Here is a 57671-nt window from a genome sequence, read left to right as displayed (position 1 = left end):
GGCGCCATCGGCCGTCGTCTGCCCGATCAGGTTGCCATTGCCATCGGTGACGGTGACCGTCGCACCCGCCTCCGCGGTCCCGACGATCGCCGTACCGTTGCTCGGCTGCAGCACCGGCGCCGCCGGCGCCAGCGCATCGACCGTGGTGGACGCCGACGGGCTGGCATTGCCGGCCGCGTCGGTGGCCACAGCATTCACCACCGTGCCATCCGGCAACGCGGCGCCCGGGGTCACGCTCCAGTTACCCGCGCCATCGGCCGTCGTCTGCCCGATCAAGTTGCCATTGCCATCTGTGACGGTGACCGTCGCACCCGCCTCGGCAGTACCGACGATCGCCGTGCCATTGCTCGGCTGCAGCACCGGCGCCGCCGGCGCCAGCGCATCCACCGTGGTCGTCGCCGGCGGACTGACATTGCCGGTCGCATCGGTGGCCACGGCGTTGACTACGGTGCCATCGGGCAACGCGGCGCCCGGGGTCACGCTCCAGTTGCCCGCGCCATCGGCAGTGGTCTGTCCGATCAGCGTGCCGTTGCCGTCGGTCACCGTCACCGTCGCCCCCGCCTCGGCGGTACCGACGATCACCGTGCCGTTGCTCGGCTGAAGCACCGGCGCCGCCGGTGCCAACGCATCCACGGTGAGCGATGCGGGCGGGCTGACGTTGCCGGCCGCGTCCGTGGCGACGACGTTGACCACGGTGCCGTCCGGCAGGGCCGTGCCCGGTGTGACGCTCCAGTTGCCGGCGCCATCGGCGGTGGTCTGGCCGATCATCGTGCCGTTGCCGTCGGTGACGGTGACCGTCGCGCCGGCCTCCGCCGTGCCGACGATCGCGCTGCCATCGCTCGGCTGCAGCACTGGCGCGGCCGGCGCCAGCGCATCGACGGTGGTCGTCGCCGGCGGGCTGGCGTTGCCTGCGGCATCGGTGGCGACAGCGGTGATGACCGTGCCGTCGGGCAGCGGACTGGCGGGGACGAGGCTCCAGTTGCCGGACGCATCGACCGCGGCCTGCCCGATCACCGCACCGTTGCCGTCGGTCACCGTCACTGTCGCACCGGCCTCCGCCGTGCCGTTGATCTCCATGCCGTTGCTCGGCTGCAGCACCGGTGCCGCGGGTGCCACCGCGTCCACCGTGGTGGTCGCCGGCGGACTGACCGTGCCGGCGGCATTGCTGGCGACCGCCGTGATCACCGTGCCGTCCGCCAGCGGTGTGGCCGGGGTGAAGCTCCAGTTGCCGGACGCATCGACGATGGCCTGGCCGATCGATGCGCCGTTGCCGTCGGTCAGGGTGATGGTCGCACCCGCTTCCGAGGTGCCGGCGATGACGCTGCCGTTGCTGGCGTCGATGACCGGTGCCGCCAGCAGATCCGGCGCCTGCACGCTGGCCGGCGGACTGATGTTGCCGCCCGGATCGGTCACCACCACGGTCAGCGTCTCGCCATCGGTCAGCGGCGGCTGCAAGGGCACGGTGAAGGTGCCATCGCTGCCGACCACGGCCGTGACGTCCGGCACGCCGTCGCCATTGGTATCCACGCCCACTGTGGCGCCCGCCTCCGCGGTGCCGGTGAGGCTGCCGCCATCGGCCGAGACCTGCAGATTGCCGGCCGCCGCTGGCGGCGTGGTGTCGGGCGCGTTGACGCTGGCGCCGGGGCCGGTGTTGCCGGCCGTGTCGGTCACCACCACCGTCAGCGGTTCGCCATTGGTGAGTGGCGGCTGCAGCGGTACGGTGAAGGTGCCGTCGCTGCCGACCACGGCGGTCACGTCCGGCACGCCATCGCCATTGGTATCCACGCCCACCGTCGCGCCTGCCTCCGCGGTGCCGGTGAGGCTGCTGCCATCGGGCGCCACTTGCAGGTTGCCGGCCGCACCGGGCGGGGTGACGTCCGGCGCCTGCACCATCGCTGGCGGGCTGGAGGCCCCACCAGGGCTGGTGACCACCACGCTTACCATCTGGCCATCGACCACCGGCGCCGGCAGCGTCACGGTGAAGCTGCCGTCGGTGCCGACCAAGACCACCGTGTCCACCTGTCCGTCACCATCGATATCGATGCCGACCCAGTGGCCGGGCGGCGCATTGCCGGTGATCTGGGTGCCGTCCGGAGAGATCTGCAGATTGCTCGCCACGGCCGGTGCCGACGGCTGCGGCTGCGGCTGCGGTTGCACGATCTCATTGCGATCGTCCTCGCTGCCCATGCTGGCCAGCGCGCCCGCGCCGAGTGCGACGCCACCCGCCATCAGCCAGGGCGCCGCCAGCCCACCGGCCATGCCGCCCGCGCCAGCCGCGGTCAAGGATTCGAATCCGGCCTCGCCCGTCACCGGCGCATAGCTGGCCAGCAACGCACCTTCCTCGCTGCTGGTCGCGAACTGCACTGCCACCGGACGCTCATCCCGGGTCAGGAACAACTGGCTCGGTTCGGCCGAGGCGTCGAAGAAATGGGCGATGCGGACCATCTCGCCGTTCTTCAGCCTGACGACCAGGTCGCCGCCCTCACGCGTATAGGCGGCGACGCTGTCCGGCGCCACATCCAGCACCACCTGGCTGGCCCGGCTGAGGTTCACCACGCCATCGGCGGGCAGCGGCACGGCCTGGGCGCGCGCGGGGTCCGCATCGTGCGGGACAACCTTGACCTGGATACTCATGACGAACACTCCTTTCGCGAGGATGGGCGGAAGCGGGCGAGCGTGAGCCGATGGCCTGGGGCGGTCGACGCGACTGAGCGCCGTGCCGGCCGATACGCAGGCAACACCTCACCTACGCGGCCCTATCGGTCCACGACAAGCATTGGAACAGTGATCAAGCAACGCAGCGCACGCACTGCCGCGCGCCACGTCGGGGTGGACGCAGCTAGCGTCGGGGTCGTTGCAAGGGGGAAACCCGGGGATGAGGCCGGCGGCGGCGATGCGCCAGGTGACGGGGCGAACGAGACAAACGGGCGGTGTCCAATGACATCACGGGCACTCCTTGTGAAAGCAAAACAGTTCGAACGGCAGGACGGCAACACCATGTGCAGTGACTCTGCGCCGACATGCCTCGCCTGCATTGCGAGGTGCCCACCTTCAGGTCCGGATCGATCGTGCCGCATATCCGCCAAAGAACTGGCGTTACGCGCCCCCCCCTTCCGTTTGCACGCACCGATCTTTGCCAACGACGACACACATAGGCAATAAACCGGCACAAATACGTGACACAACTGTGTTTAGCACCACACTCCAGCGACGCTTTTTTCACAAAGCCCGCTGCGGGTTTTTCAAGGTTATTGCGCAAAGCAATAAAAAAATGACGCCACCGGCATGGCCCGGTTCTGCGCGGTTGCGTGCGCCCCTCCATCGGCTGCGTTCGCCGAACCGCGCCGGTAAACGATTGCATCGACAGGCGCAGGCGACACCGTGCGGCCGGCGCGCCTGAGCAGCGCCGGGCCCTGTCATGGCGATCGGCCCACCGAACCTGGACGGTCGGCAGCGCGACGCATGGCGTCGCGCGCCGCCGGTGCGGCACTCTCCGGCTCAGTACACCGGCAAACTGATGAAACTGGCCTGCTGCGGCGTGTGCCAGATCCGCTGCGTCGCCTTCTGGTAATCGCCGGGCTTGGCGAAGTAGATGTTGGGCACGTAGGTCTGCGGGTTGCGGTCGTACAGTGGGAACAGGCTCGACTGCACCTGCACCATCACCCGGTGACCGCGCTCGAAGGTGTGATTGGCGGTGGGCAGGCCGAAGCGGTAGGCCAGCGGCTGGTTCGGAGTGAGGGGCGCCGGATGCTCGAAGCTTTCGCGGTAGCGGCCGCGGAAGATCGCCAGCGACACCGGCAATTCGTAGCCACCCAGTTTCGGATCGGACGCCATCTGATCCGGGTACACGTCGATCAGCTTCACCACCCAGTCGCTGTCGCTGCCGCTGGTGGAGGCCTGCAGGTTCACCTGCGGCGCGCCGGCGATGCGCAGCGGCGCCTGCAGCGGTTCGCTGACGAAGGTCAGCACGTCCGGGCGGCCGTCGACGAAGCGCTGGTCGTGCACCAGCCAGGTGGTCCACATGTCGCGGTCGCCGAACACCACCGGGCGCGGCACGAACGGCACCGGCTTGGCCGGGTCGGACACATATTCGGTGTACTCGCCCTGCCCGGCCTTGGGCGCCTCGAACGAGACGCGGCCGCCGGCCTCCAGGTACAGCGGCTTGCTCTGCGCCGGGCAGCCCTGCGCGCAGCTCAGCGGCCAGCGCTGCAGGCGATCCCAGTGGTTGGCGCCGGTGTCGTAGATCAGCACCGGCGGCGTGTCGGCCTTGGGCGCGCCGTCGACCAGGTACTGATCGAAGAACGGCTTGAGCACGTCGCGGCGGAACTGCAGCGCGGTATCGCCGTCGAACTGCAGTGCGCCCAGCGAGGCGCCCTCGTAGTTGACCTGGCTGTGCCGCCACGGCCCCATCACCAGGTAGTTCTTGTCGTTGCCGGTATCGCGCGGCTCCATCGCCTCGTAGCTGTGGATCGCGCCCCACATGTCTTCCTGGTCCCACAGCCCCTGCAGCCACATCGTCGGCACCTTCAGCGGGGTGCGCGCCATCACCTTGTCCAGCGCCTGCTCCTGCCAGAACGCATCGTAGGCCGGGTGCTCGGTGAGCTTGCGCCACCACGGCAACTGCTCCAGCCCGGCGGCCTTGGCGTAGTCGCCGGCCGAACCGGCGCGCAGGAAATTGCTGTAGTCGTCGTAGCCTTGGCGCGGAATGCCCTCGCCCTTGCCGCGCCGGGTCATCTGGCCGGTGAAGTAGTCCAGGTTGACCTGGCGGAAGGCGCCGTAGTTGAGCCAGTCGTCGCCCATCCAGCCGTCGATCATCGGGCTCTCCGGCGCGGCCACCTTCAGCGCCGGATGCGGATCGGCCAGCGCCATCACCACGGTGAAGCCCTCGTAGGACGAGCCGATCATGCCGACCTTGCCGTTGGATTCGGGCACGTGCTTGACCAGCCAGTCGATGGTGTCCCAGGCGTCGGTGGCGTGGTCGACCTTGGTCGGGTTGAGCGGCCCGCGCAGCGGCCGGGTCACCACGTAGTCGCCCTCCGAGCCGTATTTGCCACGGATATCCTGGAACACGCGGATGTAGCCGCCATCGACGAACACCTCGTCGCCCTGCGGCAGCAGATCGCGCATGTGCGGCGAGGCCAGCCGGCTGGCACGGCCGCTGGCGTCGTAGGGCGTGCGGGTCAGCAGCATCGGCGCGCCGTGCGCGCCCTTGGGCAGCACGATCACCGTGTGCAGCTTGACCCCGTCGCGCATCGGGATCATCACCTCGCGCTTGATGTAGTCGTTGGCCGCGGTCGGCGCGACGAAGGGCTTGCCGGTGATGTCCGGGGTCATCGGCGCGGTCTGGGCGAACGCGGTGCCGGCGGTGGCGAGAGCGACAGCAGCGGCGAGCAGGCAGGGAGCGAGGCGGCGCATGGGCATTGGATCCCGAAAGGAGGCGAATCCGCGACGCTAGGCGACGGCGCCTCACTCGGCAAGTGACAAAGGCTGGGTCGCCGACCCTCGCCGTTGGCGCCGCGGGCACGCGAGCGCGCAGGCACGCCATGCCAATCAGCCCAGGTGGCTGCCCTGCCCCAGCTCCACCGACACGACGCAGATCACTCCCTTGCCAGGCAGCTCAGGCGCCGACCGACCAGGATCGCACCGCCTCAGTGCCGCACCTGGCCTTCGCCGCGCACCACGAAGCGCTCCACGGTCAGCGCTTCCAGGCCCATCGGGCCGTAGGCGTGCAGGCGCGTGGTGGAGATGCCGATCTCCGCGCCCAGGCCCAGTTCGCCGCCGTCGGAGAAGCGCGAGGAGGCGTTGACCATCACCACTGCCGCGCGCAGCGCCTGCACGAAGGCCTCGGCGTTGGCCGCATCGGCGGTGGCGATGACTTCGGTGTGGTCCGAGCCGTAGCGGCGGATGTGTGCGATCGCCGCGTCCAGGTCGGGCACCACCGCCACCGCCAGGATCAGGTCCAGATATTCGGCGGCGTAGTCGTCGTCGCTGGCGGGGTCGATGTCCGGCAGCAGCGCGCGGGTGGCGGCATCGCCGCGCAGGGCGACGCCGCGTTCGCGCAGCGCCTGCGCGGCCAGCGGCAGGAAGCGCGCGGCCACGTCGGCGTGCACCAGCAGCGTCTCCAGGGAGTTGCAGGCGGCCGGCCGCGTGGTCTTGCCGTCGATGAGCAGCTTCGCCGCCAGCGCCAGGTCCGCCGAGGCGTCCACGAACAGATGGCACACGCCCTTGTAGTGCTTGATCACCGGCACCCGCGCATGTTCGGCGACGAAGCGGATCAGGCCTTCGCCGCCGCGCGGGATCGCCAGGTCGACGATGTCGTGGAGCTGCAGCAGTTCCAGCATGGTCTCGCGGCGCAGATCCTCCACCAGGGTCAGCGCGGCCTCGCCGATGCCGGCGTCGCGCAGCGCCCGGCGCAGCGCCGCGGCGATGGCGGTGTTGGAGTGGATCGCCTCGGAGCCGCCGCGCAGGATCACCCCGTTGCCGGCCTTGATGCACAGCGCCGCAGCGTCGGCGGTGACGTTGGGGCGCGCTTCGTAGATCATCGCCACCACGCCCAGCGGCACGCGGATCTTCTGCACGCGGATGCCGTTGGGGCGCACGTCGTCGCGGGTGACCTGCCCCACCGGGTCGGGCAGGCCCGCCACCTCGCGCAGCGCCGCGGCGATGCCGTCCAGGCGTTTGCGGTCCAGCGCCAGCCGATCGAGCATCGCGCTGCCGACCTCCTTGGCCCGCGCCGCCTCCAGATCGCGCGCATTGGCGGCGAGGATCGCTTCGGCATCCGCCTCCAGCGCCGCCGCCATCGCCTCCAGCAGCGCCTGTTTGGCCGGCGACGACAACTGCGCCAGCGCTTGCGCGGCATCGCGGCAGTGCAGGGCCTGGGTGCGGATGGAGGTCATTGGGCGGCTCCGGTGGATTCGGGATTCGGGATTAGGGATTCGGGATTCGGGATTCGGACAGGCTACGCGCGGCGCGAGGGCATCAGAAGCGGCGAGGGCGAGGCGCGATGCAGATGACTGAACTGCGCCGCATTCGTGGCCGGCGCGGGGCGGGCGCGTTTACGCCGATTCCCCATTCCCGACTCCCGATTCCCACACCACCACCAGGTCGTCGCGATGGATCACGTTCTCGCCGTAGTTGTAGCCCAGGATCGCCTCGATGTCGCGCGAGTGGCGGCCGGCGATACGGCGGATGTCCACCGCCGCGTACTGGCTGACGCCGCGCGCCAGGCAGCGCTCGCCCGCCGCGTCGCGCAGACGCACCTCCACCATGTCGCCGCGGCGGAACTCGCCCACTGCGCCGGCCACGCCGCCCGGCAGCAGCGAGGCGCCCTTGTCGAGCAGCGCGGCGGCGGCGCCGGCATCGACCAGGATCGCCCCCGGTTCCACCGGCACGTGGCGCAGCCAGTACTTGCGCGCGGCGATGCGGGTGCGCGCGGCATGGATGCGGGTGCCGCGCAGGCTGTCCTGGGCCAGTCCGCGCACCACCTCGGCGCTGCGGCCGTTGAACAGATAGGTCTCGATGCCGGCGGCGCCGGCCTTGGCCGCGGCCTCCAGCTTGGTGCGCATGCCGCCGGTGCCCACGCCGCTGCCGCTGCCGCCGGCCATGGCCAGCACCGCCGCGCTCAGTTCCTGCACCTCGTGCAGCGGTTGTGCCTGCGGGTCGCGGCGCGGGTCGGCGGTGTACAGGCCGTCGATGTCGGTGGCGATGAACAGCGCATCGGCGTCGACCAGGGCGGCGACGATCGCGGCGAGATTGTCGTTGTCGCCGAGCTTGAGCTCGTCCACCGACACGGTGTCGTTCTCGTTGACCACCGGCAGCGCGCCCAGCCGCAACAGTTCGCCCAGCGTGGCGCGCGCGTTGAGGTAGCGGCGACGGTTGCGCAGGTCGTCGTGGGTCAGCAGCACCTGCGCCACCGGCCGTTCGAAGAAGCGCTGCCACAGCGCGATCAGCTGCGCCTGGCCGAGCGCGGCCAGCGCCTGCCGTGCCGCCAGCGCCGCACCGGCCTCGGCGGCCTTGGGCACGATGGCACGGCCCGCGGCGACCGCGCCGGAGGACACGATCACCAGTTCGCGCCCGGCCGCCAGGTTGGCCGAGACGAACTGCGCCAGGCCCAGCGCGAAGCGTGGCGTCAGCCCGCCGCCGTCGGCGGCCAGCAGGCTGCTGCCGACCTTGAGCACTGCGCGCCGCCACGGCGGCAGGCGTTGTTCGACGAAGGGCGATGGCGTCTGCGAGGTCATGGGATCAGCGCGTGTTCCATTCGTACACGGTGAGGTCGGAGCTGCCGTGGATCGCCAGCGGATCGGCGGCGACGATCGCCTGCGCCTGCGCCAGGTCGTCCACGCCCTGCAGCAGGTAGGCGCCGCCGCTGCGGTCGCTGAAGCCGCCGGTCAGCGCCAGCAGGCCGCGCGCGCGCAGGTCGTCGAGGAAGGCCAGATGCGGCGCGACCACGCGCTCGTCGAAGCTCGGTTTGCGCATCGCCAGGACCAGGTAGTGCTTCATCGTACGGTGTTCCTTCTGCAATCGGTTTGCATGTTCGGCGTCGCAGCGAATGCTTTTTGTGGGAGGGGCTTCAGCCCCGACGCGTTAGCACCAAGGCGTCGCGGCTGAAGTCCTCCCACAGGCAATCAAGCCTCCAGCGCGTGCCAGCGCGCCTGCAGCTCGTCCAGGCGCAGATCGGCGGCAGCACCCGGCGACACGCGTGCAGCCAGGCTGCCTTCCGGCGTACGTCCCTGCCCTGCGCTGTCGGCGGACGCGGCGGCGGCCTGGTAGGCCTCGCGGAACGGCACGCCGGCCACTGCGGCTTCCACCGCCACGTCGGTGGCGTACATGCCCGAATCGATCGCCGCGCGCAGCCTGTCCTCGCGCCACTCCAGGTTGGCCAGCAGCGCCGGCAGCAGCTCCAGCGCGGCCAGGCCGCGGCCGAAGCCGTGGAAGATCGCGCCCTTGCTGCTCTGCAGGTCGCGGTGATAACCGGACGGCAGCGACAACAACTGTTCGATCTCGGTGCGCGCCGCGGCCACGCTGGCGTGGGTGGCGCGCATCAGCTCGATCACGTCCGGGTTGCGCTTGTTCGGCATGATCGAGCTGCCGGTGGTGTACTGCGCCGGCAGCGCGACGAACCCGAATTCGCCGCTGGTGAACAGCGACAGGTCCCAGGCCAGGCGGCGCAGGTCCAGGGTGGCGCTGCCCAGCGCTTCCAGCGCGGCCATCTCGAACTTGCCGCGCGAGAGCTGCGCATAGATCGGGCTGACCTGCAGGCGCGCGAAGCCCAGCGCGGCGGTGGTGTGCGCACGGTCCAGCGGCAGGTTGACGCCGTAGCCGGCGGCGGTGCCGAGCGGATTGCAGTCGACCAGGCGCAGGGTATCGCGGGCGCGGACGGCATCGTCGAGGAAGGCCTCGGCCCAGCCCGCCCACCACATGCCCGCCGAGGACACCACGGCACGCTGGATGTGGGTGTAGCCGGGCACTGGCAGATCGCGCTCGGCCTGCGCGCGGTCCAGCGCCACCTTGGCGATCTCCGCGCTCAATTGCGCCAGCCGCGCCAACTTGTCCTTCAGCCACAGCCGGGTGGCGACCAGGATCTGGTCGTTGCGGCTGCGCCCGGTGTGGATCTTGCGCCCGGCATCGCCCAGGCGCTCGGTCAGCCGCGCCTCGATCGCCGAGTGGCCGTCCTCGAAGCGCGCATCCAGCACGAACGCGCCGCTGCGGAAATCCTCGGCCAGCACCGCCAGCTCGCGCTGCAACCCGGCCAGTTCGTCGGCGGACAGGATGCCGATGCGCTGCAGGCCCTCGGCGTGCGCGCCGCTGGCGGCGATGTCGTGCAGGAAGAACTCGCGGTCCAGGAGCACGTCGTCGCCGGCCAGGAAGGCCTGGATCTGCGTGTCGACGGCGACGCCGGGTTTCTGCCAGAGAAGATTAGTCATTGGGGGTCCTTTTTTGCGGGACCCGGGACCCGGGGCCCGGGACCCGGAAAAGCAAAAGCATCGGCTCTTGCTTCTCCGGGTCCCGAGTCCCGGGCCCCGGGTCCCGACGATTTCAAACGGGAATCGACGTCAACTCGTCCACGCCCAGCGCCAGGTTGAGGTTCTGCATCGCCTGCGTCGCGGCGCCCTTGAGCAGGTTGTCCAGCGTCGCCACCAGCACCAGCCGCTTGTTGCCCGGGGCCAGGGTGAAGCCCCCGAGCTGCACGCCGTGGCGGCCGGCGATGCGGCTGACCCACGGCGCTTCGTCGACTACCTCGATCAGCGGCTCATCGGCATAGCGGGCGCGATACAGCTGCTGCACCGCCTCCAACTTCAGCGGCTGCTGCAGCCACAGGTTCACGGTCATGGTGATGCCGCGGAAATGCGGCGCCACGTGCGGCATGAATTCCACCGGCACGCCGAGTTGCGCGGACACCTCGCGCTCGTGCATGTGGTCGGTCAGCGCGTACGGCATCAGGTTGTCGTGCAACAGCGCCGGGTTGTTCTTGTCCGACGGCGTGGTGCCGGCACCGGAATAGCCGGACACGCCGAAGCACTGCGGCGGCCCGGCAAGCTGCTCGCGCAGCGGCGCGATCGCCAGCTGCATCGCGGTGGCGTAGCAGCCCGGGTTGCTGATGCGGCGCTGCCCGGCATAGCCGACGCGGGTCAGTTCCGGCAGGCCGTAGTACCAGGCCGGGTCGAAGCGGTAATCCGCGGACAGATCGACCACGACCGGGTCGGGCGCACCGGCGGCGACCGCCGCATCCAGCGCCGCCACGTAGGGCGCGGCCTTGCCGTTGGGCAGCGCCAGCACCACCACGTCGGCACGCTTGGCCGCCACTGCTTCCGGGTCGAGATTCTCGTAGCGCAGTTCGCCCTGGTAAGCGTCGTGGTGGGCGTCGACGCGCTGCCCGTCCAGCTCGCGCGACGACAGGAAGGCCAGCCGCAACTGCGGATGCGCGGCGATCAGGCGGATCAGTTCGGCGCCGGTGTGGCCGCGGGCGCCGACGATGCCGATGGAATGAATGGGAGTGTTCATGCGTGCGAATCCAGGCGGAACTGCAGGTGGCGTTTCACCCCTTCCCATTCCGTGTCGATGATGGAGAAGATGACGGTGTCGCGCGGGGTGCCGTCGGCGTGGCGCTTGTGGTTGCGCAGCACGCCGTCCTGCTTGGCGCCCAGCCGCGCGATCGCGGTGCGCGAGGCGTGGTTGAACCAACTGGTCTCGAACACCACGCTGAGGCAGCCGAGCGTATCGAAGGCATGCCCGAGCAGCAGCAGCTTGGCCTCGGTGTTCAGGCCGCTGCGCTGCACCCGCGGCGCATACCAGGTGTAGCCGATCGACAGCGTCGGCACCTGCGGATCCAGGCCGTAGAAGCGCGTGCTGCCGACGATCTCGCCCTGCGCATCGCGCACCACGAACGGCAGCACCCGGCCCAGCGCCTGCACCTCCAGCGCGGCGGCGACGTAGGCGTCCACGCGTTCCGGCGCTGGCACGTTGGTGTACCACAGCGCGTCCAGGCCGCTGCCGTGCAGCGCGGCGCGCAGGCCGTCAGCATGCGCCGCCTGCAGCGGCTCCAGGCTAACGTGGCGGCCGCGCAGCGTCGGCACCTGGCGCCAGGATTCGGGAAGCTCGGGATCGATGCTGGACATGGCCTGGGTTCTCTGGACGATTCCGCTCAACCCTGCAGGGTCGGCGTGCGCGTGGCGCAGTGCGCCACGCAGTGCTGGATCTGCTCGAAGGTGTCCAGGCCGTACCAGAACACCTTCCACTTCTCCTGCTTGAAGCAGCCGTCGGATTCGGCGTAGTAGAAGATGTTGACCTGGTTGTTGTGGCGCGAGCGCCAGAACAGCTGCGGCGTCTCCTCGCGCATCACGTTCCACACCGCCCGGCCCAGGCCCTCGCCCTGCGCGTCGTCGAGCACGGCGAACTTGTCCAGGTAGGTGTAGCCGCCCTCGTCGGTCAGGATCACCGCGGTGCGGTAGTTCTCGCTGACATAGGCGCGCAGCAGCCGGGTGGTGTCGAAGTAGTCCGGCACCAGGGTGCGGCCGAAGCTGGATTCGATCAGGGTCTTCAGCCGCGGCAGGTCCAGCTCGCCCCATGTCGTGGCGCGCAGCACCTTCTCGCCGCGCCGCACCAGGGTGCCCGAGCCCTTGTGGGTGAACAGCTCCTTGGCCAGGTCGGCCGGGCGCGTGATCGACACCGACGACTCCAGCGGCAGGCGATCCAGCAGGTCCTTGATCTGCTCGATCTTCACCTTCATGCCGCCATGGATCCACGGCTGCGCGATCAGGTGGTCGTACTCGGTGGACAGGTTGATCGAATCGATCACCCGGCCCTGTTCGTCGAGCAGGCCGCCGGTGCCGGTGAGGAAGATGATCTTGTACGGCTGCAGTTCCTGCACCAGTTCGTTGGCGGCGAAGTCGGCGTTGATATTGAGGATCTGCCCGCTGGGGGTCTCGCCCAGGCTGGTGATGACCGGGATCGAGCCGGCCTGCAGGCTGGCCTCGATCGGCGCCAGGTTCACCGCGGTGACCTCGCCGACCAACCCATAGGTGTCGCGGTCCAGGTACTGCGCCTCGAACACGCCGCCGGTGATCGAGGTGGCGCGCGCGCCGTTCTGCTGCAGCGCCTCGACCAGCTTGAGATTGGAGGCCTGGAACACCCGGCGCACGATCGCCAGCGCTTCCGGCGAGGTCACCCGCAGGCCGTTGACGGTCTGCTTGTCGATGCCGGCGGCGGACAGCTCCGTGTCCAGCTGCGGGCCGGCACCGTGCAGCACGATCGGGGTGAGGCCGACTTCCTGCAGGAACGACAGCGAGGAAGTCAGCGCCTCCAGGTCGTCGCGCAGCACCGCGCCGCCGACCTTGACCACGGCGAAGCGCTTGGCGTCCAGCTGCGAGAAGCGCTTGAGGTACTGGCTGATCTCCTTCGCGCTGGCCATGCTCGAGAGCAGGCGCACGATGGTCTGGCGGGTTTGGCGGTTGGCGTGCATGGCGTGGGGAGATGTCCGAAGGAATCCAGGGTGGAGCCGATCGCAGGATCGGTCCGGGCGACGTGGAAAGACGCGCGGCTCAGCGCGCGCCGTTGATGATGCGGTGCACCGAGTCGGCGTAGCGCTGCAGTTGCTCCAGCGTCACGAACTCGTCGGCGGTGTGCGCCTGGGCGATGTCGCCCGGGCCGTAGACCAGCGCGGTGTAGCCGCCGGCAGAGAACAGCGAGGCCTCGGTCCAGAAGTCCACCGCGTTGCCGATCGGCAGTTCCAGCGCATCGGCGACGTCGCGCGCGGCCAGGCGCTTGTCCTCGGCGCGCGCAATGTCGCCGGAGGGCAGGCTCGGCCCGCGAAAGGTCTCCTCGAAGTGCGCTGCGGCCGGCTCGGCGAAGCCGGCGAAGGTCGCCAGCAACGCGTCCACGTCCATCGACGGCAGCGGCCGGAAACCGAAGCGCAGCTCCGCGGCCGGCGCGATCATGTTGGCCTTGATCCCGCCCTCGACGCGGCCGATGTTGAAGCGCAACCCGGTCAGCCCGCCGAAGCGCGCGTGCGCCAGCGACTCCACGTGGTCCAGCGCACGGCCGCCCCAGCGCATCGCCTGGTGCAGCGCGCTGGCCGCGGCGTCCTGCTTGCCCGAGGCGTGGCCGGCGCGGCCGGCGAAGCGCATCAGCACCGAACTGATGCCGCGATGCGCCAGCACCGCCTCGCTCATGGTCGGCTCGGCCACCAGCACCGCTTCATAGGGAATACCGCGGGCCAGGAACGCGGCGATGCAGCGCGGGTCGTTGGCTTCCTCGTCGCTGGAGAACAGGAACGCGGCATCGCCGTCGCCGGCATTGGCCGCGGCCAGCAGCGCCGCCGCCGCGCCCTTGATGTCGCACACGCCCAGGCCGACCACGCGATCGTCCAGGCGCCGCATGACATGCGGATCGGCGCTCCAGTGCGGCGAATCCGGCACCGTGTCCAGGTGCACGTTGAACAGGTACTTCGGCGCGCCGCGCACCGCATACAGGCTGACCGCGCCGGCGCCGTGGTCGATCACCTCCACCGCGAAGCCGGGCAGCTGCGCGCGGAGGTAGTCGAAGATGCCATCGGTGCCGATCGCCCGCGGCGGATTGCGGGTGTCGAAGGACACCAGCGCCTGCAGGTGATCGAGCGTGGAGGTGAGCAGATCGGTCATGGGTCAGGCCGCAGTGGTGCTGGTCGGATGAACCCTTCTCCCACCGGGAGAAGGTGCCCCCGGAGGGGGCGGATGAGGGGCGCCTCGCGACACGTCGAGAAGCGCCCAGACCGAACGCGTCGCCACGCGCCCGGATGGCGAACGATGGGAGCAAATGCTGCAGCAGTTCCCATGGCTGGCGCGTGGCGACGCGTTCGTCATGTCGGTCCCGAAGGCTTCCTGCGGCGCCCCCAACCCCTCTCCCGCAGGGAGAGGGGCTCTAAGCGTCAGCGATTGACCTGCGCGTACAGCGTCGAGCTCATGCCGAACAGCTTGATGAAGCCCTCGGCTTCGGCCACGCCCCAGTCCGCCGACTGCGCGTAGGTCGCGCCCTTGGCGTTGAGCAGGTGCGGCGACTTCACCGCCACCGCGTCGACGCGGCCGCCGCGGGTCTCCAGCGTCACTTCGCCATTGACCATCGCCTGCGACGACTTCAGGAAGGCTTCCAGGTCGGTCTTCAGCGGATCGTGATAGAAGCCTTCGTACACCAGCTCCACCCACTTGCGCGCCACGTCCGGCTTGAAACGGTTCTGCTGCTTGGTCAGCACCGCGTCCTCCAGCGCGCGGTGCGCGGCCAGCAGCGACACCAGGCCCGGCGCCTCGAACACGATGCGGCCCTTCAGGCCGATCACGGTGTCGCCGGTGTACACGCCGCGGCCCACGCCGTAGGGCGCGAACAGCTTGTTGAGCTTGGCCAGGATCTGTTCGCCCGGCAGCGCCTTGCCGTCGAGCTCGACCGCCTCGCCCTGCACGAACTTCAGCTTCACCGTCAGCGGCTCGGTCGGCCACGCGCTGCGCGGCGCGCACCAGCCGCGGGCGCCCTCGCCCGGCGCTTCCCAGCGGTCGATCTCGCCGCCGGACATGGTCAGGCCGAGCAGGTTCTCGTTGATGGTGTAGGCCTGCTGCTTGGCACGCACGCCGAAGCCGCGCTCTTCCAGGTACTTCTGCTCGTAGGCGCGGGTCTGGGTATGTTCCTTCTGGATCTCGCGGATCGGCGCGACGATCTCGTAGTCGCCCAGCGCCTTGACCGCCAGGTCGAAGCGCACCTGGTCGTTGCCCATGCCGGTGCAACCGTGGGCGATGGTCTTGGTGCCCAGTTCCTCGGCGCGCTTGAGCGCGGCATCGACGATCAGATAGCGGTCCGACACCAGCAGCGGATACTGGCCCTGGTAGCCCTCGCCCGCCCACACGAACGGCTTGACGAAGCCGGCCCAGATCGCCGGGCCGCCGTCGACGGTGACGTGGCTGGCCGCGCCCAGTTCCGCGGCGCGCTTCTCGATGAACTCGCGCTCCTCGGCATCCACGCCGCCGGTGTCGGCGAACACGGTGTGCACCGCATAACCCTTGGCCTGCAGGTAGGGGATGCAGAAGCTGGTGTCGAGGCCGCCGGAGAAGGCGAGGACGATGTCCTTGGTGCCGGGATTGGGGATTGGGGAGTCGGGATTGGTGGAAGCGGTGCTCATGGTTGTTTCCTTATCACGCGTAAAAGTGGGGGCTAACGCTGTTGCTGTACCGATTCTCTATTCCCGATTCCCGATTCCCGCTTGCGACGCAAGCGCCGCCATGATCGCCTTCTGCACATGCAGGCGGTTCTCTGCCTCGTCGATGGCGATGCAGTTGGGCGAGTCCATCACCGCGTCGGTGGCCTTGACGTTGCGGCGCAGCGGCAGGCAATGCGAGAACACGCCGTTGTTGGTCAGCGCCATCTTGCGTTCGTCGACGATGAAGTGCTGGTACTGGTCGCGGATCGGCTTCTCCGGGCCCCAGTTGCCGAAGAACGGCAGCGCGCCCCAGCTCTTGGCGTAGACCACGTCGGCGCCGGCGTAGGCGCTGTCGATGTCGTGGCTGACGCTCAGCGAACCGCCGCTCTCGGCCACGTTCTGCGCGGCCCAACCCATGTAGCGCTCGTCGAGCACGTAGTCGGGAGTCGGGCACAGCAGGGTCACGTCCATGCCCAGGCGAGTGGCGATGGTCAGTGCGGAATTGGCCACCGCGGTGTTCAGCGGCTTGGGATGGTAGGTCCAGGTCAGCACGTACTTCTTGCCGCGCAGGTCGCTGGTGCCGAAGTGCTCCTGCAGCGCCAGCGCATGCGCCAACTCCTGGCACGGATGGGTGATGGTCTCCATGTTGATCACCGGCACCGGCGAATATTTGGCGAAGCTCTTCAGCACCAGGTCCTCGCGGTCCTTGGCCCAGTCGACGAACTTCGGGAACGCACGCACGCCGATCAGGTCCACATAGCGGCCCAGCACCCGCGCCACCTCGGCGATGTGCTCTTCGGTGTCGCCGTCCATCACTGTGCCCAGGTCGAACTCGATCGGCCACGCGTCCTTGCCCGGCTGCAGCACCACCGCGTGGCCGCCCAACTGGAACGCGCCCAGCTCGAAGCTGGTGCGGGTACGCATGGACGGGTTGAAGAACACCAGCGCGATCGACTTGCCCTTCAGCTCGCTGCCGAGGCGGTTGCGCTTGAACAGCGCCGCCTGGGTCAGCACCGCGTCCAGTTCGGCGCGGCTCCAGTCCTGGGTGTTCAAGAAGTGCTTCAGAGACATCGATCGATCCTTTGCAGCGGTGGGGACGCGGGGACGCGCGAGGCGTTCTACAGGGAGGTTCTTTACGGGTGAAACTTTTCCGGCCGATGAAAACGAAAAAACCCAGCCTCGGGCTGGGTTTTCAGAACGAACGGCACGACGCTCCGGTTACCCAGCGAGAATGTGGGATTCCGGTCGACGCGCGCGCGACGTCATGCCCGAGGCCATGCGTGCGGCGCTGAGATCGTGCTGGGGCAGGTTCGCTTTCATCGGCGCGCATCCTCGCACGCGCACGCCACAGGCGCAAGCGCGTGCGGCGCTCAGCGCGGGGGCACCACCACCGCGTCGGGCACGTACGGCGCCACCGAGACGCGGATGCGCAGCCGGTTGCCCGGATCTTCCGGCAGCCGCGAGCGGTACTTGGTGCCCTTGTAGACATAGTCCACGTCGTAGGCGATGGGCCGGCGGAACTCGCGGCCGACCTCGACCATCCGGCAGTTGCGTCCGCCCTGCGGCGCCGTGGCCGGCGCAGCGGCCGGGGCCGGCTCCTCGTGGCGGCGGCTGAAGATGTCCTTCACCGAATCCATCAACCGGTTCAAGCGGCTGTCGTCCTCGGCCGGCTTGGGCGCCGGCGCCGCCGGGGCCGGCGCGGGAGCCGGGTCGCATTGCTGCTCGGTGCGGGTGGCGCGCAGGGTCTGGTAGACCGGCTCCACGTTCAGCACCTGGGCGTAGTCCAGCTTGACGTTCTCGATCACCACCACCCGATTGCGCGCCTCGGAGTCCTGCGCCCAGGCCGGCGCGGCGGCGCAGGCAAGGAGGCCGACCAGCGGCAACAACGGGTTCGGGCGCATCGGCAGCAGCTTCGCAAGGGCAGACCAATGAGTGTAGGCATGGCGGCTTGCGTCGGGCTGAACGCGAGCCGACAGGCGCGCCGCGCGCCCGCCTGGCGACGGCTGCCGGTAGAATCGGACGGTTTCCCCACCGCCGATGCCGATGAGCCTGCGCCTGCACAACAACCTGACCCGCCGGGTCGATGCCTTCGAACCGCTCGATCCGGTGGCCGGCCCGACGCTCTACGTCTGCGGCCCCACCGTCTACAACTACGCGCACATCGGCAACGCCCGCGGCCCGGTGGTGTTCGACGTGCTGGCGGCGCTGCTGCGGCGCCGCTACGGCAAACTGCGCTACGCCCGCAACATCACCGACGTGGACGACAAGATCAACGCCGCCGCGCAGGCGCAGGGCGTGCCGATCTCGGCCATCACCGACCGCTTCGCGGCCATCTACCGCCAGGACATGGCCGCGCTGGGCGTGACCCCGCCGGACATCGAGCCGGCGGCCACCGCGCACATCCCGCACATCGTGGCGATGATCGAGCGGCTGATCGCCGGCGGCCACGCCTATGCCGCCGAGGGCCACGTGCTGTTCGCGGTGGCCAGCTTCGCCGATTACGGCAAGCTGTCGCGGCGCGACCCGGAGGAGATGCTGGCCGGCGCCCGCGTCGAGGTCGCCCCGTACAAGCGCGATCCGGGCGACTTCGTGCTGTGGAAGCCGTCCAGCGACGACCTGCCCGGCTGGGACTCGCCATGGGGCCGCGGCCGCCCCGGCTGGCACATCGAGTGCTCGGCGATGGCTGCCGCGCATCTAGGCGAGACCATCGACATTCATGCCGGCGGCGTGGACCTGCAGTTCCCGCACCACGAGAACGAGATCGCGCAGAGCGAATGCGCCCACGGCGGCGCCACCTTCGCCCGCGTGTGGCTGCACAACGGCATGCTGACCTTCAGCGGCGCCAAGATGAGCAAGTCGCTGGGCAACATCGAGACCGTGCACGACCTGATCGAGCGCCACCCGCCCGAGGCGCTGCGCTGCGCGCTGCTCAGTGCCCACTATCGGCAGCCGCTGGACTGGTCCGACGCCCTGATCCAGGCCCAGGTGGCCCGGCTCGACGGCCTGTACGGAACGCTGCGCGATCTGCAGGCCATCGACGCCGAAGCCGTCATTCCGGCCGAGATCGAAGAAGCCCTCGACGACGACCTCAATACGCCGCTGGCGCTGTCGGTGCTGTCGAGCCTGGCGACCCAGGCGCGACAGGCACTGCGCGAGGCGGCGCCGGCCGGCGGCCTCGACCCCGCCGATGCCACGCAACGTGCGGACACGCTGCGCCAGGCCAAGGGCCGCCTGCTCGGCGCCGGCCTGGCCCTGGGCCTGCTGCAGCAGGATCCGCAGGTCTGGTTCCAGGGTGCCGGCAGCGACGACGACGCCCGCATCCAGGCGCTGATCGACGCCCGCAGCGACGCCAAGCAGGCCCGCGACTTCGCCCGCGCCGATGCCATCCGCCAGGAACTGGCCGACGCCGGCATTGTCCTGGAGGACACGCCGCAGGGCGTACGCTGGAAGCGTGGGTAACCGAGCCCTCGTAGAAAAAGGGCGCACGGCTGTTCCCTTCTCCCTCTGGGAGAAGGTGCCCCGAAGGGGCGGATGAGGGTACGGGCGAAGCCTAGAGAGATGAGGCCGAGCGAATGGCCTCGACAGTTCACGATGCTTCGCCCGCACCCTCACCCCAACCCCTCTCCCGGAGGGAGAGGGGCTTTACATCGCTTGATTCTGGATTGCTGATGACCGACACCGACTTTCCGCTCGAACCCACGCCCGCCGATGCCCAGGCCGCCATCGCCGAGGAGTTCGGCTTTTTCGGCGACTGGTCCGAGCGCTATCAGTACCTGATCGACCTGGGCCGCAAGCTGCCCGCCTTTCCCGAGCACTGGAAGACCGAGGAGCATCGCCTGCACGGCTGCCAGTCGATGGTGTGGATCGTGCCCGAGGGCAATGCCGAACGCCTGGTGTTCCATGCGATCAGCGACTCGGCGATCGTCTCCGGGCTGATCTATCTGGCGCTGCGGGTCTATTCCGGGCGCAGCGCCGCGGACATCCTCGCCACCGCGCCGGACTTCGTCGCCGCCATCGGCCTGGGCAAGCACCTGTCGCCGACCCGCAGTAACGGCCTGGCCGCGCTGCTGGCCTTCATCCAGGACACCGCACGCGCCCAGCAGGCATGAGCGCGCCGCTGCCCACCCCGCAGACCCTGCGCACGCTGCTGGCGCATCCCGGCTTCGCCTTGGTGCTGGCCTACCGCATCCTGGCGATGCTGTCCTATCAGGTCGTCGCGGTCACGGTCGGCTGGCATATCTACGAGATCACCCGCGATCCATTCTCGCTGGGGCTGATCGGACTGGCCGAGATCCTGCCGTTCTTCTGCATCGCCCCGTTCGCCGGCTACCTGGTCGATCATCTGCCGCGCCGCTACCTGGGCATGCTCGCGAGCGTCGGCCTGGTCGCCACCGCCGCGATCCTGCTGGCGGTGAGCCGCGGCTGGCTGGCGGCGCAGGGCGTGTGGCCGATCTACGCGGCGATCGCCCTGACCGGCGCCGCGCGCGCCTTCCTGTCGCCGGTGTACAACGCGCTGTTCGCCCGCGTCCTGCCGCGCGAGGCCTATGCGCGCGGCGCCAGCGTCGGCAGCGTCGCGTTCCAGGCCGGCATGGTGATCGGCCCGGCGCTGGGCGGTCTGCTGGTCGGCTGGGGCGGCAAGAGCCTGGCCTACGGCACCGCCATCGGCGCCTCCAGCGCGGCGCTGTTGGCGCTGTGGCTGCTGCGCGTGTCCGAGCCGGTCCACGAAGGCCCACGCGCACCGATCTTCCGCAGCATCGCCGAAGGCGCGCAGTTCGTGTTCTCCAACCAGATCATGCTCGGCGCGATGGCCCTGGACATGTTCTCGGTGCTGCTGGGCGGCGCGGTGTCGATGCTGCCGGCCTTCATCCACGACATCCTGCACTACGGCCCCGAGGGCCTGGGCATCCTGCGCGGCGCCCCGGCGCTGGGCTCGATCCTGGTCGGCGTGTGGCTGGCACGGCACCCGCTGCAGCGCAATGCCGGGCGCGTGCTGCTGCTGGCGGTGGCCGGCTTCGGCCTGTGCACGATCGCCTTCGGGTTGTCGCGGCACTTCTGGCTGTCGGCGGCGATCCTGCTCGCCTATGGCATGTGCGACGGCGTCTCGGTGATCGTGCGTTCGACCATCCTGCAACTGGCGACACCGGACGCGATGCGCGGCCGCGTGTCCTCGATCAACGGCATCTTCATCGGCTCGTCGAACGAACTGGGTGCGTTCTACGACGGTGTCATGGCGCGGCTGATCGGGTTGGTGCCCGCCGTGGTACTTGGCGGCTGCGTGACCTTGGGCGTGGTCGGCGTCACCAGCTGGAAAGCGCCCAAGCTGCGCAATCTGGATCTGCGCGACCTGCAGTAGGGGTGACTGATGGCGAGTGTGGGTCGGACGCGAGACAGCCCGGCCCGGTCGTGCATCACGCACCCTGGCGCCGGCGCGTGCGCACCGCGCCAGTCATCCTTCCATTCGCCACAACGACCGCGCTCAGCGCGCGGCCGCCACCGCGCGCGCCTGCGCCTCGTCGTCGGCCCAGGCATGCGCGCAATCCGGCACCCCGGCCGGCTGCACCAGGCCGCCCTGCCCCGCCAGGAACCGGCAGGTGGCGGCGAACACCGCCGGCACCGCCCGCGAGCGGATCGGCGAGGCCAGCACGTGATTGTCCGCCCCAGGAAAGTCCACTGCCTGACGCAAGGCCGGTGGCGTTCCCAGCTGCTTGAACATCGCCTGCAGCGCCGCCACCGACACCGTGCGGTCCTGGTGCTGCGGGTCGCGATAGTAGTAGCCCAGGAACACCGGCACATGGATCCGCGCATAGGTCGCCGGCCGCATGCCGCCGCGGGTCAGCGCCGCCAGCGCGCGGTAGCCGTCCAGGTGCGTGGCGTCGGCCCAGTAGGCACTGTCGACCGGATAGCGCAGGATCGGATCGCCACCGTTGTGCGTCCACGCCAGCAACTGCGCGCCCCACGGCCACAACATCGGCTGCAGCTGATCGCCGTACTCGCGCACCAGCGGCGACCACAGCACCAGCGCCTGCACCTGGCGCGGATTCGCCGCCACCGCCTGCGTCGCCAGCGCACCGCCCATCGAATTGCCGATCACCACCACCCGGTCGCCCAGCACCCGGGTCACCGCCAGCGCCTCGGTCGCACCCGCGAGCAGGCGGCCGGCATCGACGCCGCGCAGCGCATCGGCCGCGACCAGGCCGTGCCCGGGCAGGCGCGGCAGATACAGATTGCAGCCGAAGCTGCGCGCCAGCCGCACGTGGGTGGGCGCGCCCTCGCCCTGGCTGGCGGTGAAGCCATGCAGATAGACCATGGCGCACGCGCGTCGCCCGGGATGCGCCGGATCGGCCCAGACGATCCGCGCCTGGTTGTCCGGGCGCAGCCCCGGCGTGGCACGTTCGCGCGCATCGATCCAGGCCTGCAGCGCCAGCGGATCCTGCGGCACCGCCGGCGCCGCCACCTGCGGCAAGGCCACGCTGACCCGCGGCCCCAGCGCAACGACCGCCAGCAATGACAGGGCGATCAGGATCGGCCAGCGCCAACGACGGCGGCGTTTGCGCGCACCCGATCCGGCCACGTCGGCATGGCCGTTCAAGCGCGACGCTCCGTTATCGAACCGAGCGAGGATACATAATGGAAATAATTTTCAAGCAGTGACATTGATTGTCGGCGGCGACATGGCGATATACCACAGCCGCCATTATGCGACACCGTCATGACAGGCGCATTTAAAGCTTTTCCAAAGCCACGCACGGCACTGAAATTCCGATCACAAGCAACTGATTTTATTGGATCACCTTCCCACCAACCAGCACCGGTAGAACGCATTTTGCAGAAAAGATGGAAAGTCCGCAAACACAGAAAGGAAGACGAAAGAAGCCTCCGAAATTATCTCTTCCGAATCAAGTTTCACCCCACTTCTGGAAAATGGACGCGCATCGAAACGCGCGGCCCCCATATGAAACATGGATGGAATCAGCCGAATGGAACATTCGCTTTTCCGTGACGAGGCAGTGGACGCCCGAAGCCAGGCATGGCTGGAGACGGCGGCACTGGCAACGCCACTTTCGACTCGGGCGCGGAGTTGCATCGCACTAGGCACCGACGCCGCCGACCCGGCAGACAACCACCGATTGAAGTTCTCCACATGAAAATCTTTGGGTTACCAAGCATAGGCATGGCGTTGGCATTCGCCATTGCCGTGCCAGGATCGCTGCAGGCGAATCCAGCCTCTTCCCGCGCAGATGGAGAACAGGCGATCGCGTATGTGCTGAAGAACGACCTCGCACTGTCGAGGCTCTTCGGTAGTTGCCCCGCATTGAAATTTGCCCGAACCGGCGTCGAAGGGAACAATGCTTTTCTGATCGAAGGCAACTGCGACATCAAGAACAACCCAGAAGAAGATGCGGACTGCCCCGCCTATCACATCCATGCGCTGGGGACGATGGACACGCCGTCGCATTGGACGGTACGTCGCCTGGACCTGACCTTGGCGTGCTCCAGCGAAGAAGCGCCGAAGACGCAGCGGATGTAACCACCGCGTAGGCGCTTGCGGCGTCGCTGCAGGCGCAGTGGCGAAAATCCGACCTCAGAGATGATCACCACCATCACCACCAATTCGGGCCTGAATCCGTCCGATCAGTGGTCATCGTTGAGCAGCGACCAGCGCAACGCGTTCATCACCGCCGACGGGCACCGCGAAGGCTGGCACGGCAACTAACTCCCCCCGTGGCGAGGACGGGAGCGCTCCCGTCCTCGCCACGCATCATCCGTCACGGAGATTTCTCATGGCATCCCGGTTCTTCCCGCTGTTCGGCCTGCTCGCGCTGTGCATGGCCCACCCGCAGGCGCATGCCGCCGGCAGCGATGCGGCGACCTGCACGCACGCGCTGCATCAGGCCCTTGCAGGCACCAGCAGCGCCGCCACCCTGCCCCCTCCGTGCGCGCGTCTGGGACCCGTCGCGCTTGGCATGCGCAGACAACAGGTGCTGGCCGCACTGGGCCAGCCGGACATCACCCGCAGCGATGCAGCACATCCGGAGACGCTCAGTGTGGTGTATCTGTACCCGCGCGGGCTCAATGCGCTGCTGGCGCAGCAACCGCGGCCGGCGACCGCTCTCCGCTACAGCCAGTTGGCAGTGCGCTTTCGCAACGACCGGGTCACCAACCTGATCGCCTTCGCCACTCCAGATGCGCCGTTGCCGTTCGAGTTGCTCGGCCAGCCGGCCGGTACGCCCGTCGATCGGGTCTTGCAGGCCATCGGCGGGCAGCCGCAATGGAACGCCAACCGCGACTACGTGCAGTTCGCCGCGATGCCGCTGGGCCTGGAGGTCGATCCGGAGACGTCGGCGATCGTCGGGCTGGACCTTGCAGCCACCAAGCAGGACCTGGACAGTTTCGCCCTGCCCGGCGTGCAACTGCGCAAGGACGCGCAAAGCGGCCTGATCAACGGCGTGCGCTGAAGGGCGCCGTCGTCCATGCCGGCATGGGCCCGCCTGCCAGCGGAAGTCTGCCCACGCGGCCGCGAACGGCCGCGGCGGCTGGACAGGCGCTCGGCTGCGCATCGCGCATCGATGGGCGGTCGTGCAGCAGGACTGGCACCACCGCTACTCGCGGCAGCAGACGGCAGACGCTCGCCCTGACTGGGGGGCCGAAAACGCAAAGCCCCGCGCGAGCGGGGCCTTGCCTTGACACGTCGGGGCGGCGCGGACTCAGTCGCCCTGCTGCTTCTGCAGATGTTCCCAACGCTCCTGCGCGTCGATGGTGCGCTCGGCGGTCAGACGCGCTTCCAGGCGCTCCAGGCCGATTTCCTCACCCGTGTCCACGCAGTAGCCGTAGTCGCCGGCATCCAGACGCTTGAGGGTGCTGTCGATCTTGCCGATCAGCTTGCGGTAGCGGTCGCGGGTCCGCAGTTCCAGCGAGTTCTCGGTCTCGCGGGTCGCGCGCTCGGCTTCGTCGCCGATGTCGCGGACTTCGTCGCGCAGGTTCTCGATGGTCTGCTTGGATTCCTCGACCAGGTCGGCGCGCCAGGTGAGCAGGCGCTGGCGGAAGTACTCCTGCTGCAGCGCGCTCATGTACTCCTCGTCCGCCGCCGGCTTGTAGCCCTTGGGCAGGATCGGGCGGCCGGTGGCCTCGTCGGTCTTGTACTCGACCACCTTGTACTTGGCCGGCTTGGCCGGGGTGTTGGACTTGGCGGTCACGGCCACGGCGACCTTGCCGGTGGGCTTGGCGACCGGCGCCTTCGGGGTGGATTCGGACTTGGTGGGGGTTTTCGCGGAGGATTTCGAAACGGACACGGGATTCTTTTGTGGCGGGGTCGACGGCGCGGCGGACTTGGCGGCAACGGGCTTGGAGGCCGGTGCTGCGGCAGGCGTGGCGGGCTTGACCGGGACAGGCTTGGCCGCAGCCGGCTTGGGCGCCGACTTCGGTACGGAGGTGGTCACCGCGGGTGCAACGGGGGCGGTGGCCGGTTTGGATTTGGCGGGAGCGGCCGCGGTCTTGACGACCTTGGCGCCAGGCTTAGCCGCGGGCGTCTTCGCTGCCGGCTTGGCGGCGGGCGCTGGCTTGGCGGCGGCCTTCGCCGGTGCGACCGGCTTGGCAGGCGCCTTCTTGGCCGGGGCCTTCTTGGCGGGAGCGGACTTGGCCGGCGACGCAGCGACCGGCTTGGCCGCCGGCTTCTTGGCCACGGCCTTGCTGGCCGATTTGGCCGGCGCGGCCTTGGCTGCCGACTTCGCAGGCGCGGCTTTCTTCAGCGGTTTGCTGGCGGCGGACACCGTCGCTTTCTTGGCGACGGGCTTGGCAGGCTTCTTGGCGGCCTGGACGGCCTTCTTTGCAGGTTTTTTAGCAGCCACGAACGCTCTTCCTTGGTCTTCCCGGGGCCCGGGAAAGCGGGCCTTTATAGCCTACCCTACCCCCCGCGGCAACAACGCGGCGTATACGCCGAGCGACCCGCCTAGTCCAGCACAGTGGCATATCATGGTGATGTGATCGCCCGCGCTCTCATCGCCCTGCTGCGCCTGTACCAGCGCTTCATCAGCCCGCTGCTGGGACCGCGCTGTCGTTTCGTGCCCAGTTGCTCGGCGTATGCGGTGACCGCCATCGCCCGTTTCGGCGCATTGCGCGGCGGCTGGATGGCCGCCCGCCGCGTCGGCCGCTGCCACCCCTTCCATCCTGGCGGGTTCGACCCGGTGCCCGACCCCACGGCGCCGCCACCCTGCCGCTGCCAAGGAAAACACTGATGTCCGCTTCCACATTGATCGTCAACGCGCGCCTGGTCAACGAAGGCCGCGAAACCCAGGGCGACCTGCGCATCGCCGACGGCCGCATCGCCGCGATCGCCCCGCAGCTGGCCGCGCGCGAGGGCGAGACCGTGGTCGATGCCGCCGGCCGCTGGCTGCTGCCCGGCATGATCGACGACCAAGTGCACTTCCGCGAACCCGGCCTGACCCACAAGGGCGACATCGCCACCGAATCGGCGGCGGCGGTGGCCGGCGGCCTGACCAGCTTCATGGACATGCCCAACACCAATCCGCCGACGCTCGACGCCGCCGCGCTGCAGGCCAAGTACGACGCCGCGCACGGCCGCGCCTGGGGCAACTACGGCTTCTACCTAGGCGCCAGCAACGACAACCTGGCCGCGATCCAGACCCTGGACCCGAAGACCGCGCCCGGCATCAAGGTGTTCATGGGCGCCTCCACCGGCAACATGCTGGTCGACAACCCGCAGACCCTGGACGCGATCTTCCGCGACGCGCCGACGCCGATCATCACCCACTGCGAAGACACCCCGACCATCGACGCGACCCTGGCCGCGTTCAAGGAAAAGTATGGCGAGGCGCTGACCCCGGACATGCACCCGGACATCCGCTCGCGCGAGGCCTGCCTGAAGTCCTCGCAGCTGGCGGTGTCGCTGGCGAAGAAGCACGGCACCCGCCTGCACGTGCTGCACATCTCCACCGCCGACGAGCTGGCGCTGTTCACCCCCGGCCCGATCCAGGGCAAGCGCATCACCGCCGAGACCTGCATCCATTTCCTGCGCTTCGACCGCGCCGACTACGCCACGCTCGGCAACCTGATCAAGTGCAACCCGGCGATCAAGGACGCCAGCGACCGCGAGGCGCTGATCCGCGCGATCGCCGAGGACGTGATCGACGTGCTCGCCACCGACCACGCCCCGCACACCTGGGAAGAGAAGAGCAAGCCGTACGCGCAGGCGCCGTCGGGCCTGCCGCTGGTGCAGTACGCGCTTGTCGCGGCGCTGGAGTTGGTCCACGAGGGCCGGCTCAGCGTGGCCCAGGTGGTGCACAAGTTCGCGCACGCGCCGGCGCTGCTGTTCGACGTGCACGAACGCGGCTTCCTGCGCGAGGGCTACCACGCCGACCTGGTGCTGATCGACGACACCGCGTTCACCGTGCGCCGCGAGGACGTGCTGTCCAAGTGCGGCTGGTCGCCGTTCGAAGGGCGCAGCTTCCGCTCCAGGATCGCCGCGACCTGGGTCAACGGCGTGCTGGCCTGGGACGGCACCCGCCTGGTCGGCACCCCCAACGGGCAGCGCCTGGCGTTCGACCGCTGATGCGCGGCGCCATTGTGTCCGGCGCCGCATTGGCGCTGGTCCTGCTGACTGCACCGCTCGCCCCTGCGCTGCACGCACAGACGCCGGCCGCGGCCGGCGCCGAAGCGCGCAGCGTGTTCCCGCGCAGCGCCTCGCAGGGCGCGCTGGTGATCGGCAAGGTCGCGCCCGGCAGCCGCGTGCAGTACGCCGGACGCACCCTGCGAGTCAGCGACTACGGCAGCGTGGTGTTCGGCATCGGCCGCGACGAGCGCGGCCCGCTGCGCATCGCCGTGCAGCGCCCGGATGGCGGGACTGAGACGGTCGAGATCGCGGTGACGCCGCGCGACTGGCCGCTGGAACAGGTCAACGGGGTGCCGCCGAAGACGGTGAACCCGCCGCCGGCGATCGCCGAGCGGATCAAGCGCGAACAGGCCCAGGTCACCGCCGCGCGCGACCGCGACGACCCGCGCACCGATTTCGCCGCACCCTTCATCTGGCCGGTGCAGGGCCGCATCAGCGGCCGCTTCGGCAATGCCCGGGTCTACAACGGCCAGCCCGGCGCCGGGCATTCGGGCATGGACATCGCCGTGCCCACCGGCACCCCGGTCAAGGCCCCGGCCGCCGGCGTCATCACCTTCGCCGCTCCCGACCTGTACCTGACCGGCGGCACCGTGCTGCTGGATCACGGCTACGGCGTCAGTTCCAACTTCCTGCACCTGTCGCGGATCGACGTCAAAGTCGGCGACCGCATCGCCCAGGGTCAGGTGATCGGCGCGGTGGGTGCCACGGGCCGTGCGACCGGGCCGCATCTGCATTGGGGGATGAATTGGTTCGATGTGCGCATCGACCCATTGCTGGTGCTGGAGCGGACGAAACAGCCGTAGTGCGTTGGTGCGTCAGGTGCGCTGGCGCGCGGCGGCGCGTTCCTCATCCGGGTCGCGGACACATTCGCCTGGCGCGGTTCGATGTGCGCATCGATCCACTGTTGGTGCTGGAGCGGACAAAGCAACAGTAAAGCGCTGGTGGGTCAGGTGCGTTGGCGCGCGTGGCCGGGAGGCCGCACCCTCATCCCGCCCCCTCTCCCAATGGGAGAGGGGCAAGCGCTCTCCCTTCTCCCCTCGGGAGAAGGTGCCCCGAAGGGGCGGATGAGGGTACGGGCGCAGCCTCGCGCACTGCGCTGGCGCGCAGCCTTTCAGCTACGCCGACGTGGGCACCTCAAGCAGGCGCCCCAGCACCACATGCGAGGGGCTGTTGGCCAGATCCAGCGGCATGACCAGCTTGGGATTGGGATGCGGCAACGGCGCGCCCGGCGCTTCTTCGCCGGCTTCGCGCAGCAGGCTGCCGTTGTCTTCCACCTGATCGGTGACCGGCGCCAGCGGCGGCAGGCCCAGGCCGGCGCGGACCGCGTTGGCGCGGCTGAGCAGGTCGTCGTCGGCGACCGTGGTCAGCGCCGAGGCGGCCAGGCTGGCTGGTGCGCCCTCCACCGCCGCCAGGCGCTGCGCGATATCGCCCAGCGCCTGCTGCCGGTGCGGATGCAGCAGTTGCCACACTTCCTCCCACAACGCCTTCCAGTCCAGGTGCGGGAACGGCATATGGGTCGGCCCGCTGAGCACGATCTGCGGCGCCAGCCGGCCCGGCGGCGTCGCATCGCATTCGGCCAGCGCGCGGTATACCACTTCGCTGCACACCATGTGCGAGGGGTTGTCGCGGACCAGATGGTCCAGCGCCTCGCGCACCACGATCCGCGCCAGCCAGTGCTGCGGCCACTTGCCGCGGATGGCGACCAGCAGGCCGAGCGTGGCCAGGCTGTCCAGCGGGTACGGGACGCCCAGCAGCGACTGCGCCTTGGCCAGCACGCTGGCGCGATCGGCGTCGTCCAGCGCCACGCAGGCGTAGCTGAGCGGCCGGTAGGCGTCGATGATCAGGTAGTTGGTGGTGTCGGTCAGCCGCTGCGACAGCGGATAGCGGCGCACGCCGCTGGCCGCCGCCTCGATCAGATCGCCCTGATCGGCGACGATGGCGGCATGGCTGTAGATACTGTCGCCGCACCAGGCGATCAGTTCGGACACCGGGCCGCAGCCCAGTTGCAACAGGATGTCGCCGACCTGCAACTGATCGGGAGCGAACGCGGGCAAATCGGTCTGCGCAGTCATGGTTGAGGCTCCTGGTGGGTGACGTGGTGGCTGGGGGTGGACACGCTGACGCGGTTGCGGCCGGCGGCCTTGCTGGCGTAGAGCGCGGCATCGGCCCGCTGCAACAGCGCCGCCGCGCTCTCGCCGCGCTGCCATTGCGCCACGCCGACGCTCAGCGTGCATGACAGCGCCTGGCCTTCGCGCGGCAGCGGCTGCGCGGCGACGTGCTGGCGGATGTCCTCGGCCACGCGCCGCGCGGCCTCCAGGGTGGCGCCGGGCATCAGCAGCAGCATCTCGTCGCCGCCCTGGCGGCCGAGCGTGTCGGTGCTGCGCAGGCGCGCCCGCGCGCAGGCGGCGATCCAGCGCAGGCAGGCGTCGCCGCCGGCGTGGCCGTGGATGTCGTTGATGCGCTTGAAATGGTCGATGTCGATGTAAGCCAATGCCAGCGGCCGGTCGCCGCGCGCGGCGTCCTGCAGCGCCTCGGCCAGACGCTGCTGCAGGGCGGCGCGGGTGAGGATGCCGGTGAGTTCGTCCACGGTCGCCATGCGGCTGGCGCGGTCGCGGTCGCGACGCAGCTCCAGGATCTGCTCGGCCAACCCGAAGGTCACCAGCAGGCAGGAGATCGCCAACGCCAGGCTGATGCCATGCGCCAGCACCGGCGCGGCCACGTCCAGGCGCAACCACCCGGTCAGTTCCAGGCAGCGCAGCACGCACAGCATCCACAGCGGCGTCCACGAAGCCAGCAACGGCCAGGCGTAGCGTTGCCCGCGCAAGGCCAGCAGCAGGCAACACGGCAGCAGCAGCGCCGCACCGACGATCAGCCCGAGATTGCCGAGCAGGCTCAGCACCGCCGCGTCCGACAGCAAGCAGGCCACGGCGATGCCGAGCAGGAACAGCGCGCACAGCCGCAGCACCCGGTCCAGCCGCGGCAGTTGCCGGCGCATCTCCAGTTGCCGGCGCTGGAAGGTGATGATGAAGAAGCCGCCGAGCGCGGCGACGATGCGCATCGGCGTCGGCGAGGACGCGAACACGCTGGCCAGGCCCGGCACCGCGCGCGCCTCACCGCCGAGGCCGAGCAGGTACAGCAGCACACACATCACGTTGGCGGTGAAGTAGCCGTAGATCGGCTCGCGCAGACGCGCCCACAAGGCGATCGCCAGGATCGCCAGCACCGCGGTCGAGCCGAGGATGAAGGCGCGCCAGCCGACGTAGTGCAGATCCTCGCGCTGCACCTGCGCCAGCGGCGCGATGCCCACCGGCATCGGCATCGCCGCCGGCGCATGCACCCGCAGCCAGATCGAGGCACCGGCCGGCAACCCCTGCGGCAAGGCGATCACCAGGGCCCGGGTGGAGTAGCGCAGGTCGGCGTCGGCGCCGTAGATCGCGTGCCGGGTCGGCCCGGTGCGCCCTGGCACCCAGGCCTCGACCCGGGTGAGATACGGCGACTGCAGCACCAGTTGCGGCTGGCCGTCGCGACCGATCGCATGGTCGGCACGGATCCGCCACCAGGTGGGCTGCTTGCTGCGCTCGTACAGGATCGCACCATGGCCGGCATCGGCGAACGCGGTATCGTGGCGCCCCGCCACCACCTCCGGCGGCGGAGGGTCGGCGGCCAGCCGTTGCAACAACAGTTCCTGCCCCAGCGCCGACCCGACCAGCCCCAGGCACAGCAACAGGCAGCACCAACGGCACAGGCGCTTCAATCGATGACTTCCAAGTGGGATCGGCGTCGAGGGTAGCGCAAGCCGCGACGGCGCTCGTATCCAAATTCACGACCCCGTCACGCCAGAAAGTGGGGTGGCACACGGCGCGCAGATCCATGCCGCAGTGCGGCGACCGTCCGCCGGCGCCGGGTCTGGAGCGCCTGCAGCCGTCGCGTTTTGGCCTGGGAATCGCCCTCCACGCCCCCACCAACCGGCGCGCCGCACGTGCGGCGGATCCGCGATCGTGATGGAAGCGGCACAACCGAGCTCTGGCTGCGACATCGGCCGGCATCGGCGCGCGAACGCCCCTACCATCGCCGGTCCGCTGACGACGCCGGATCAGGCGACCGGATGACACCGGTATCATTTCAGGCGTGGCCGCGGGCCCTTATCCTTGAGCGGAGGCTTCCCATGACCGTATCGCGCTGGTTGCTGCTTTCCTCCACCCTCGCCCTGGCGGGCGGGTTTGTCGCAGACGCCCCGGCCCTGACCGGCACCGCGTCGCGCCCGCAACTGACCAGCAGCGAGGCGGCCAACCAGACCGTCGCCCGCCACCTGGCCCAGGCCGGACCGATCGGCGCGCTGGTTACCGACAACTGGGATCCGAGCGCCGGCGTCGCGCTGCTGCAGGCCGACTACGCGGTGGCCGCCGACGGCAGCACCCGCTACCGCACCGTGCAGGCCGCGGTGGACGCCGCGGTCGCCGCCGGCGGCAGCATGCGCCGCTACATCAGCGTGGCGCCGGGCACCTATACCGAAGTGGTCTGCGTGCCCGCCGCGGCGCCGCCGCTCACGCTGTTCGGCCTCGGCGGCAGCCCGGCCAGCACCACGATCCGTTTCGGCAACGCCAACCCCACGCCGAAACCCACCGGCAGCGCCACCCATCCCTGCGCCAGCAACGCCGCCAGCAGCACCGTCGGCACCTCCGACAGCGGCACCGTCACCGTGCGCGCGGCGCAGTTCCAGGCGCGCAACCTGGCGATCGTCAACAGTTACGTCGAAGGCACCTACAGCGGCAGCAACCAGTCGGCGGTGGCGCTGGCGCTGCGTGGCGACAAGGCGGTGCTGGAGAACGTGGTGCTGACCGGCAACCAGGACACCCTGCTGATCAGCGCCGGCAGCGCGAACACGGTGATCCGCGCCTACGTCAAGGGCGGCACCATCGAGGGCGACACCGACTTCATCTTCGGCTCGGGCGTGGCGGTGTTCGCCGGCAGCACCATCCGCTACACCGCCGCGCGCCGCGGCGCCAACGACGGTGGCGTGATCTTCGCGCCCAGTACCCGCCCGGGCAGCAGCTACGGCTTCCTGGCGATCGGCAGCACCTTCGATGCGGTCGGCAACCCGGGCAGCGGCACGGTGTGGCTGGGCCGGGCCTGGGACGAGAGCGTGGGCAGCCTGTCCAACTACGTCGACGGCACCTCGCCCAACGGCAAGGTGGTGATCCGCGACTCGACGCTGGGCGGGCACATCCGCAAGAGCGCGCCGTGGAACGCCTCGACCATCGGCCGGCCGTACTGCAGCAGCAACTGCAGCAATTCGGCCAATCGCTTCTACGAGTACGCCAACAGCGGCGCCGGCAGCGCGCCCTGAGACATGCCGGCGCGGAGGGCGGGCGGGCTCTAGCCCAGCCCGGCCCACCAGGCGCGCCACAGCGTCGCCATCTGTCCCGGCGGCCTGGGTATGGCGGCCGCCTGCTGCACCATCCGCGCACGCGCCAACGCCGACAGGATGCGCCGCGGACGCGGCCCGCGCACGCGGCGCGGCCACGGCTTCAGCAATGCCTGCGCCCAGCGCTGGCGCTGCTGCGCCTCATCGCCGCCGCGCAGCGCCAGCGGCGCGGTGGCGGCGCCGCCCTCGACCAGGCGCTGCGCCAGCACCTGCAGCGCGACCGGCACCGCGGCGCCCTCGGCCGAGGCCTCGAACAACGCGCGCTCGACCGCGACCACCGCCTGCGCGAACGGCTCCAGCCGCTCCAGCGCATGCGCGGTGTCGGCCGCGGCCGCGCGCGACTGCGGCAGGCTCGGCAAGGCCTCGGCCAGTTGTGTCCACGGCGCAGCCACTGGCTCCAGCACCCGGCCCAGCGGATGCCGCGAACGCTGCCCGGCCCAACTGCGCAGTTCCTCGCCCCACCACGCCAGCTTGGCGTCGGCCGGCAGCGGGTCGCCGGCGATGTTGAGGATGTCGTCGAACTCCTGCAGCAGCGCGAACCAGGCCACGGTGCGGGCGCGCTGCGGCGCCGGCACGAACGCCTCGGCCACGGCCCATTCCGGCCAGCGGCGGCGCCATTTGTCGAGGAAGGCATCCAGGGCGGACGAACTGCTCATGCGATCGGTGAATCCGGAGTCAGGCGCGCGCGCCGACGGCATCGCGCAATGGGAGAGTGAGCGCGGCTGCCGCGCAGAACGCGCAGTGTACGTGCGCGACCGGTGGATGCCGAGCGGCGTCGGCGTGCAGGCCGCGACACGGCGGTCGTGCATCACCGCGAACGCGGCGACAGCACCGGTTTCAGGACGCGGCCGTGCTGACCGGCCAGGCCGCGGCGTCGTACAACTCGGCCGGCGCGGCGACCATCGCGTCGGCGCGCCAGGCCAGCGGATCGTCCTCTTCCAGCCGGTATCCCCACAGCACCGCCACCGAGGCCATGCCGGCGGCACGTGCGGCGAGGATGTCGCGTTCGTCGTCGCCGACGTAGACCACTTCCTGCGGCGCCACGCCCAGGCGCTGCGCGGCGACCTGCAGCGGCAGCGGATGCGGCTTGCGCTCGGGCAGCGTGTCGCCGCCGATCAGCACCGCGCAGCGCTGCTGCCACTGCAACTGCGGCAGGATCAACCGCGCCAGCGCCTCGGGCTTGTTGGTGACGATGCCCCACACGCTGCCGGCCTCTTCCAGGCGTTGCAGCAGTTCCGGGATGCCGTCGAACGGCTGCGAATGGCGGCCGATCAGCGCCTCGTAGTGGCGCAGGAAGGCCGGAATCAGCGCATCGCGCTGCGCGGCGGGCAGATCCGGGAAGGCGACGCCGAGCATCGCCCGCGAGCCCTTGGACACCACCGGCCGCAACTGCGCCAGGGTCAACGCTGCACGGCCATGCTCAGCCAGCACCGCATTGGCCGCGGCCAGCAGATCCGGCGCACTGTCCAGCAACGTGCCATCCAGATCGAACAGCACCACCCGCGGGTAACCCCGCCGCGGCAGCGGCGCTTCCCTATTCCCCATTCCCGATTCCCGGCTTTACAGCACACGCCAGGTAATTCACCTCGGTCCGCGAGGACAGCCGCGCGCGATTGCGCCACGGCTCGTAGGCCAGGCCGCTGACGTCGCGCAGCTGCAGTTCAGCCTGGCGCAACCAGGCGGCCAGTTCCGCCGGCTTGATGAAATCCTGGTAGCGATGGGTGCCGGTGGGCAGCAGCCGCGCCACGTACTCGGCACCGACGATGGCCAGCGCGAACGCGGCCGGGGTGCGGTTGAGAGTGGACAGGAACAGCTGTCCGCCCGGCTTGAGCAGGGTCGCGCAGGCGCGCACGATCGCCGCCGGATCGGGCACGTGCTCGAGCATCTCCATGCAGGTGATGGCGTCGAAGCTGCCCGGTTGTGCGGCCGCCAGGTCCTCGACCGACTGCACGCGGTAGTCGACCTCGACCCCGGATTCGAACTGGTGCAGCCGCGCGACCTTGATCAGCTCCGGTGCCAGATCGATCGCGGTGACCTGCGCGCCCTCCTTGGCCAGCGCCTCGCTGAGCAGGCCGCCGCCGCACCCTACGTCCAGCACCATCGCGCCGCGCAGCGGCAGGCGCTCGGCGACGTAGCGCAGACGCACCGGGTTGAGCGCATGCAGCGGCTTCTGCGGGCCGTCCGCATCCCACCAGCGGGTAGCCAGGGCGCCGAACTTGTCCAGTTCGGCCTGATCGAAATTGGCGGAGGCGTTGGCGGTGGAAGCGGTCATGGCGAACTCTCGTTGGGGCCGCGCGCGCGAGGCGGCACGGCGAACATAGCGGATCAGGCGTGGACGCTGCGGATACGTTCGCGCCACTCGCGCGCATTGGCGACCAGCGCGTCGACGTCCATGTCCACCAGCACGCGCTGGCTGAGCTTGGGCTGGCCGGCGATCCACACATCGCTGACCTGCTGGCGGCCGGTGGCGTACACCAGTTGCGACAGCACGTTGTGCAGCGGCTGGGTCTCCAGCGCCGACAGGTCCACGCAGATCAGATCGGCCTGCTTGCCCGGCTCGATCGAGCCGATCGTCTCGCCGAAGCCCAGCGCGCGCGCGCCGCCCAGGGTGGCCGCGCGCAGCGTGCTGGCCGCGTCCAGCGCGGTGGCGTCGTTGGCCACCGCCTTGGCCAGGATCGCCGCGGTGCGGTTCTCGCTGAACATGTCCAGGTCGTTGTTGCTGGCGCAGCCGTCGGTGCCGATCGCCAGGTTCACCCCCGCCCGCTGCAGCGCGCAGGCCGGGCAGAACCCGGACGCGAGCTTGAGGTTGGATTCGGGGCAATGCACCACACTGACCCCGCGCTCGGCGCACAGGTGGATCTCGGCGTCGGTGAGCTGGGTCATGTGCACCGCGATCAGGCGGTCGTTGACCAGGCCCAGACGGTCCAGCCGCGCCAGCGGGCGCTGCCCGTACTGCTTGAGCGAGTCGGCGATTTCCTGCGCGGTCTCGTGGGTGTGCAGGTGCACCGGCACCTCGAGCTGGTCGGACAGCATCCGCACCCGCTCGAAGTTGGCGTCGTTGACCGTGTACGGCGCATGCGGGGCGAAGGCGATGCCGACCAGCGGATCGTCGCGCCACTGGTCGTGCACCTCGCAGGCGCGGGCGAAGTACTCGTCGGAGGTCTTGGCCCAGGCGGTCGGGAAATCGATGATCACCGTGCCGACCCGCGCGCGGAAGCCGTGCTGCTTGTACACCGCGGCCTGCACGTCGGCGAAGAAGTAGTTCTCGTTGGCGCAGGTGGTGCCGCCGCGCAGCATCTCGGCGATGGCCAGCGCGGTGCCGTCGGCGACGAACTCCGGGCCGATCACCGCGGTCTCCACCGGCCAGATGTGCTGCTGCAGCCACACCATCAGCGGCAGGTCGTCGGCGATGCCGCGCAGCAGGGTCATCGGATTGTGCGTGTGCGCGTTGACCAGCCCCGGCAGCATCGCCGCGTCCGGGCGCGAGACGGTGCGCGCGGGGGCGAAGCGCGTGCGTGCCTCGGCCGTGGGCAGCACCGCCACGATCTCGCTGCCGCGCACCGCCACCGCGTGGTCTTCCAGCACCACCGCATGCGGTTCGATCGGGACCACGTAGCCGGCTTCGATCAGCAGGTCGCAGGATTCGGGTATGGAGGTCATCGCAGGGACTCTAGACTCTAGAAAAGGGAGGGTCACGGTGCCGGTGCCGCCTGGGACTGGCGGATGCGTCGCTGGTACACGCGCATCACCCCCCACTGCAGCAGAAAGACCGCCAGGAAGCCGAAGCGGCCCAGCCACGGTGCCACCATGCCCACGGGGATGCATAACGCGAACACCACCGGCGAGACCGCCGCGCGCAGCTTCATCGCCTGCGCCTGCAGCGGGCCCAGCCGCTGCGCCAGGCCTTCCTTGCGCACCGCATAGGCATGCAGCCAGTACCCGGCCAGGCCGATCGCCGCCAGATGCGCGCAGTACACCGAGAACGCCTCGTGGTTGCCGAAATAGTCCGAGTACAGCGCGGTGGAGAACGGCAGCAGTCCGATCAGCAGCAACTGCAGCACGTTGAGCCAGATCAGCCGGTCGTCGAACTGGCGGATGTGCCGGCATAGCTGCAGGTGCGACTTCCAGAACAGCGCGGTGACCAGGAAGCTGACCGCGAAACCGATGAACAGCGGCAGCATCCGGTGCAGGGCGGCGAGGATGCCGCCGGCCGCCGCGACCTCGGCGTGTCCAGGCACCTTGATTTCCACCGCCAGCAGGGTGATGGCGATCGCGAACACCGCATCGCTGAAGAACACGACGCGGTCGTGCGGGTACTTGCTGTCGGCGCTGTCGGCGTGGCTGGTCGTCACGGGCGTTTCCTGGGAGCGAGGTGGTCCATCACCGCCGCACGGCGATCCAGCGCATGGCGCTGCCTGGCCGCCGCACGCCAGCGCGTGCGCATGCCCGCGGCCGGCGGCGGCCGCGGGCATGCCGACTTACTTGACGCGCGAAACGTATTCGCCCGAACGCGTATCGACGCGGATCACTTCTTCCTGGCCGACGAACAGCGGCACGCGCACCACCGCACCGGTCTCCAGGGTCGCCGGCTTGCCGCCGCCGCCGGAGGTATCGCCGCGCACGCCCGGGTCGGTCTCGACGATCTTCAGTTCGACGAAGTTCGGCGGGGTGACCTGGATCGGCGTGCCGTTCCACAGCGTCACCACGCAATCCTCCTCGCCCTTGATCCACTTGGCGGCGTCGCCGACGCCGGCCTTGTCGGCCTGCACCTGCTCGAAGGTTTCCTGCTGCATGAAGTGCCAGTACTCGCCGTCGCTGTACAGGTACTGCATGTCGGTGTCGACCACGTCGGCCGCTTCCACGCTGTCGGTCGCCTTCATGGTCATTTCGACCACGCGCCCGGACTTGATGAAGCGGTACTTGACGCGGGTGAACGCCTGGCCCTTGCCGGGCTTGACGTATTCGGTATCGGTGATGATCGCAGGCTCGCTGTTGACCAGGATCTTCATCCCGTTCTTGACGTCGTTCATGCCGTAGCTGGCCATCTGAAACTCCTCGGGTAAGGCAAACCCGCCGCGTTCGGCGGCCGGCCGGATAGAATGGAAGCTCCGCCGCAACGGCGGGCGCTCGTGTGATGACCGCCTATGATAACCGCAGCCCCCCGCCCGATGCAGCCGTCCCCGCCCCTGCCCGCCGCCGCGCCGCCGCGCTGGCAGCAGGCCTGGCGCGACGCCGTGCGCGATCCGCGCGAGCTGCTGGCCCTGCTGGACCTGGATCCGCAGGCGCTGGGCGTCTCCGAACAGGCTGCGACGCAGTTCGCGCTGCGCGTGCCGCGCAGCTTCGTCGCGCGCATGCGCGCCGGCGATCCGCACGATCCGCTGCTGCGCCAGGTGCTGCCGATCGACGACGAGCAGCGCCTGGTCGCCGGCTTCGCCCTGGATGCGGTCGGCGACACCGCGGCCAAGAAGGCCGACGGGGTGATCCACAAGTACCGCGGCCGCGCCCTGCTGGTGGCCACCGGCAGTTGCGCGGTGCACTGCCGCTACTGCTTCCGCCGGCACTTTCCCTATGCCGACGAGACCGCCGCGCGCGATGGCTGGCGCACAGCGGTGGCGGCCATCGCCGCCGACCCCAGCATCGAGGAAGTGATCCTGTCCGGCGGCGATCCGCTGTCGCTGGCCACGCCGAAGCTGGCCGAACTCACCGAGGCGCTGGCGACGCTGCCGCAACTCAAGCGCCTGCGCATCCACAGCCGCCTGCCGGTGGTGCTGCCCGAGCGCGTCGATGCGCCGTTGCTGGCCTGGCTGCGCACGCTGCCGTGGCCGCTGGCGTTCGTGATCCACGCCAACCACGCCAACGAATTCGATGCCGGCGTGGATGCCGCGCTGGCGCGCCTGCGCGAGGCCGGCGCGCACCTGCTCAACCAGGCGGTGCTGCTGCGCGGGGTCAACGACAGCGTGGAGGCGCTGGCCGCGCTGAGCGAGCGCAGCTTCGCCGCCGGCGTGCTGCCCTACTACCTGCACCAGCTGGACCGGGTGCAGGGCGTGGCCCATTTCGAAGTGGACGATGCCACCGCGCTGGCGCTGCACCAGGGGCTGGCCGCGCGCCTGTCCGGCTATCTCGTGCCGAAGCTGGTGCGCGAGATCGCCGGCGATACCGGCAAGCGCCCGTTGATGCCCTGACCCGCCTAGCCGGGACCGCAGCAGGCACAGCGCACGCCGGCCACGACGCCGCAGCGGCGATCACGCGCTGGCGGGCGGTGCGTCCTCGTTGGCGAGCAGCTGACGGAATTCGTTCGCGCTGAGCGGACGGCTGAGCCAGAAGCCCTGCCCCAGTTCGCAGCCGCGCTCGCGCAGCAGCTCGAACTGGGTCTCCTGCTCGATGCCTTCGGCGACTACGGTGATGTCCAGCGAATGCGCCATGGCGATGATCGCCGTGGTCAGCGCTAGGTCGTCCGGGTCGCGCTGCAGGTCGGCGACGAAACTCTTGTCGATCTTGACCCCATCCACCGGCACCTGGCGCAGGTGGCTCAGGCCGGAGAAGCCGGTGCCGAAGTCGTCCAGCCAGACCTTGACCCCGGTGCGATGCAGCCGCGCCAGCATGCTCGCCGCCTGCAGCTCGTCACCGATCACCGCGGTCTCGGTCAGTTCCAGATGCAATTGCGCCGCCGGCAGCCCGGACTCGCGCAGGCATTCGGCCACCACTTCGGGCAGATCGCCGCTGCGCAACTGCCGCGGCGAGACGTTGACCGAGACGAACAGGTCGGCGCTGCCGTCGGCGCGCCGCCACTGGGTGGCCTCGCTGCAGGCCGCGCGCAGCACCTTGGGGCCGATGCTTTCGATCAGCCCGCTCTGCTCGGCCACGTCAATGAACACCGTCGGCGAGATCGTGCCCATCGCCGGATGCTGCCAGCGCAGCAGCACCTCGACGCCGACCATGCGCCGGTCCTGGGTGCGGAAGATCGGCTGGTAGGCCAGCTTGAGTTCGTCGCGCTCCCAGGCGCCGCGCAGTTCGTGCTCCATGTGCACGCGCCGCTCCACCGCATAGTCCATCGCGCGGCTGTAGAAGCGGTGGCAGTTCTTGCCGGCCAGCTTGGCCTGGTACATGGCGATGTCGCCGTTCTTCAGCAGCGCCGAGGCGTCCTCGGCATCGCCCGGGTAGACAGTGATGCCGATCGAGGTGCCCATGAACACCTCGCGGCCCTGGATCCGCAGCGGCTCGCGCAGCTCCTGCACCAGCCGCTGCGCCAGCGCGGTGGCGACCTTGGCCGCCTGTGCATCCTCCACCAGGATCACGAACTCGTCGCCGCCGAAACGCGCCAGCAGCGCATCGTCGCCGCCCAGTTGCTCCACCGCCAGCTGGATGCGCCGCGCGAACTGCAGCAGGGCTTCGTCGCCGGCCTCGTGACCCAGGGTGTCGTTGATCCGCTTGAAATCGTCGATGTCGGCGAACAGGAGCGCCAGCCTGCGCTGCGAGGCGCGCGCCGACAGCATGCGATGGTCCAGCGCCTCGCGGAACGCGAGCCGGTTGGTCAGCCCGGTCAACGCATCGGTGTAGGCCATGTGGCGCACGTCGCGGTCGTGCCGGGCGATCGCCTCGCTCATCCGCCCGAACGCGCGCAGCAGTTCGCTGACCTCGTCGTGGCGGCCGCTGTCGCGGCGCTCCACCGCATAGTTGCCGGCCTCGATCTGGCGTGCGGTCGCCGCCATCCAGCGCAACGGCGCCACCAACGTGCGCTGCACGTAGACCGCCACCATCGCCGCGGTCAGGCCCAGGGCGGCCAGCAACAGCAGCAACCAGCCGAGATGGCGCTTGCCCAGGGCGCCCAGGCGCTGGTCCAGGTTCTGCCCGGCCTTGCGCTCGTACTCCTGCGCGCGTGTCCAGGACATGCCTACCCGCACCCCGCCCACGCGCTGGTCGCCGATCATGATCGGCATCGACACGTCGAGGAACTCCGGCGACTCCTGCGCCAGCAGGCCTTTGGCGCGGATCGCGGCGTCGGCCATCGGCCCGCGCATGCGCTGCCCGTAGCCCACCAGGTCCTTGCTGCCGTCGTGGATCAGCCGCCCGTCGGCGTCGTAGACCAGCACGTAGGCCACCGCCACATAGCCCAGCGCCCCACGCACCTGCGTGCCGATCGCATCCAGGTCGGAGTAGTACACAGGGTTGGCCAGCGAATCGGCCAGTTGCCGCGCCAGCGATTCGCCGCGGGTGCGCATGCTGCTGTCGAACAGGCTATGGATGGCGTTGCCGCTGAGCGTGCGCACCTCGCGCTGCATCGCCGCCTGGCGCTCCAGCAGCAGGGCCAGGATCGCCATCACCAGCAGCGCAGCCACGCCCATGGCCAGCAGGAACCTGGCCTGCAACCCGAAACGCATGGTCTTCATTCCACTTCCAGCCTCACCCGCGCCACGCCGGCGCGCAGGGCATCCAGGCGTTTCTGCGACGCCGGATCGATCGGGTAGAAGCCGGAGGTCCCGAAGAACTGGCGCAGCGCCGCGCGCCCCTGCGGATCGTCGGCGGCGTGCAGCAGCACCTCGCGCAGGCGCGTCTCCACGTCCGTGGGCAGATCGCTGCGCACCATCTCCACCGCGCGCGGATACGGTTCGCTGCGGTAGATCACCCGAAAGTCGCGGCGGAACGCGGGGGGAATGCGGCGATCGTCGTCCCAGTCGAGATTGCTGAACGCCCCGGCATCCACCAGGTGCTTGTGCACGAAGGCGGCGATGTTGAGTTCCGAGCGCGCGAACACGTAACCGACCGTTTCCGCCGAGGGCTGGTCCTTGGTCGAGAGCAGGATCTCCGGATGCAGGCCGCGCTCGAACAGCGTCATCATCGGCACCAGGTAGGCGCTGGTGGACAGCGTGCTCTGCAGCGCCAGCGTGCGCCCCCGCAGATCCGACAGGTCGTGCACCGGCGCGTCATTGCGCACGAAGAATACGGTGTGGTACTGACGCACGCCGTTGCGCTCGGTCAGCAGCAGCGGCTTGGCGCCACCGCGCTGTTCCAGCGCCATCGCGGTGGCAGCGGTCTCGGTGACCCAGTCGACCCGGCCGCGACGCAGGTAACTGCTCATCTGCTGGCTGTCGCGGGCCATCAGGATCTGCCCGGAGGTGATGCCGACCTCGCGCATGCGCGGCACCACGTAGTCCAGCAGCGGCTTGAGTTGCTCGTAATGGGCCTTGGGATTGTCGCTGATGCGCCCCAGCACCAGGACCGAGGGCCGCGCGTGCACGGACGCGGGCCAGCAGATCGCCAGCGCCAGCCACACCACGACCACCCGCCAACGCGAACTGGACAAACCACGATCCCCAAGTAGACCTTGCAAAGCCTAGCCGAAAGCGCATGCCGGTGACAGCGTCACAGAATGGCGCCTGCCGCGCATGCAGTCCGCCCTGGGCGCACGCGTCGGCGCGCGCGCCGCGATGGATGCCTTCGCGCCTTGCCTGGCCTCAGTTTCCGGCCTGCCCGGCGAGTCGCGCCATGCGCTGCGCATCGGACAGCACGCCGCGCAGCAGGCGCACTTCCTGCTCGGTCAGCTCGGTGCGCAGGAACAGCCGGCGCAACTTGCGCATCGCCGAATCCGGGGCGCGGCCCTTGTGGAAGTCGATATCGTCCAGGGTCTCGGCCAACTGCCCGAACAGCCCTTCCACCTGTGCGTGGCTGGCCGGTGCCTCGCGAAACCCCGGTGCCGGCGCCGGCGCGGGGGCGGCGCCGCGCAGCTGCGCCAGGCGCAGTTCGTAGGCCAGCACCTGCACCGCCGCGGCCAGATTGAGCGAGCTGAACGCCGGATCGGAAGGAATGTGCACGGCCGCATGGCACAACTGCAGTTCCTCGTTGGTCAGGCCGGTGCGCTCGCGGCCGAACACCAGCGCCACCTCCGCCGGTTCGGCGCTGGTCGCGGTCAGGCGCTGCGCGGCATCGGCCGGCAGCAACTCCTCCAGCGACACGCGGCGGCTGCGCGCGGTGCAGCCCAGCACCAACCGGCAATCGGCCACTGCGTCGGCCAGCGCCGGCAGCACCGGCGCCTGCTGCAACAGATCCTCGGCCCCGGCAGAACGCCGGTAGGCCTCGGTCTCCAGCTCGCATTCCGGCGCCACCAGCACCAGCCGCGACAGCCCCATGGTCTTCATCGCGCGCGCCGCCGCGCCGATGTTGCCGGGGTGCTGGGTCCCGACCAGGACGAAGCGGATACGGAGGGAATCGGTCATGGCGGCACGGCAGGCGAAGCGAACGGGGGCGTAGATGGTAAACTGTGCGGCCGGCCTTGGCGCCGGACTGCTCTTTTCCTCCTCCAGACCCACCTCCGCCTTCTCGGGAGCGCTTGCCATGCAAAAACCCGCCGTCACCGTCATGGTCAAGGCCGCCCGCCTCGCCGGCAACGTGCTGTTGCGCCACATCAACCGCCTGGAAGCACTGAACGTGGTGCAGAAGGACCGCATGGACTACGCCAGCGAAGTCGATGCCGATGCGGAAAAGGTGATCGTCAAGGAGCTGCGCCGCGCCTACCCCGACTACGGCGTGATGGGCGAGGAAAGCGGCGTGCAGGGCGGCGGCCGCTACATGTGGGTGATCGACCCGCTCGACGGCACCAGCAACTACCTGCGCGGCTTCCCGCACTACTGCGTGTCGATCGCCCTGGTCGAGAACGGCGAGCCGGTCGACGCGGTGATCTTCGACCCGCTCCGCAACGAACTGTTCACCGCCAGCCGCGGCAACGGCGCCGTGCTCAACGACCGCCGCATCCGTGTCAGCGAGCGCAAGGAACTCAACGGCGCCATGGTCCACACCGGCTTCGCGCCGCGCGAGCGCAAGCGCACCAGCCCCCAGCTCAAGTGCGTGGATGCACTGCTGGTGCAGGCCGAGGACATCCGTCGCACCGGTTCGGCGGCACTGGATCTGGCCTATGTGGCCTGCGGCCGCAGCGACGCCTACTTCGAAGCCGGCGTGAAGGCCTGGGACATCGCCGCCGGCGTGCTGCTGGTGCGCGAGGCCGGTGGCCGCGTCACCGATTTCAAGGGCGGCACCCTCGGCCGCATCGACGACCGCGGCCCGCAGCAGTTCCAGGTGGTCGCCGGCAACCTCAAGGTCGGCGACGCGCTGCAGAAGCTGATCGTCAATACCGGCTTCGCCGGGGAGTTCGACGCGAAGTTCTGAGCGAGGCGACCGGCGCCACGCCGGCGCAGCGACACCGCAACAACAGAAAAGCCGCGCACTCGCGCGGCTTTTTTTATGTCCGTCATCCGCCGATCGGACCGGCGCACGACCTCCGCACAGGTCCTTTCGCAGCATCCGCCTGGCCTCGCGCAGACGAGCCGCCATCCAGGAAATCCCGTCGAACGCAGAACGCACGGGCCGTTTTGCCCTCACGCCGCACTCACGCATTGGACGCAGCGCGCTTCACCCCTGCTTGATCGGCGCTTGCGTAGAAAACGGCACACGACGCGCTACGTGCAGGCAAAACGGCATGTGCGATGCGCCCGACACAATCGGCGAACGCAGCCCTAAAGATCCACGAAACGCGGCCGATACCGATGCGGGTCTTTGCCCGAACTTCCCCGCTGATCCGTGCCTGCATTGCCGTCCCTGCGGCAATGGAGCCGATAGCGCCGCTCTCTCGCATCTTCCGGAGATCTCGCGTGTCCTTCCATCATCTCACCGTCACCAAGCGCCTGGCAATCGGCTTCTGCGGCGTGATCGCCATGTTGTTGCTGGTCGGCATCACCAGCCTGATCGGCTTCCGCAAGTTCACCAGCGCGGCAGCGCTGGACGCGCACACCTACAAGGTCATCACCCTCGGCGACCGCATGCTGGTGAGCCTGCTCAACATCGAGAGCGGCGCGCGCGGCTTCGCCCTGACCCGCGATCCGTCCTACCTGGCGCCACTCGAACTCGGCGAACGCGAGTTCAGCGCACAGTGGCAGGAGTCCAAGCAGCTGACCGCGGACAACGCGGCGCAGCAGGCGCGCCTGCAGACCCTGATGCAGGACTACACGCAGTTCATGGCGACCAAGCGCAAGGCGGTGGAGCACATGCGCACCACCGCGGCCGACAGCGACGACGCCCAGCTGGACGCGTTCCGGAGCGTCGGCAAGCAGCAGATGGACGGGTTGCGCGACACGATCGGTCAGTACGAGGACGCCGAGCGCGCCCTGCTGCAGGTGCGCAAGGCCGAGAGCGAGGCGCGCGCGCAGTCGGGCGAATGGACCAGCCTCGGCGGCATGCTGATCGGTATCGTCGCCGCCATCCTGCTCGGCCTGCTGGTCCGCAACAGCCTGATGCGCCAACTCGGCGGCGAGCCCGCCTACGCAGCCGACGTGGTGCGCCGCATCGCCAGCGGCGACCTGTCGCAGGACGTGCGCCTGCGCACCCAGGCGCCGTCGCTGCTCAACGACATGCGGCAGATGCAGGAGGAACTGCGCACGGTGATCCAGGCGCAGACCGAGATGGCCAAGCAGCATGACGCCGGCCGGATCAGCTTCCGCATGGACGAGACACGCTTCCCGGGCGACTACGGGCGCATGGTCCGCGACACCAATGCCCTGGTGCACAGCCATATCTCGGTCAAGCAGCAGCTGATCGCGCTGATGGGCGAGTATGCCGAAGGCGATCTGAGCCGCGACCTGGAGCAGTTCCCGGGCGAGAAGGCGATCCTGACCGAGACCATGGCCAAGGTGAAGCGCAATCTCGGCGCGATCAACGACGAGATCGACCTGCTGGTGCGCGCCGCCGCGCAGGGCGACTTCTCCCGCCGCGGCAATGAGCAGCGTTTCGGTCACGCCTTCCGCGGCATGGTCGCCAACCTCAACACGATGATGACGGGCACCGAGACCAATCTGGCGGCGCTGTCGCAGCTGTTGCGCGCGATCGCCGCCGGCGACCTGACCCAGACCATGCAGGGCGAGTTCCACGGCGTGTTCGCGCGGATGCGCGACGACGCCAACGCCACCGTCGCGCAACTGACCGACATGGTCGGCCGCATCCAGCAGGCCGCGGCCAGCATCGACACCGCCGCGGGCGAGATCGCCAGCGGCAACGACGACCTGTCGCGCCGCACCGAGCAGCAGGCCGCCAGCCTGGAGGAAACCGCCGCATCGATGGAGGAACTGACCGCCACGGTGAAGCAGAACGCCGAGCATGCGCGCCAGGCCAACCAGCTGGCCGCCGGCGCGGCCTCCGTGGCCTCGCAGGGCGGCACGGTGGTCGGACAGGTCGTCACCACCATGGACGGCATCGAGGCGGCCTCGAAGAAGATCGCCGACATCATCGGCGTGATCGACGGCATCGCCTTCCAGACCAATATCCTGGCACTCAATGCCGCGGTGGAAGCGGCACGCGCCGGCGAGCAGGGCCGCGGTTTCGCCGTGGTCGCCAGCGAGGTCCGCACCCTCGCCCAGCGCTCGGCCAGCGCGGCCAAGGAGATCAAGACGCTGATCGACGACTCGGTCGAGCGCGTGAACGCAGGTTCGGCGCTGGTCGCCCAGGCCGGCACGACGATGCAGGACATCGTGGCCTCGGTGCAGCGCGTGACCGACATCATGGGCGAGATCGCCGCCGCCTCGCAGGAGCAGTCGGCCGGCATCGAGCAGGTCAACCACACCGTCACCCAGATGGACGAGACCACCCAACAGAACGCCGCCCTGGTCGAGGAAGCCACTGCCGCGGCACGCGCGATGGAGCAGCAGGCCGGCGACCTGGTGGAGATCGTCGGCCAGTTCCAGGTGCGCAGCGAGACCTATCCGATGGTGGCGCAACTGGTGGCCCGCGCCACCGCCAACGCGACGTAGCGCGGACGCCCTGCGCGGCAGGCACGCCACGGAGGGGATGGGACCGTCATTGACGGTCCCATCCCACGCACGGCAACCCGGCCGACGTCGCGCTGCACCCACCCGACGCCCCCAGCGTCCGCACAAAGAAAAAGCCGCGCATCCGCGCGGCTTTTTTGTTCGCAGGAGGGAGTGCTTCAGGCCCAGGACGTCACGCTTTCACGAATCTCCAAACCCGGACCCCCACTCCCGGCCCCATCAGGGCCTGCGCGCCAGCGCCTCGACGTCCTTCGACTTCGGCAGCAGGTCCTGCTTGGTGACCTGGAACGGCCCGATCGACAGCAGCGGCACCGCCACGATCACCGAGGACACCACCACCACCACCGCACCGATCATGTGGGTCAGCGCCAGGCCTTCCATCGACTCGCCGCCGTACAGGTACAGCGCAAGCGCCGACAGGAAGAACATCACCGCGGTGATCACCGTACGCGACAAGGTCTGGTTGATCGAGCGGTTCAGCACCTCGATCGGCTCCACGCGCAGGCTGCGGAAGTTCTCGCGCACGCGGTCGAACACCACGATGATGTCGTTGATCGCAAAGCCCATCACCGACAGCAGGCCGGCCAGCACGGTCAGGTCGAACTCACGGCCGGTGACCGACACGTAGGCCACCGTCACCAACAGGTCGAACAGCGCGGTCAGGCTGGCCACCACCGCGAACTTCCACTCGAAGCGGAAGGCGATGTAGATCAGGAAGCCGACCAGCATGAACACCGTGGCGTAGACGCCGTTCAAGGCCAGGTCCTTGCCGACCTGCGGGCCGACGAACTCGCCCGGCTTGACCGTGGCCGGGTTCTGCGGCGTGCTCACCGCCTTGCGCACCTGCTCGGCGAGGTTCTTGGTGATGTCCTCGTTGTTGTGCTCGCCCTGCGGCTGCAGGCGGATCACCACCTCGTTGCCGCTGCCGACGTTCTGCACCTGCGCATTCTCGAAGCCGGCCTTGGCCAGCTGTTCGCGCACCTGGTCCACGTCGACCGGCTTCTGGAAACTGGTCTGCACCAGCGCGCCGCCGGTGAACTCCAGCGCGTAGTTGAAGCCCTTGGCGAAGATCACCGCGAACGAGGCCAGCGCCAGCACCAGCATCAGCACCAGGGTCGGGTGCCGCCAGCGCATGAAGTCGATCTTGGTGTCGTTGGGGATCAGGTGAAGCGGGAAAATTTTCATTGGAGACCGCTCTGCGTTTTTTTGGACCCCGCGCCTGTCGGCGCGGGGACGTGCGGAAGGTGGCGTGCGTGGCTCAGATGGCCACGGACTTGATCTTCTTGCGACGGCCGTAGATCAGCACCGCCAGCGCGCGCGACACGGTGATCGCGGTGAACATCGAGGCGAAGATGCCGATGATCATGGTCAGCGCGAAGCCCTTCAGCGGGCCGGTACCGAACGCGTACAGCGCCACGCCGACGATCAGGCCGGTGAGGTTGGCGTCGAGGATGGTGCCGCCGGCCTTCTCGTAACCGGCCGCGATCGCCGACTTGGGCGGTACGCCCAGCCGCAGTTCTTCGCGGATACGCTCGTTGATCAGCACGTTGGCGTCCACCGACAGGCCCACCGACAGCGCCAGACCGGCGAAGCCCGGCAGGGTCATGGTGGCGCCGAACAGCGACATCACCGAGACCACGATCAGCAGGTTCATCAGCAGCGCGACCGAGGTGATCAGGCCGAACATGCGGTAGTACACGCTGAAGAACACCAGGGTGAACAGGAACGCGTAGACCACCGCGGTGATGCCGCGCTCGACGTTCTCCGCGCCCAGGCTCGGGCCGATCACGTATTCCTCGACGAAGTCCATCGGCGCGGCCAGCGAACCGGCACGCAGCAGCTTGGCCAGGTTCTCGGCCTCGGTCTTCTCCAGGCCGGTGGTCTGGAAGTTCTTGCCGAACACGCCGGCGATCCGGGTCGGCGCCAGCGCCTCCTCGTTGACGCGCACGCTGCGCACTTCCTTGCCGTCGACCATGGTCACGGTGGGGATGCGCTCGATGTAGACCACCGACATCAGCTTGCCGGTATTGGCGCTGGTGTAGTCGAACATGCGCTGGCCGGCGGCGTTGTTGAGCGTGACCGCCACGGCCGGCATGCCGTTCTGGTCGGTGCTGACGGTGGCGTTGACCATCTGGTCGCCGGACACCAGCACGCGCTTGCTCAGCAGCACCGGGGCGCCGCTGTCGCGCAGGCGGTAGACCTTGGCGTCGGGCGGGATGTTGCCGCTGCGCACCGCGTCCTCGGCGTTGCCGTCGACCACGCCGCGGAATTCCAGCGTGGCGGTGGCGCCGATCATGCGCTTGGCCTCGGCGGTGTCCTGCACGCCCGGCAGCTCGACCACGATGCGGTCGTCGCCCTGGCGCTGGATGATCGGCTCGGCCACGCCCAGCTGGTTGACGCGGTTGCGCAGGGTGGTCAGGTTCTGCTCGATGGCGCCGGCGGCGATCTGCTTCAGCTCGGCCTCGGGTACGGTCACGGCGATGGTCTGCCCGGACACCGCGTAGCTCAGGGTCGGCTGCGCCTTGGCGATGGCCGCGCGCGCGGCGCTGGCATCGACGCCCTCGCCCAGGCTGACCTGGATGCTGTTGTCGGGACGGCGCTCGACCGAGCGGTAGGCCAGACGGCTGTCGCGCAAGGTGGTGCGGATGTCCTCGGCGAAGGCGTCCAGGCGCTTCTCCAGCGCCGCCTTCTGGTCGACCTGCAGGGCGAAGTGCACGCCGCCGACCAGGTCAAGACCCAGCACCATCGGCTTGCCGCCCAGGCGCGACAGCCAGTCCGGCACGGTCGAGGCCAGGTTCAGCGCCACCGTGTAGTTCTCGCCCACCTGCTGGCGCAGCACGTCGTTGGCACGGGTCTGCGCCTGCAGGTTCGGCAGGCGCACCATCAGGCTGTCGCCTTCCTTGTCGACCAGCTTCGGGGTGATCCCGGCCGTCTTCAGGTCGGCGAGGACCCGCTCGCGCAGGGCGTCGTCGATCTTGCCGCCGCGGCTGGCGGTGATCTGGACCGACGGATCCTTCTGGTACACGTTGGGCAGCGCGTACAACGCGCTCAACGCCAGCACGATCAGGATGAGGACATACTTCCAGCGCGGAAACTCGAGCATTGCGGGACCCCGCACGACGCCACGCCGGCGTCGCGCCTAGCAGTAGGAGAAATGGATCAGGCGGACTTCAGCGTGCCCTTCGGCAGGACATTGCCGACGGCGCCCTTCTGCACGCGGATGCGCACGTTGTCGGCCACTTCGATGGTGATGAAGTTGTCGCCGATGTCGGTGACCACGCCGGCCACGCCGCCGGAGGTGATGACCTCGTCGCCGCGGCCGAGCTTGTCCAGCATCGACTTGTGTTCCTTCTGGCGCTTCATCTGCGGCCGGATCATCACGAAATACATCACCGCGATCAGGATGATGGGCAGCAGGAACATCTGCAGGCCACCACCGGCCGGGGCGGCGCCGCCAGCGGTCTGCGCCTGGGCGACGGGAATCAGGAAATCGAGCGGATTCATCGGGTACGTCCTATGGTTTGGGCAGCCCGACGCCCTGGGGCACGGACCGCTGGTTTGCCTTGCGGCAGCAAGCAGCCGCCGATTATGCCACGATCTTCCTTCACCCTCCGGAACCGCTGCCCTGCCCTTGCGGCACAGGACGGCGCCATGCGCAGCGGGAAGGGGCCGGCACCGACGGGCGATGGCGATCTGGCGTACGGGGTCCTTGCGGTTGGATCCGGGAGAGGAACAGGGTTCGGCGGTGGCCGGACCCTCGGCTCAACCCCTCCCAAACGGCACGAGGCTTCGCCCGGACCCTCACCCCCGACCCCTCCCTAACAACACGAGGCTGCGCCCGAACCCTCACCCCAACCCCTCTCCCGGGGGGAGAGGGGCTTATCCGTGCTCCGTCGGGAGTGGCGTCGCTTCGACCCCGCGCGCCGCATAGAAGGACCGCCGGAACTGGGCAAAGGTTCCCGCGGCGATCGCCGCGCGCATGTCGGCCATCAGCTTCTGGTAGTACCAGAGGTTGTGCAGGGTGCCCAGCATGGGCGCCAGCATCTCGTTGCAGCGGTCCAGGTGGCGCAGGTAGGCGCGGGTGTAGCCGCTGCTGCAGGCATGGCAGCCGCAGCCCGGCTCGATCGGATCGAGGTCGCGCTCGTACTTGGCGTTGCGGATGCGCACCGTGCCGAACGAGGTGAAATAGTGGCCGTTGCGCGCGTTGCGGGTCGGCATCACGCAGTCGAACATGTCCACGCCGCGGGCCACCCCCTCGACCAGGTCCTCCGGGCGTCCCACGCCCATCAGGTAGCGCGGGCGGTCGCCCGGCAGGCGCGGATGCAGGTGCTCGAGCATGGCATTGCGCTCGTGCTCCGGCTCGCCCACCGCCAGGCCGCCGATCGCGTAGCCGTCGAAGCCGATCGCCTGCAGGCCCTCGATCGAGCGGCTGCGCAGGTCCGCATGCACGCCGCCCTGGACGATGCCGAACAGCGCGGCGTCGTTGCCCAGCGCGTCGTGCGCGTCGCGCGAGCGCTGCGCCCAGCGCAGGCTCAGTTCCATCGAGCGCCGCGCCACGTCCTCGGTGGCCGGGTACGGGGTGCACTCGTCGAAGATCATCACGATGTCCGAATCGAGCACCCGCTGGATCTTCATGCTCTCCTCCGGCCCCAGGAACACCTTGGCGCCGTCGGTCGGCGAGGCGAAGGTGACGCCCTGCTCGCTGATCTTGCGCCGGTGCGCCAGCGAGAACACCTGGAAGCCGCCGGAATCGGTCAGGATCGGCCCGTCCCAGCGGGCGAAGCCGTGCAGGCCGCCGTGATCGCCAATCACGTCCAGGCCCGGGCGCAGGTACAGGTGGAAGGTGTTGCCGAGGATGATCTGCGCGCCCAGCGCCTTGATCTGCTCGGGCAGCACGCCCTTGACCGAGCCGTAGGTGCCCACCGGCATGAACGCGGGGGTCTCGACCGTCCCGCGCGGGAAGGTCAGGCGGCCGCGGCGCGCGGCGCCGTCGGTGGTGTGGAGCTGGAACTGCAATCGGGACATGGTCTGGCGAATCTCGGTAAGCCGGGCATTGTCGCATTGCCGGGCCGTTGGCGCCGAACCGCCTGGCGGTGCGCCGCCCAGGGAACACCACGGTCGGCTGGTCGGATGCGCGTCGGGCACGCACAGCGCGGGCCCCGCCCAGGACCATGCCGCGGCGCGTACCCGGCGCCGCCCCGCCCTGGCGGCACGACACCGATGTCGCGCCATCGCCGGCCATCCTGGATGGCGAGCCGCGTCAGTCCGCCGCGACGAAGCCGCCGGTCTGGCGCGCCCACAGCCGCGCGTACAGCCCGCCGCGGGCAACGAGTTCTGCATGGCTGCCGGTCTCGACGATGGCGCCGCGGTCCATCACCACCAGGCGGTCCATCCGCGCGATGGTGGAGAGCCGGTGGGCGATCGCGATCACCGTCTTGCCGGCCATCAGTTCGTCCAGGCTGTCCTGGATCGCCGCCTCCACTTCCGAATCCAGCGCCGAGGTGGCCTCGTCCAGGATCAGGATCGGCGCGTCCTTGAGCAGCACGCGGGCGATGGCGATGCGCTGGCGCTGGCCGCCGGACAGCTTGACCCCGCGCTCGCCGACCTGCGCGTCGTAGCCGCGCTGGCCCTCGCCGTCCTGCAACTGCTCGATGAACTCGTCGGCGCGCGCCTTGGCCACCGCCGCGCGCAGCTGCGCCTCGCTGGCGTCGGGGCGGCCGTACAGCAGGTTGTCGCGGATCGAGCGGTGCAGCAGCGAGGTGTCCTGGGTGACCAGGCCGATCTGCTGGCGCAGGCTCTCCTGGGTGACGCCGGCGATGTCCTGGCCGTCGATCAGGATGCGGCCCTGCTCCAGGTCGTACAGCCGCAGCAGCACGTTGACCAGGGTCGACTTGCCGGCGCCGGACGGCCCGACCAGGCCGATCTTCTCGCCCGCGCGCACCTGCAGGTCGAGCCCGGCGATGACCCCGCCGCGCTTGCCGTAATGGAAGTGGATGTGCTCGAAGCGGACCTCGCCGCGCTCCACGCGCAGCGGCACCGCGTCGGCGCGATCCTGCACCTGCGCCGGCTGCGCGATGGTCTCCATGCCGTCCTGCACCGCACCGATGTCCTCGAAGATGCCGTTGACCGTCCACATGATCCAGCCGGACATGTTGTGGATGCGGATCACCAGGCCGGTGGCCAGGGTGATCGCGCCCACGCTGATCTGTCCGCGGCTCCACAGCCACAGCGCCAGCCCGCAGGTCACCGCGATCAGGAAGCCGTTGATGATGGCGATGGCGCTGTCCATCGCCGTGGTCATGCGGGTCTGCCCGCGGTGCTTGACCGCCAGCTCGTCGATCGCCTCGCGCACGTAGGCCTGCTCGCGCCCGGCATGCGAGAACAGCTTGAGCGTGGCGATGTTGGTGTAGCCGTCGACGATGCGGCCCATCGCCTTGGAGCGCGCGTCCGAGGCGATCCAGGCGCGCTGCTTCATCCGCGGCACGAAGTAAACCATCAGCGCCACGTAGGCCAGCACCCACACCAGCAGCGGCGCCATCAGCCAGGGATCGGCCTGGGCGAACAAGTACAGCGCGCTGCCGGTGTAGACCACGATGTACCAGAGCGCATCGACCATCTGCACCGCCGACTCGCGCAGCGAGGTGCCGGTCTGCATGACCCGGTTGGCGATGCGCCCGGCGAAGTCGTTCTGGAAGAAGCCCAGGCTCTGCCGCACCACGTAGTTGTGCATCAGCCAGCGCGCGCGGTTGCTCAGGCCGGGCACGATGGCCTGGTTCACCAGCAGGTTGTGCAGGGCCACGAACAGCGGCCGCGCCAGCAGCACGACGAACGCCATCCACAGCAGCTCGCCGGCATGGCGCTGGAAGAAGTCCGGCCCCGGCTGCTCGGCGACCATGTCGACGATGCGGCCGAGGAAGTCGAACATCGCCACTTCCACCAGCGCCAACGCGAGACCGGCCAGCAGCGTGGCCAGCAAGAGCGGCCACAGCGGACGCAGGTAATGCAGATAGAAGCGCACCACCCCGCGCGGCGGCATCTGCGTCTCGATCTTCGGGAAGACCTCGATCAGGGACTCGAACCAGCGGAACATCGCCACGTCACGCCTAAAAAGGGGCGTCAGGGTAGCGTATTCGGCGTCACACTTCGTGACGCTGGGAATGGGGAATGGAGAATGGGGAATCGTAAAAGCGGCTGCCCGTGCGCATCGCTTTCCCTTGCGGGAGCGGCTTCAGTCGCGACGCGGTAGCGCCGGGATTGGGGGTTTGGGATTGGGGATTCGCGACAGTGGCTCCTCCATCGTTCCCCCTCGCAGGAGCGGCTTCAGCCGCGACGGGCTTCACCGAGGAAGCCCGGTCGCGGCTGAAGCCGCTCCTACCATTCCCCATTCCCCATTCCCGATTCCCAGCAGTCACTCCGCCGGCGTCAGCACCAGGTCCTGGAAATCGAAGCTGAAATCGGTCAGCGGCGAGATCGCCTGCATGCGCGCCTCGCGTACCTTGCCGTCGGGCGTGAGCGCGAAATTGATGAAGGCATCGGCATTGAGCGAGCGGTCGCGCCAGCGCACGATGAAGGTGTCGTGCTGCCAGTGCTCCAGGGTGCCGACCAGCTGCGCGGTCTTGCTGAACTGCAGTTCCAGGCGCTTGCCCTGCTGGCGTACCACCACATCGCCGTACCACGGGTCGCGGTAGGTGCCGGCGTAGCCGGACAGCGGCAGCGACGGGGTGGACTTGGCGTCGCGCGCCGCGACGTGCTTGGCCCAGTCCTCGTCGGCATTGGCGTCGACCTTGGCCACGGCCTTGGCGTAGGCGGCGGTCCAGTCGGTCGCCGGCGCGCCCAGGTAGGCGTCCAGTACCCGCAAGGTGATCGCGTTGAAGGCGGCGCCGACCTCTTGGTTGGTCAGCACGATCACGCCCAGCTTGCGCTCGGGCACCAGGGTCAACCGCGAGACCATGCCCGGCCAGCCGCCGGTGTGCCAGACCAGCTTGGCGCCGCGGTAGTCGCTCAGGCTCCAGCCCTCGCCGTAACCGGCGAAATTGGGCCTGGCCGGCAGCAGTTCCGGCACGCTCGGCTCGGAGATCGCGATCGGCGTGATCATCTGCCACATCTCCTGCTGGCGCTGCGCACTGAACAGCTGCCGCGCCTGGCCATCGGCCGCCGGAAGGCGCCCGCCGTCGAGCTGCACCTGCATCCACTTGGCCATGTCGTGCACATTGGCGTAGATGCCGCCGGCGCCGGAATTGTTGGACCAGGTCAGCGGCGCCACCGTGCGCAGCTCGCGGAAGTCGAACTTGGCGTGGCCGACCGCGGCCTCGTCGCCGGGCTGCAGGTGGTCGCTGTTGATGCGCGCGCCGGTCATGCCCACCGGTACGAAGATGCGCTGGCGCACGAACTCGGCGTAGCTCTGCCCGGACACCTGCTCGATCAGCTTCTGCGCCACCGCGTACAGGATGTTGTCGTAGGCGTAGCGGTCGCGGAAACCGCCCTTCAGCGGCACATGCGCCAGGCGCCGCACCACCTCTTCGTTGCTGTAACTGGTGGCCGGCCAGAACAGCAGGTCGCCCGCGCCCAGGCTCAGGCCGCTGCGATGGCTGAGCAGGTCGCGCACGCGCATTTCGCGGGTGACGTAGGCGTCGGACATCTGGAACCACGGCAGGTGGTCCACCACCCGGTCCTCGAGCTTGAGCTTGCCTTCGTCGGCCAGGATCGACAGCGCGGCGGAGGTGAAGGCCTTGGTATTGGAGGCGATGGCGAACAGGGTCTGCGCGTCCACCGGTTCCGGCTTGCCGAGTTCGCGCACGCCGTAGCCGCGCTCCAGCACCACCTGCCCGTCCTTGACGATGGCGATGGCGATGCCGGGCACGTCGAACTGCTTGCGCACGCGCTCCACCTGCGCGTCCAGATCCTGCAGCCCGGGCGGCAATGCGGCCGGGGCCGGTGCGGGGGCCGCGGCGGGGACAGGCGCCTGCGCCTGCACGGTGGCGCTCATCGCCAGCAACAGGCCGCAGCCCATCGAGATGCTCTTCAACTGCGTCGCTCCTGAAGAAGGGAAACCAAGGCCGCACACTGGCGCGCGCGTCCCGGCGAGTGTAGAGCCTGCCGGGCCGTTTGCGGCGGACCAAGGCGCGCCGCTGCGACGCCGCGTAGTGCCAGATGCGGTCCAGACGCGGGTGGCCGCTACTGCCAACATCCAACTCGCACGCAGCGGCCAGCGGAGTTGGCGGCCATTCCCGCCCTGCACGCACGCATGGCGCGCGCCATCGCGCAGGCGACGAACACGCGGCACAGGCACGCGCCGCGCACCACCCAGCGACGCCACCAGGCCACTGACGCACACGACCACACCCCGCAACGCCACGCTGCGGCACAATCGCTCCCCGCCTGCCGCCGGACACGCCCGCATGAACGACCTCTTCGACTCCGCCCCGGCCGCGCCGGACGGCATCCGCGTCGGCATCGGCGGCTGGACCTACGCGCCGTGGCGCGGCGGCATGTTCTATCCGCAGGGCCTGGTGCAGCGCCGCGAGCTGGAATACGCCAGCCGCCACGTCACCAGCATCGAGATCAACGGCACCTACTACGGCGCGCAGAAGCCGGAGACCTATGCGCGCTGGCGCGACGAGACGCCGCCGGGCTTCCTGTTCTCGGCCAAGGCGCCCAAGCGCATCACCGCATTGCGGCGGCTGGCCGGCGCCAGCACGCAGATCGAGGATTTCGTCGGCGGCATCGCCAGCCTCGGCGACCGCCTCGGCCCGCTGCTGTGGCAGTTCGAGCACGGCCACCGCCTGGACCTGGACGACCTGGCCGCGTTCCTGGACCTGTTGCCGCGCAAGACCGACGGGCGCCTTCTGCGCCACGTGCTGGAAGTGCGCGATCCGGCCTGCGTCGGACCGGAACTGCTGCACCTGACCCGCCGGCACGGCGTGGCCACGGTGTTCACCGATTCGCCCGAGTTCCCCTCCTTCGCCGACCTGGGCGCCGACTTCGTCTATGCGCGGCTGATGCGCAGTCGCGCCGACCTCGCCCATGGCTACCCGCCGAAGGAATTGCAGACTTGGGCCGCGCACGCGCAAGCCTGGCGCCGCGGCGAGGATCCGCAGGCGCTGCCGCACGCCGATACGGCCGTGGCCAAGACCACGCCGCGCGAGGTCTTCGTCTACTTCATCAGCGCCGCCAAGGAGCGTAATCCCGCCGCGGCGATGGCCCTGCTGAAGATGCTGGGGTCCGCCGCACAGGCGTGACGCGCTCGACCACGCGTACGCGACGCCCTGCACGGCGCAAGCGCGACCGTCGCCGCCGCGGTCGCAAGACGGCTGAACCGGACCCCGAGCGCGCGCACCCGGCGACACCTGGCGGTCGCCGCGCTGGGGTACAACACCGCCCGTCCGGCGCCGTCGCCGGGCCGCGGCCGCGGGCCGCGCCTGCACACGCGGAGTCCCTCGATGCGGATCAAGCACACGCTCGAACGTCTTCCCGGCGGCATGATGCTGGCGCCGCTGCTGCTCGGCGCGCTCTGCCACACCGTGTGGCCGCAGGCCGGCGCCTGGTTCGGCTCCTTCACCGAAGGCCTGATCGGCGGGCTGGTGCCGATCCTGGCGGTGTGGTGCTTCTGCCTGGGCGCCTCGATCCGGCTGCGCAGCGGCGGCCGCGTGTTGCGCGCCTCCGGCGTGCTGGTGCTGACCAAGATCGCGGTGGCGTGGCTGACCGCGGTGATCGCCGCGCGACTGCTGCCGCCGGGCGGCATCGTCTCCGGCATCTGGAGCGGCATGTCGGTGCTGGCACTGGTCGCGGCGATGGACATGACCAATGCCGGCCTGTTCGCCGCGCTCATGCAGCAGTACGGCCGCCGCGGCGAGGCCGGCGCGATGGCGCTGATGTCGCTGGAATCCGGGCCGCTGGTGACCATGCTGATCCTCGGCACCGCCGGCGTCGCCAACTTCGAGCCGCGGCTGCTGCTCGGCGCGGTGCTGCCGCTGCTGGCCGGTTTCGCGCTCGGCAATCTGGACCCGGCGCTGCGCGCCCTGTTCGCGCGTGCGGTGCCGGCGCTGATCCCGTTCTTCGCCTTCGCCCTGGGCAATACCCTGGACCTGCGCATGGTCGCCCATGCTGGCGTGGCCGGGGTCGCGCTGGGCCTGCTGGTGATGGTGGCGACCGGGATCCCGC

47 protein-coding genes (2 of these 47 cut by a window edge) are annotated in these 57671 nt (G+C 69.5%); 15 read left to right on the top strand and 32 right to left on the bottom strand.

All coding sequences use genetic code 11. The features are described from left to right. From SLW52_RS05945 to SLW52_RS05885, 13 genes are all read right to left on the bottom strand, one after another. Positions 1–2634: the 5' end (the start) of an Ig-like domain-containing protein gene (locus SLW52_RS05945; protein ID WP_320739147.1), read on the bottom strand. It extends 3306 nt beyond the left edge of the window; only the first 2634 of its 5940 coding nucleotides appear in the window; it begins with the start codon at positions 2632–2634; its stop codon lies beyond the left edge, outside the window. An 864-nt stretch (positions 2635–3498) separates the two neighbouring features. Further along, complete coding sequence (locus tag SLW52_RS05940; RefSeq protein ID WP_267081592.1) at positions 3499–5415, bottom strand: CocE/NonD family hydrolase; 1917 nt, start codon at positions 5413–5415, stop codon at positions 3499–3501. 233 nt (positions 5416–5648) lie between these two features. Then, entirely contained in the window at positions 5649–6896 is a 1248-nt protein-coding gene (locus SLW52_RS05935; protein WP_295910608.1) for a glutamate-5-semialdehyde dehydrogenase, read from the bottom strand. Between the two features lie 159 nt (positions 6897–7055). Beyond that, positions 7056–8237, bottom strand: a complete 1182-nt coding sequence (gene proB / locus SLW52_RS05930; protein ID WP_267084723.1) for a glutamate 5-kinase — start codon at positions 8235–8237, stop codon at positions 7056–7058. 4 nt (positions 8238–8241) lie between these two features. Continuing rightward, entirely contained in the window at positions 8242–8499 is a 258-nt protein-coding gene (locus SLW52_RS05925) for a YciI family protein (protein WP_043095621.1), read from the bottom strand. A gap of 125 nt (positions 8500–8624) precedes the next feature. Next, the gene (gene argH, locus SLW52_RS05920; RefSeq protein WP_267084724.1) at positions 8625–9923 is read right to left on the bottom strand and encodes an argininosuccinate lyase; all 1299 of its coding nucleotides are present in this window, start codon (positions 9921–9923) and stop codon (positions 8625–8627) included. Between the two features lie 112 nt (positions 9924–10035). Next, on the bottom strand, positions 10036–11001 hold the full coding sequence (argC, locus tag SLW52_RS05915) for an N-acetyl-gamma-glutamyl-phosphate reductase (protein ID WP_320739148.1): 966 nt from the start codon (positions 10999–11001) through the stop codon (positions 10036–10038). Next, positions 10998–11615 (bottom strand): GNAT family protein, encoded by a 618-nt coding sequence (locus SLW52_RS05910; RefSeq protein ID WP_320739149.1) that lies wholly within the window; start codon positions 11613–11615, stop codon positions 10998–11000. Before SLW52_RS05910 ends, argC begins: the two co-directional genes overlap by 4 nt. 26 nt (positions 11616–11641) lie before the next feature. Continuing rightward, positions 11642–12958 (bottom strand): acetylglutamate kinase, encoded by a 1317-nt coding sequence (locus tag SLW52_RS05905; protein WP_295940218.1) that lies wholly within the window; start codon positions 12956–12958, stop codon positions 11642–11644. 79 nt (positions 12959–13037) lie between these two features. Next, positions 13038–14135 (bottom strand): acetylornithine deacetylase, encoded by a 1098-nt coding sequence (locus SLW52_RS05900; protein ID WP_320739150.1) that lies wholly within the window; start codon positions 14133–14135, stop codon positions 13038–13040. A 266-nt stretch (positions 14136–14401) separates the two neighbouring features. Then, on the bottom strand, positions 14402–15637 hold the full coding sequence (locus tag SLW52_RS05895; protein ID WP_295942094.1) for an argininosuccinate synthase: 1236 nt from the start codon (positions 15635–15637) through the stop codon (positions 14402–14404). Positions 15638–15694: 57 nt separating this feature from the next. Then, the gene (locus SLW52_RS05890) at positions 15695–16726 is read right to left on the bottom strand and encodes an N-acetylornithine carbamoyltransferase (RefSeq protein ID WP_267102658.1); all 1032 of its coding nucleotides are present in this window, start codon (positions 16724–16726) and stop codon (positions 15695–15697) included. Between the two features lie 299 nt (positions 16727–17025). After that, positions 17026–17556, bottom strand: a complete 531-nt coding sequence (locus tag SLW52_RS05885; RefSeq protein WP_152237514.1) for a hypothetical protein — start codon at positions 17554–17556, stop codon at positions 17026–17028. A 142-nt stretch (positions 17557–17698) separates the two neighbouring features. Between SLW52_RS05885 and cysS the strand changes: the two genes are divergently transcribed. From cysS to SLW52_RS05870, 3 genes are all read left to right on the top strand, one after another. Beyond that, entirely contained in the window at positions 17699–19114 is a 1416-nt protein-coding gene (cysS, locus tag SLW52_RS05880; RefSeq protein WP_320739153.1) for a cysteine--tRNA ligase, read from the top strand. 209 nt (positions 19115–19323) lie between these two features. Continuing rightward, positions 19324–19764: a SufE family protein gene (locus SLW52_RS05875; protein WP_017912501.1), complete on the top strand. Its 441-nt coding sequence runs from the start codon at positions 19324–19326 to the stop codon at positions 19762–19764. Continuing rightward, positions 19761–21008 (top strand): MFS transporter, encoded by a 1248-nt coding sequence (locus tag SLW52_RS05870; RefSeq protein ID WP_267101607.1) that lies wholly within the window; start codon positions 19761–19763, stop codon positions 21006–21008. The genes SLW52_RS05875 and SLW52_RS05870 overlap by 4 nt, the downstream gene beginning before the upstream one ends. Before the next feature lie 123 nt (positions 21009–21131). On the opposite strand, the gene SLW52_RS05865 is transcribed toward SLW52_RS05870, so the two are convergent. Then, the gene (locus SLW52_RS05865) at positions 21132–22244 is read right to left on the bottom strand and encodes an alpha/beta fold hydrolase (protein ID WP_267102660.1); all 1113 of its coding nucleotides are present in this window, start codon (positions 22242–22244) and stop codon (positions 21132–21134) included. A 552-nt stretch (positions 22245–22796) separates the two neighbouring features. Between SLW52_RS05865 and SLW52_RS05860 the strand changes: the two genes are divergently transcribed. The 3 genes from SLW52_RS05860 (at position 22797) to SLW52_RS05850 (ending at position 24111) form a co-directional block, all read left to right on the top strand. After that, positions 22797–23183 carry a hypothetical protein gene (locus SLW52_RS05860; protein ID WP_267093898.1) on the top strand — a complete coding sequence of 129 codons (387 nt, stop codon included), beginning with the start codon at positions 22797–22799 and terminating at the stop codon, positions 23181–23183. 60 nt (positions 23184–23243) lie between these two features. After that, positions 23244–23369: a hypothetical protein gene (locus SLW52_RS05855; RefSeq protein WP_255424819.1), complete on the top strand. Its 126-nt coding sequence runs from the start codon at positions 23244–23246 to the stop codon at positions 23367–23369. A gap of 67 nt (positions 23370–23436) precedes the next feature. Continuing rightward, positions 23437–24111 (top strand): secreted signal peptide protein, encoded by a 675-nt coding sequence (locus SLW52_RS05850; protein ID WP_320739156.1) that lies wholly within the window; start codon positions 23437–23439, stop codon positions 24109–24111. Between the two features lie 249 nt (positions 24112–24360). On the opposite strand, the gene dksA is transcribed toward SLW52_RS05850, so the two are convergent. Beyond that, positions 24361–25500 carry an RNA polymerase-binding protein DksA gene (gene dksA, locus SLW52_RS05845; protein ID WP_320739157.1) on the bottom strand — a complete coding sequence of 380 codons (1140 nt, stop codon included), beginning with the start codon at positions 25498–25500 and terminating at the stop codon, positions 24361–24363. 114 nt (positions 25501–25614) lie between these two features. Between dksA and yidD the strand changes: the two genes are divergently transcribed. The 3 genes from yidD to SLW52_RS05830 are packed head-to-tail and all read left to right on the top strand — an operon-like array spanning position 25615 to position 28084. Further along, positions 25615–25887, top strand: a complete 273-nt coding sequence (yidD, locus tag SLW52_RS05840) for a membrane protein insertion efficiency factor YidD (RefSeq protein ID WP_026144024.1) — start codon at positions 25615–25617, stop codon at positions 25885–25887. Further along, entirely contained in the window at positions 25887–27221 is a 1335-nt protein-coding gene (locus SLW52_RS05835; RefSeq protein WP_320739158.1) for a dihydroorotase, read from the top strand. The genes yidD and SLW52_RS05835 overlap by 1 nt, the downstream gene beginning before the upstream one ends. Then, a complete protein-coding gene (locus tag SLW52_RS05830) occupies positions 27221–28084 on the top strand; it encodes a M23 family metallopeptidase (RefSeq protein ID WP_267084737.1) in 864 nt (287 codons plus the stop codon). The genes SLW52_RS05835 and SLW52_RS05830 overlap by 1 nt, the downstream gene beginning before the upstream one ends. 312 nt (positions 28085–28396) lie before the next feature. Here the strand turns inward: SLW52_RS05830 and SLW52_RS05825 are convergent, their stop codons facing one another. After that, complete coding sequence (locus SLW52_RS05825) at positions 28397–29353, bottom strand: hypothetical protein (protein WP_267104347.1); 957 nt, start codon at positions 29351–29353, stop codon at positions 28397–28399. Continuing rightward, positions 29350–31035: a diguanylate cyclase gene (locus tag SLW52_RS05820; protein ID WP_295935594.1), complete on the bottom strand. Its 1686-nt coding sequence runs from the start codon at positions 31033–31035 to the stop codon at positions 29350–29352. Before SLW52_RS05820 ends, SLW52_RS05825 begins: the two co-directional genes overlap by 4 nt. Before the next feature lie 411 nt (positions 31036–31446). On the opposite strand from SLW52_RS05820, the gene SLW52_RS05815 reads away from it, so the two are divergent. Further along, positions 31447–32628, top strand: coding sequence for a putative acyl-CoA thioester hydrolase (locus tag SLW52_RS05815; protein ID WP_320739159.1), 1182 nt, complete (start codon positions 31447–31449; stop codon positions 32626–32628). Positions 32629–32657: 29 nt separating this feature from the next. Here SLW52_RS05815 and SLW52_RS05810 read toward each other — a convergent pair whose 3' ends face one another. The 6 genes from SLW52_RS05810 to efp form a co-directional block, all read right to left on the bottom strand. Next, a complete protein-coding gene (locus SLW52_RS05810; protein ID WP_320739160.1) occupies positions 32658–33362 on the bottom strand; it encodes a phytoene/squalene synthase family protein in 705 nt (234 codons plus the stop codon). A 181-nt stretch (positions 33363–33543) separates the two neighbouring features. After that, on the bottom strand, positions 33544–34251 hold the full coding sequence (locus SLW52_RS05805) for a phosphoglycolate phosphatase (protein ID WP_320739161.1): 708 nt from the start codon (positions 34249–34251) through the stop codon (positions 33544–33546). Then, entirely contained in the window at positions 34241–34978 is a 738-nt protein-coding gene (gene ubiG / locus SLW52_RS05800; protein ID WP_267117698.1) for a bifunctional 2-polyprenyl-6-hydroxyphenol methylase/3-demethylubiquinol 3-O-methyltransferase UbiG, read from the bottom strand. Before ubiG ends, SLW52_RS05805 begins: the two co-directional genes overlap by 11 nt. A gap of 53 nt (positions 34979–35031) precedes the next feature. Further along, entirely contained in the window at positions 35032–36366 is a 1335-nt protein-coding gene (locus SLW52_RS05795; protein WP_320739162.1) for a TRZ/ATZ family hydrolase, read from the bottom strand. 32 nt (positions 36367–36398) lie between these two features. Beyond that, on the bottom strand, positions 36399–37058 hold the full coding sequence (locus tag SLW52_RS05790) for a TMEM175 family protein (RefSeq protein ID WP_320739163.1): 660 nt from the start codon (positions 37056–37058) through the stop codon (positions 36399–36401). A 126-nt stretch (positions 37059–37184) separates the two neighbouring features. Next, positions 37185–37751: an elongation factor P gene (gene efp, locus SLW52_RS05785; protein ID WP_010343528.1), complete on the bottom strand. Its 567-nt coding sequence runs from the start codon at positions 37749–37751 to the stop codon at positions 37185–37187. A gap of 99 nt (positions 37752–37850) precedes the next feature. On the opposite strand from efp, the gene epmB reads away from it, so the two are divergent. Continuing rightward, complete coding sequence (gene epmB, locus SLW52_RS05780) at positions 37851–38888, top strand: EF-P beta-lysylation protein EpmB (RefSeq protein ID WP_320739164.1); 1038 nt, start codon at positions 37851–37853, stop codon at positions 38886–38888. A 60-nt stretch (positions 38889–38948) separates the two neighbouring features. On the opposite strand, the gene SLW52_RS05775 is transcribed toward epmB, so the two are convergent. The 3 genes from SLW52_RS05775 to SLW52_RS05765 all read right to left on the bottom strand — a co-directional run bounded on the left by SLW52_RS05775 (position 38949) and on the right by SLW52_RS05765 (position 42917). After that, entirely contained in the window at positions 38949–41093 is a 2145-nt protein-coding gene (locus SLW52_RS05775; protein ID WP_320739165.1) for an EAL domain-containing protein, read from the bottom strand. Next, positions 41090–41980, bottom strand: coding sequence for a phosphate/phosphite/phosphonate ABC transporter substrate-binding protein (locus SLW52_RS05770; RefSeq protein ID WP_152237866.1), 891 nt, complete (start codon positions 41978–41980; stop codon positions 41090–41092). The genes SLW52_RS05775 and SLW52_RS05770 overlap by 4 nt, the downstream gene beginning before the upstream one ends. Before the next feature lie 178 nt (positions 41981–42158). Beyond that, positions 42159–42917, bottom strand: coding sequence for an RNA methyltransferase (locus tag SLW52_RS05765; protein ID WP_017914286.1), 759 nt, complete (start codon positions 42915–42917; stop codon positions 42159–42161). 118 nt (positions 42918–43035) lie between these two features. Between SLW52_RS05765 and SLW52_RS05760 the strand changes: the two genes are divergently transcribed. Continuing rightward, positions 43036–43863 (top strand): inositol monophosphatase family protein, encoded by an 828-nt coding sequence (locus SLW52_RS05760; RefSeq protein WP_026144017.1) that lies wholly within the window; start codon positions 43036–43038, stop codon positions 43861–43863. A gap of 482 nt (positions 43864–44345) precedes the next feature. Next, positions 44346–46493 (top strand): methyl-accepting chemotaxis protein, encoded by a 2148-nt coding sequence (locus SLW52_RS05755; protein WP_320739166.1) that lies wholly within the window; start codon positions 44346–44348, stop codon positions 46491–46493. Positions 46494–46730: 237 nt separating this feature from the next. Here SLW52_RS05755 and secF read toward each other — a convergent pair whose 3' ends face one another. The 6 genes from secF to SLW52_RS05725 all read right to left on the bottom strand — a co-directional run bounded on the left by secF (position 46731) and on the right by SLW52_RS05725 (position 55536). Next, the gene (gene secF, locus SLW52_RS05750; RefSeq protein WP_017910687.1) at positions 46731–47696 is read right to left on the bottom strand and encodes a protein translocase subunit SecF; all 966 of its coding nucleotides are present in this window, start codon (positions 47694–47696) and stop codon (positions 46731–46733) included. A 73-nt stretch (positions 47697–47769) separates the two neighbouring features. Further along, positions 47770–49614 carry a protein translocase subunit SecD gene (gene secD, locus SLW52_RS05745; protein WP_017910688.1) on the bottom strand — a complete coding sequence of 615 codons (1845 nt, stop codon included), beginning with the start codon at positions 49612–49614 and terminating at the stop codon, positions 47770–47772. Between the two features lie 56 nt (positions 49615–49670). Next, positions 49671–50015 (bottom strand): preprotein translocase subunit YajC, encoded by a 345-nt coding sequence (gene yajC / locus SLW52_RS05740; RefSeq protein WP_017910689.1) that lies wholly within the window; start codon positions 50013–50015, stop codon positions 49671–49673. A gap of 375 nt (positions 50016–50390) precedes the next feature. After that, positions 50391–51536 (bottom strand): tRNA guanosine(34) transglycosylase Tgt, encoded by a 1146-nt coding sequence (gene tgt, locus SLW52_RS05735; RefSeq protein ID WP_267116898.1) that lies wholly within the window; start codon positions 51534–51536, stop codon positions 50391–50393. 235 nt (positions 51537–51771) lie between these two features. Next, positions 51772–53601 carry an ABC transporter ATP-binding protein gene (locus SLW52_RS05730; RefSeq protein ID WP_267084747.1) on the bottom strand — a complete coding sequence of 610 codons (1830 nt, stop codon included), beginning with the start codon at positions 53599–53601 and terminating at the stop codon, positions 51772–51774. 318 nt (positions 53602–53919) lie between these two features. Next, the gene (locus tag SLW52_RS05725) at positions 53920–55536 is read right to left on the bottom strand and encodes a serine hydrolase (protein ID WP_320739167.1); all 1617 of its coding nucleotides are present in this window, start codon (positions 55534–55536) and stop codon (positions 53920–53922) included. Positions 55537–55909: 373 nt separating this feature from the next. On the opposite strand from SLW52_RS05725, the gene SLW52_RS05720 reads away from it, so the two are divergent. Together SLW52_RS05720 and SLW52_RS05715 are read left to right on the top strand one after the other, a co-directional pair. After that, positions 55910–56749, top strand: a complete 840-nt coding sequence (locus tag SLW52_RS05720; protein WP_267118070.1) for a DUF72 domain-containing protein — start codon at positions 55910–55912, stop codon at positions 56747–56749. Positions 56750–56950: 201 nt separating this feature from the next. Then, positions 56951–57671: the 5' portion of a 2-keto-3-deoxygluconate permease gene (locus tag SLW52_RS05715; RefSeq protein ID WP_267084750.1), read on the top strand. 254 nt of this gene lie beyond the right edge of the window; the window shows 721 of its 975 coding nt (coding positions 1–721); the start codon lies at positions 56951–56953; its stop codon lies off the right edge, out of view.

The sequence above is a fragment of the Xanthomonas sp. LF02-5 genome, from assembly GCF_034105325.1.
Classification (GTDB): domain Bacteria; phylum Pseudomonadota; class Gammaproteobacteria; order Xanthomonadales; family Xanthomonadaceae; genus Xanthomonas_A; species Xanthomonas_A sontii.
This window is presented reverse-complemented; position numbering and strand designations above follow the sequence as displayed.

Bases quoted from the DNA above. Each gene is read 5' to 3' on its own strand.
- SLW52_RS05940 (WP_267081592.1), bottom strand. From the start codon at position 5,415: ATGCGCCGCCTCGCTCCCTGCCTGCTCGCCGCTGCTGTCGCTCTCGCC.
- SLW52_RS05935 (WP_295910608.1), bottom strand. From the start codon at position 6,896: ATGACCTCCATCCGCACCCAGGCCCTGCACTGCCGCGATGCCGCGCAA.
- proB (WP_267084723.1), bottom strand. From the start codon at position 8,237: ATGACCTCGCAGACGCCATCGCCCTTCGTCGAACAACGCCTGCCGCCG.
- SLW52_RS05925 (WP_043095621.1), bottom strand. From the start codon at position 8,499: ATGAAGCACTACCTGGTCCTGGCGATGCGCAAACCGAGCTTCGACGAG.
- argH (WP_267084724.1), bottom strand. From the start codon at position 9,923: ATGACTAATCTTCTCTGGCAGAAACCCGGCGTCGCCGTCGACACGCAG.
- argC (WP_320739148.1), bottom strand. From the start codon at position 11,001: ATGAACACTCCCATTCATTCCATCGGCATCGTCGGCGCCCGCGGCCAC.
- SLW52_RS05910 (WP_320739149.1), bottom strand. From the start codon at position 11,615: ATGTCCAGCATCGATCCCGAGCTTCCCGAATCCTGGCGCCAGGTGCCG.
- SLW52_RS05905 (WP_295940218.1), bottom strand. From the start codon at position 12,958: ATGCACGCCAACCGCCAAACCCGCCAGACCATCGTGCGCCTGCTCTCG.
- SLW52_RS05900 (WP_320739150.1), bottom strand. From the start codon at position 14,135: ATGACCGATCTGCTCACCTCCACGCTCGATCACCTGCAGGCGCTGGTG.
- SLW52_RS05895 (WP_295942094.1), bottom strand. From the start codon at position 15,637: ATGAGCACCGCTTCCACCAATCCCGACTCCCCAATCCCCAATCCCGGC.
- SLW52_RS05890 (WP_267102658.1), bottom strand. From the start codon at position 16,726: ATGTCTCTGAAGCACTTCTTGAACACCCAGGACTGGAGCCGCGCCGAA.
- SLW52_RS05885 (WP_152237514.1), bottom strand. From the start codon at position 17,556: ATGCGCCCGAACCCGTTGTTGCCGCTGGTCGGCCTCCTTGCCTGCGCC.
- cysS (WP_320739153.1), top strand. From the start codon at position 17,699: ATGAGCCTGCGCCTGCACAACAACCTGACCCGCCGGGTCGATGCCTTC.
- SLW52_RS05875 (WP_017912501.1), top strand. From the start codon at position 19,324: ATGACCGACACCGACTTTCCGCTCGAACCCACGCCCGCCGATGCCCAG.
- SLW52_RS05870 (WP_267101607.1), top strand. From the start codon at position 19,761: ATGAGCGCGCCGCTGCCCACCCCGCAGACCCTGCGCACGCTGCTGGCG.
- SLW52_RS05860 (WP_267093898.1), top strand. From the start codon at position 22,797: ATGAAAATCTTTGGGTTACCAAGCATAGGCATGGCGTTGGCATTCGCC.
- SLW52_RS05855 (WP_255424819.1), top strand. From the start codon at position 23,244: ATGATCACCACCATCACCACCAATTCGGGCCTGAATCCGTCCGATCAG.
- SLW52_RS05850 (WP_320739156.1), top strand. From the start codon at position 23,437: ATGGCATCCCGGTTCTTCCCGCTGTTCGGCCTGCTCGCGCTGTGCATG.
- SLW52_RS05835 (WP_320739158.1), top strand. From the start codon at position 25,887: ATGTCCGCTTCCACATTGATCGTCAACGCGCGCCTGGTCAACGAAGGC.
- SLW52_RS05830 (WP_267084737.1), top strand. From the start codon at position 27,221: ATGCGCGGCGCCATTGTGTCCGGCGCCGCATTGGCGCTGGTCCTGCTG.
- SLW52_RS05825 (WP_267104347.1), bottom strand. From the start codon at position 29,353: ATGACTGCGCAGACCGATTTGCCCGCGTTCGCTCCCGATCAGTTGCAG.
- SLW52_RS05815 (WP_320739159.1), top strand. From the start codon at position 31,447: ATGACCGTATCGCGCTGGTTGCTGCTTTCCTCCACCCTCGCCCTGGCG.
- SLW52_RS05810 (WP_320739160.1), bottom strand. From the start codon at position 33,362: ATGAGCAGTTCGTCCGCCCTGGATGCCTTCCTCGACAAATGGCGCCGC.
- SLW52_RS05805 (WP_320739161.1), bottom strand. From the start codon at position 34,251: ATGGGGAATAGGGAAGCGCCGCTGCCGCGGCGGGGTTACCCGCGGGTG.
- ubiG (WP_267117698.1), bottom strand. From the start codon at position 34,978: ATGACCGCTTCCACCGCCAACGCCTCCGCCAATTTCGATCAGGCCGAA.
- SLW52_RS05795 (WP_320739162.1), bottom strand. From the start codon at position 36,366: ATGACCTCCATACCCGAATCCTGCGACCTGCTGATCGAAGCCGGCTAC.
- efp (WP_010343528.1), bottom strand. From the start codon at position 37,751: ATGGCCAGCTACGGCATGAACGACGTCAAGAACGGGATGAAGATCCTG.
- epmB (WP_320739164.1), top strand. From the start codon at position 37,851: ATGATAACCGCAGCCCCCCGCCCGATGCAGCCGTCCCCGCCCCTGCCC.
- SLW52_RS05775 (WP_320739165.1), bottom strand. From the start codon at position 41,093: ATGAAGACCATGCGTTTCGGGTTGCAGGCCAGGTTCCTGCTGGCCATG.
- SLW52_RS05765 (WP_017914286.1), bottom strand. From the start codon at position 42,917: ATGACCGATTCCCTCCGTATCCGCTTCGTCCTGGTCGGGACCCAGCAC.
- SLW52_RS05760 (WP_026144017.1), top strand. From the start codon at position 43,036: ATGCAAAAACCCGCCGTCACCGTCATGGTCAAGGCCGCCCGCCTCGCC.
- secF (WP_017910687.1), bottom strand. From the start codon at position 47,696: ATGAAAATTTTCCCGCTTCACCTGATCCCCAACGACACCAAGATCGAC.
- secD (WP_017910688.1), bottom strand. From the start codon at position 49,614: ATGCTCGAGTTTCCGCGCTGGAAGTATGTCCTCATCCTGATCGTGCTG.
- yajC (WP_017910689.1), bottom strand. From the start codon at position 50,015: ATGAATCCGCTCGATTTCCTGATTCCCGTCGCCCAGGCGCAGACCGCT.
- tgt (WP_267116898.1), bottom strand. From the start codon at position 51,536: ATGTCCCGATTGCAGTTCCAGCTCCACACCACCGACGGCGCCGCGCGC.
- SLW52_RS05730 (WP_267084747.1), bottom strand. From the start codon at position 53,601: ATGTTCCGCTGGTTCGAGTCCCTGATCGAGGTCTTCCCGAAGATCGAG.
- SLW52_RS05720 (WP_267118070.1), top strand. From the start codon at position 55,910: ATGAACGACCTCTTCGACTCCGCCCCGGCCGCGCCGGACGGCATCCGC.